44 protein-coding genes and 1 pseudogene are annotated in these 57671 nt (G+C 68.9%); 22 read left to right on the top strand and 23 right to left on the bottom strand.

The window, feature by feature from the left end; translation table 11 throughout:
• Positions 1-90: 90 nt before the first annotated feature.
• Both ENSA5_RS01735 and ENSA5_RS01730 read left to right on the top strand, forming a co-directional pair.
• Positions 91-567 (top strand): hypothetical protein, encoded by a 477-nt coding sequence (locus ENSA5_RS01735; protein ID WP_146155211.1) that lies wholly within the window; start codon positions 91-93, stop codon positions 565-567.
• A 48-nt stretch (positions 568-615) separates the two neighbouring features.
• Positions 616-5376 (top strand): Lhr family ATP-dependent helicase, encoded by a 4761-nt coding sequence (locus tag ENSA5_RS01730; RefSeq protein WP_106389806.1) that lies wholly within the window; start codon positions 616-618, stop codon positions 5374-5376.
• Positions 5377-5565: 189 nt separating this feature from the next.
• Here the strand turns inward: ENSA5_RS01730 and ENSA5_RS01725 are convergent, their stop codons facing one another.
• Together ENSA5_RS01725 and ENSA5_RS01720 are read right to left on the bottom strand one after the other, a co-directional pair.
• Entirely contained in the window at positions 5566-6228 is a 663-nt protein-coding gene (locus ENSA5_RS01725; protein ID WP_106389805.1) for a hypothetical protein, read from the bottom strand.
• Positions 6229-6286: 58 nt separating this feature from the next.
• Positions 6287-7489: a GNAT family N-acetyltransferase gene (locus tag ENSA5_RS01720; protein WP_258182694.1), complete on the bottom strand. Its 1203-nt coding sequence runs from the start codon at positions 7487-7489 to the stop codon at positions 6287-6289.
• 110 nt (positions 7490-7599) lie between these two features.
• Between ENSA5_RS01720 and ENSA5_RS01715 the strand changes: the two genes are divergently transcribed.
• Both ENSA5_RS01715 and ENSA5_RS01710 read left to right on the top strand, forming a co-directional pair.
• A complete protein-coding gene (locus ENSA5_RS01715) occupies positions 7600-7944 on the top strand; it encodes an ATP-dependent Clp protease adaptor ClpS (RefSeq protein WP_106389803.1) in 345 nt (114 codons plus the stop codon).
• A complete protein-coding gene (locus ENSA5_RS01710) occupies positions 7931-10555 on the top strand; it encodes an AAA family ATPase (protein ID WP_106389802.1) in 2625 nt (874 codons plus the stop codon). Before ENSA5_RS01715 ends, ENSA5_RS01710 begins: the two co-directional genes overlap by 14 nt.
• A gap of 310 nt (positions 10556-10865) precedes the next feature.
• Here the strand turns inward: ENSA5_RS01710 and ENSA5_RS01705 are convergent, their stop codons facing one another.
• On the bottom strand, positions 10866-11501 hold the full coding sequence (locus ENSA5_RS01705) for a hypothetical protein (protein ID WP_146155210.1): 636 nt from the start codon (positions 11499-11501) through the stop codon (positions 10866-10868).
• 443 nt (positions 11502-11944) lie between these two features.
• On the opposite strand from ENSA5_RS01705, the gene ENSA5_RS01700 reads away from it, so the two are divergent.
• Both ENSA5_RS01700 and ENSA5_RS01695 read left to right on the top strand, forming a co-directional pair.
• Positions 11945-13738 carry a hypothetical protein gene (locus ENSA5_RS01700; protein WP_146155209.1) on the top strand — a complete coding sequence of 598 codons (1794 nt, stop codon included), beginning with the start codon at positions 11945-11947 and terminating at the stop codon, positions 13736-13738.
• A gap of 91 nt (positions 13739-13829) precedes the next feature.
• On the top strand, positions 13830-14252 hold the full coding sequence (locus ENSA5_RS01695) for a hypothetical protein (protein ID WP_106389799.1): 423 nt from the start codon (positions 13830-13832) through the stop codon (positions 14250-14252).
• Positions 14253-14265: 13 nt separating this feature from the next.
• On the opposite strand, the gene ENSA5_RS01690 is transcribed toward ENSA5_RS01695, so the two are convergent.
• From ENSA5_RS01690 to ENSA5_RS01675, 4 genes are all read right to left on the bottom strand, one after another.
• Complete coding sequence (locus ENSA5_RS01690) at positions 14266-14952, bottom strand: M14 family metallopeptidase (protein ID WP_106389798.1); 687 nt, start codon at positions 14950-14952, stop codon at positions 14266-14268.
• Positions 14953-14983: 31 nt separating this feature from the next.
• Positions 14984-15457, bottom strand: a complete 474-nt coding sequence (locus ENSA5_RS01685) for a hypothetical protein (RefSeq protein ID WP_106389797.1) — start codon at positions 15455-15457, stop codon at positions 14984-14986.
• Between the two features lie 74 nt (positions 15458-15531).
• A complete protein-coding gene (locus ENSA5_RS01680; RefSeq protein WP_106389796.1) occupies positions 15532-16029 on the bottom strand; it encodes a universal stress protein in 498 nt (165 codons plus the stop codon).
• A gap of 24 nt (positions 16030-16053) precedes the next feature.
• Entirely contained in the window at positions 16054-16947 is an 894-nt protein-coding gene (locus tag ENSA5_RS01675; protein ID WP_106389795.1) for a universal stress protein, read from the bottom strand.
• A 194-nt stretch (positions 16948-17141) separates the two neighbouring features.
• On the opposite strand from ENSA5_RS01675, the gene ENSA5_RS01670 reads away from it, so the two are divergent.
• Positions 17142-18581 carry a sigma-54-dependent transcriptional regulator gene (locus ENSA5_RS01670; RefSeq protein WP_106389794.1) on the top strand — a complete coding sequence of 480 codons (1440 nt, stop codon included), beginning with the start codon at positions 17142-17144 and terminating at the stop codon, positions 18579-18581.
• Here the strand turns inward: ENSA5_RS01670 and ENSA5_RS01665 are convergent.
• Complete coding sequence (locus ENSA5_RS01665; protein ID WP_106389793.1) at positions 18562-20910, bottom strand: tetratricopeptide repeat protein; 2349 nt, start codon at positions 20908-20910, stop codon at positions 18562-18564. The genes ENSA5_RS01670 and ENSA5_RS01665 overlap by 20 nt on opposite strands.
• 275 nt (positions 20911-21185) lie before the next feature.
• On the opposite strand from ENSA5_RS01665, the gene ENSA5_RS35450 reads away from it, so the two are divergent.
• A complete protein-coding gene (locus ENSA5_RS35450) occupies positions 21186-21983 on the top strand; it encodes a TlpA family protein disulfide reductase (RefSeq protein ID WP_146155208.1) in 798 nt (265 codons plus the stop codon).
• A gap of 30 nt (positions 21984-22013) precedes the next feature.
• Positions 22014-24530, top strand: a complete 2517-nt coding sequence (locus ENSA5_RS01650) for a DUF2264 domain-containing protein (protein ID WP_146155207.1) — start codon at positions 22014-22016, stop codon at positions 24528-24530.
• Positions 24531-24727: 197 nt separating this feature from the next.
• On the opposite strand, the gene ENSA5_RS01645 is transcribed toward ENSA5_RS01650, so the two are convergent.
• From ENSA5_RS01645 to ENSA5_RS36825, 3 genes are all read right to left on the bottom strand, one after another.
• On the bottom strand, positions 24728-25243 hold the full coding sequence (locus tag ENSA5_RS01645) for a peptidylprolyl isomerase (RefSeq protein WP_106389789.1): 516 nt from the start codon (positions 25241-25243) through the stop codon (positions 24728-24730).
• Between the two features lie 377 nt (positions 25244-25620).
• On the bottom strand, positions 25621-27315 hold the full coding sequence (locus ENSA5_RS01640; RefSeq protein WP_106389788.1) for an FAD-binding oxidoreductase: 1695 nt from the start codon (positions 27313-27315) through the stop codon (positions 25621-25623).
• A 47-nt stretch (positions 27316-27362) separates the two neighbouring features.
• A complete protein-coding gene (locus ENSA5_RS36825; RefSeq protein ID WP_181197177.1) occupies positions 27363-27509 on the bottom strand; it encodes a hypothetical protein in 147 nt (48 codons plus the stop codon).
• 325 nt (positions 27510-27834) lie between these two features.
• On the opposite strand from ENSA5_RS36825, the gene ENSA5_RS01635 reads away from it, so the two are divergent.
• Positions 27835-28170, top strand: a complete 336-nt coding sequence (locus ENSA5_RS01635) for an STAS domain-containing protein (protein ID WP_106389787.1) — start codon at positions 27835-27837, stop codon at positions 28168-28170.
• Between the two features lie 597 nt (positions 28171-28767).
• Here ENSA5_RS01635 and ENSA5_RS01630 read toward each other — a convergent pair.
• Positions 28768-30909 (bottom strand): M3 family metallopeptidase, encoded by a 2142-nt coding sequence (locus ENSA5_RS01630; RefSeq protein WP_106389786.1) that lies wholly within the window; start codon positions 30907-30909, stop codon positions 28768-28770.
• A gap of 81 nt (positions 30910-30990) precedes the next feature.
• Here ENSA5_RS01630 and ENSA5_RS01625 point away from each other — a divergent pair, with 81 nt between their 5' ends.
• Positions 30991-31845, top strand: a complete 855-nt coding sequence (locus tag ENSA5_RS01625) for a formylglycine-generating enzyme family protein (protein ID WP_106389785.1) — start codon at positions 30991-30993, stop codon at positions 31843-31845.
• Between the two features lie 8 nt (positions 31846-31853).
• Here the strand turns inward: ENSA5_RS01625 and ENSA5_RS01620 are convergent, their stop codons facing one another.
• Complete coding sequence (locus tag ENSA5_RS01620; RefSeq protein ID WP_181197175.1) at positions 31854-32963, bottom strand: c-type cytochrome; 1110 nt, start codon at positions 32961-32963, stop codon at positions 31854-31856.
• An 11-nt stretch (positions 32964-32974) separates the two neighbouring features.
• Positions 32975-33808: a peroxiredoxin family protein gene (locus ENSA5_RS36820; protein ID WP_181197173.1), complete on the bottom strand. Its 834-nt coding sequence runs from the start codon at positions 33806-33808 to the stop codon at positions 32975-32977.
• Positions 33809-34000: 192 nt separating this feature from the next.
• Here ENSA5_RS36820 and ENSA5_RS01605 point away from each other — a divergent pair, with 192 nt between their 5' ends.
• From ENSA5_RS01605 to ENSA5_RS01595, 3 genes are read left to right on the top strand one after another with little or no spacing between them, the layout of a single operon-like run.
• Positions 34001-35107 (top strand): type IV pilus twitching motility protein PilT, encoded by a 1107-nt coding sequence (locus tag ENSA5_RS01605; protein ID WP_106389782.1) that lies wholly within the window; start codon positions 34001-34003, stop codon positions 35105-35107.
• A 2-nt stretch (positions 35108-35109) separates the two neighbouring features.
• Positions 35110-36315, top strand: coding sequence for a type II secretion system F family protein (locus ENSA5_RS01600; RefSeq protein ID WP_106389781.1), 1206 nt, complete (start codon positions 35110-35112; stop codon positions 36313-36315).
• A gap of 2 nt (positions 36316-36317) precedes the next feature.
• A complete protein-coding gene (locus tag ENSA5_RS01595) occupies positions 36318-38042 on the top strand; it encodes a two-component system sensor histidine kinase NtrB (RefSeq protein ID WP_106389780.1) in 1725 nt (574 codons plus the stop codon).
• A 22-nt stretch (positions 38043-38064) separates the two neighbouring features.
• On the opposite strand, the gene ENSA5_RS01590 is transcribed toward ENSA5_RS01595, so the two are convergent.
• On the bottom strand, positions 38065-39090 hold the full coding sequence (locus ENSA5_RS01590; RefSeq protein ID WP_106389841.1) for a hypothetical protein: 1026 nt from the start codon (positions 39088-39090) through the stop codon (positions 38065-38067).
• A 151-nt stretch (positions 39091-39241) separates the two neighbouring features.
• On the opposite strand from ENSA5_RS01590, the gene ENSA5_RS01585 reads away from it, so the two are divergent.
• The 3 genes from ENSA5_RS01585 to ENSA5_RS01575 are packed head-to-tail and all read left to right on the top strand — an operon-like array spanning position 39242 to position 46283.
• Positions 39242-44680: an AAA family ATPase gene (locus tag ENSA5_RS01585; RefSeq protein WP_106389779.1), complete on the top strand. Its 5439-nt coding sequence runs from the start codon at positions 39242-39244 to the stop codon at positions 44678-44680.
• Entirely contained in the window at positions 44677-45498 is an 822-nt protein-coding gene (locus ENSA5_RS01580; protein WP_181197171.1) for a mechanosensitive ion channel domain-containing protein, read from the top strand. The genes ENSA5_RS01585 and ENSA5_RS01580 overlap by 4 nt, the downstream gene beginning before the upstream one ends.
• 17 nt (positions 45499-45515) lie before the next feature.
• Positions 45516-46283: a dienelactone hydrolase family protein gene (locus tag ENSA5_RS01575; protein WP_106389777.1), complete on the top strand. Its 768-nt coding sequence runs from the start codon at positions 45516-45518 to the stop codon at positions 46281-46283.
• Here ENSA5_RS01575 and ENSA5_RS01570 read toward each other — a convergent pair.
• Positions 46253-47566 carry a glycosyltransferase gene (locus ENSA5_RS01570; protein WP_106389776.1) on the bottom strand — a complete coding sequence of 438 codons (1314 nt, stop codon included), beginning with the start codon at positions 47564-47566 and terminating at the stop codon, positions 46253-46255. The genes ENSA5_RS01575 and ENSA5_RS01570 overlap by 31 nt on opposite strands.
• A gap of 771 nt (positions 47567-48337) precedes the next feature.
• Between ENSA5_RS01570 and ENSA5_RS01565 the strand changes: the two genes are divergently transcribed.
• Both ENSA5_RS01565 and sigJ read left to right on the top strand, forming a co-directional pair.
• On the top strand, positions 48338-48916 hold the full coding sequence (locus ENSA5_RS01565) for a carboxymuconolactone decarboxylase family protein (protein WP_181197169.1): 579 nt from the start codon (positions 48338-48340) through the stop codon (positions 48914-48916).
• Entirely contained in the window at positions 48913-49770 is an 858-nt protein-coding gene (gene sigJ / locus ENSA5_RS01560) for an RNA polymerase sigma factor SigJ (RefSeq protein ID WP_106389774.1), read from the top strand. Before ENSA5_RS01565 ends, sigJ begins: the two co-directional genes overlap by 4 nt.
• Here the strand turns inward: sigJ and ENSA5_RS01555 are convergent.
• The 4 genes from ENSA5_RS01555 to ENSA5_RS01535 form a co-directional block, all read right to left on the bottom strand.
• Positions 49767-50165 carry a TopoII/MutL transducer domain-containing protein gene (locus ENSA5_RS01555; RefSeq protein WP_106389773.1) on the bottom strand — a complete coding sequence of 133 codons (399 nt, stop codon included), beginning with the start codon at positions 50163-50165 and terminating at the stop codon, positions 49767-49769. The two genes, sigJ and ENSA5_RS01555, sit on opposite strands and share 4 nt — an antisense overlap.
• A 658-nt stretch (positions 50166-50823) precedes the next feature.
• Positions 50824-51918, bottom strand: coding sequence for a hypothetical protein (locus ENSA5_RS01545; protein WP_106389771.1), 1095 nt, complete (start codon positions 51916-51918; stop codon positions 50824-50826).
• Positions 51906-53240, bottom strand: a complete 1335-nt coding sequence (locus ENSA5_RS01540; protein ID WP_146155206.1) for a hypothetical protein — start codon at positions 53238-53240, stop codon at positions 51906-51908. The genes ENSA5_RS01545 and ENSA5_RS01540 overlap by 13 nt, the downstream gene beginning before the upstream one ends.
• 250 nt (positions 53241-53490) lie before the next feature.
• Positions 53491-54006 (bottom strand): transposase zinc-binding domain-containing protein, encoded by a 516-nt coding sequence (locus ENSA5_RS01535; RefSeq protein WP_106389769.1) that lies wholly within the window; start codon positions 54004-54006, stop codon positions 53491-53493.
• Positions 54007-54224: 218 nt separating this feature from the next.
• Here ENSA5_RS01535 and ENSA5_RS01530 point away from each other — a divergent pair, with 218 nt between their 5' ends.
• Positions 54225-54638, top strand: coding sequence for a hypothetical protein (locus tag ENSA5_RS01530; protein WP_146155205.1), 414 nt, complete (start codon positions 54225-54227; stop codon positions 54636-54638).
• Positions 54639-55868 (top strand): gluzincin family metallopeptidase, encoded by a 1230-nt coding sequence (locus ENSA5_RS01525; RefSeq protein WP_106389767.1) that lies wholly within the window; start codon positions 54639-54641, stop codon positions 55866-55868.
• Between the two features lie 131 nt (positions 55869-55999).
• Here ENSA5_RS01525 and ENSA5_RS01520 read toward each other — a convergent pair whose 3' ends face one another.
• The 3 genes and pseudogenes from ENSA5_RS01520 to ENSA5_RS39645 form a co-directional block, all read right to left on the bottom strand.
• Positions 56000-56290: a hypothetical protein gene (locus ENSA5_RS01520; RefSeq protein ID WP_106389766.1), complete on the bottom strand. Its 291-nt coding sequence runs from the start codon at positions 56288-56290 to the stop codon at positions 56000-56002.
• A 145-nt stretch (positions 56291-56435) separates the two neighbouring features.
• Positions 56436-56954, bottom strand: a complete 519-nt coding sequence (locus tag ENSA5_RS35445) for a hypothetical protein (protein WP_146155204.1) — start codon at positions 56952-56954, stop codon at positions 56436-56438.
• 271 nt (positions 56955-57225) lie between these two features.
• Positions 57226-57306 (bottom strand): annotated as a pseudogene (locus ENSA5_RS39645) (AraC family transcriptional regulator); the annotation flags it as partial.
• 157 nt (positions 57307-57463) lie between these two features.
• On the opposite strand from ENSA5_RS39645, the gene ENSA5_RS01505 reads away from it, so the two are divergent.
• The coding region (locus ENSA5_RS01505; protein WP_219906710.1) for a hypothetical protein at positions 57464-57671 on the top strand (208 nt) is incomplete at its 3' end.

Here is a 57671-nt window from a genome sequence, read left to right as displayed (position 1 = left end):
TTGCGTTAGCTGTCGCAGCCCGACCCGCTTGGATCGATTCAGCACAGTCACTTCGTTGCGAGCTCCGACGCGGTGTTTTAAGGTCTCTGCGTGCGACGTCTTGGATTTGTTGTCGGTCTGACCGTGCTGGCTCCCGCGCTGCTGCTCGCGTCCCCGACGACATCCGCGGCCCAGAGCGAGGCCGAGGTCCCGGCGGCCTACGTCAAGGTCGCCCTGACCCTCGACGGCTCGACCTTCGAACATCCTGGCTTCTTGATGGCCAGCGACGAGGAGGGCGTGTTCGTGATCGAACACAGCGACAAGGCCCACGAGATCAAGGTCTCGTTTCGCGAGCTCGGCGAGTCCTCGTCGACGGTCCTCGTCGAGTACGCGATCGGGGGGCGGACGCAGTGGCTCGAGGAGCTCGAGGTCGCCGCCGCCCGCGACACGGAGCTGTCGAAGGGCAAGAGCAAGCTGACGATCAACGTCGATCCCCAGGGCTCCAAAGACTCCTCGCGCGACGATGAAGACAAGGTCGAGGGGCCCGACCACGACGAGGACGACCCGCTCGGCGGTCTGCTCAAATAGCGCCGCGGCGCGAGACGCCCCGGGCTCGGGCTGGCAAAGTGAGGTGCCGTGCCCGAGGCTCCGACCCGCCGCCGCGATCCGCTCCGGGACTTCCATCCGGCGGTGCGCGAGTGGTTTGGCGCCGCGTTCGAGCGCCCGACCGCGGCCCAGCGCAAGGGCTGGCGACCGATCCTCGACGGCGACTCGACCCTGCTGCTGGCGCCGACGGGCTCGGGCAAGACCCTGGCCGCGTTCCTCGTTGCGATCGATCGCCTGATGTTCGCGGCCGGTGAGCGCCCAAAGGCGCGGGGCGTCGACATCCTCTATATCTCTCCGCTCAAGGCCCTCGGCGTCGACGTCGAGCGCAACCTCCGGGCGCCGCTTTCGGGGATCCGGGCGATCGCCCAGCGCGACGGCGTCGAGCACTACATGCCGACGGTCGGGATTCGCTCGGGCGACACGCCCCAGCGCGAGCGGGCTCGGATGCTCCGCCATCCGCCCGACATCCTGATCACCACGCCCGAGTCGCTGTTCTTGCTCCTGACCTCGCGCGCGCGCGAGACCCTCCGCGGCGTGTCGACGGTGATCGTCGACGAGATCCACTCGATGGTCGCGGGCAAGCGGGGCGCGCACCTGTTCGTGTCGCTCGAGCGCCTCGAGCACGAGCGCGGACACGCGCGCGAACGCGAGGGGGCCGCGCCACTGCAGCGCATCGGCCTGTCCGCGACCCAGCGGCCCCTCGACGAGGTCGCGCGCCTGCTCGGCGGCTGCACGCCGAGCGCCGACGAGAGCATGACCCCGCGCCCGGTCACGATCGTCGACGCCGGCCGCAAGCGCGCGCTCGAGCTCGTCGTCGAGGTCCCGGTCGAAGACTTTGACTTTTCGTCTCCCGACTCGGGCTCCGCCCGACACCCTCGCTCCGCTCGGGCCCAGGGTCTGGCTGGAGACGGGGCCCGGGGCGGCGAGCTCGACGTGGCCGAGGTCGAGGGCATCGTCGCCGACGGGCCCAAGCCGAGCACGGTCAGCGCGACCTTCGTCGGCGAGAGGCGCTCGATCTGGCCGTCGATCCACCCGCGCCTCGTCGAGTTGATCGAGGCCCACCGCTCGACGATGATCTTCGTCAACAACCGCTCGCTGGCCGAGCGCCTCAGCCAGGCGATCAACGCCCTCGCCGGGCGCGAGCTGTCCTTGGCCCACCACGGCTCGCTGTCGAAGGAGACCCGCGCCGTCGTCGAAGATCGGCTCAAGCGCGGCGAGCTCCCGGCGATCGTCGCGACCAGCTCGCTCGAGCTCGGCATCGACATGGGCGCCGTCGACCTCGTCATTCAGATCGAGGCCCCGCCCTCGGTCGCGTCGGGGCTCCAGCGCATCGGCCGGGCCGGGCACCACGTCGACGGGGTCTCGCGCGGGGTCATCGTGCCCAAGTACCGCCACGACCTGCTCGCGTGCGCGGCGGTCATCGAGCACATGCGCGAGGGCAAGGTCGAGTCGACCTTCTACCCGCGCAACCCCCTCGACGTGCTCGCCCAGCACATCGTGGCCATGGTCGGGATCGCCGAGGAGCTCGAGGTCGAGCAGATCTGGGCGCTCGTCCGCCGGGCCGCGCCCTTCGCCGAGCTCAGCCGCCGGGCGTTCGAGAACACCCTCGACATGCTCGCCGGGCGCTACCCGTCCAACGAATTCGCCGAGCTGCGCCCGCGGATCATCTGGGATCGCGTCGAGCAGCGGGTCCGCGCGCGCAAGGGCGCCCAGCGCCTCGCTGTCCAAAACGCCGGGACGATCCCCGACCGCGGGCTCTACGGCGTGTTCATGCTCGGCGAGGGCGGGGCCCCGGGCACCCGGGTCGGCGAGCTCGACGAGGAGATGGTGTTCGAGTCCCGCGACGGCGACGTGTTCGTGCTCGGGGCCAGCTCGTGGAAGGTCGTCGAGATCACCCGCGATCGCGTGGTCGTGGTCCCGGCCCCGGGCGAGCCCGGGCGCATGCCCTTTTGGCACGGCGAGGGGCCCGGTCGCCCGCTGGAGTTCGGTCGCGCGATCGGGGCGCTCGGGCGCAAGCTCGACAAGCTCCCGCGCGAGCAGGCCGAGCAGCGGCTCACGGCCGATCACGCCCTCGCGCCTCGCGCGGCCCGCAACCTGCTCGACTACCTCGAGGATCAGCGCGAGGCGACGGGCGTGCTCCCGAGCGACAAGACGATCGTCGTCGAGCGCTGGGTCGACGAGATCGGTGACTGGCGCGTGGCCGTGCTCTCGCCCTTCGGGGCCCGCGTCCACGCGCCCTGGGCCACGGCTGTCGCCGGGCGCCTGCGCGAGCACGGCGGCGTCGAGGTCGACATGCTGTGGACCGACGACGGCCTCGCCTTTCGTCTGCCCGAGGCCGACGAGCCGCCGCCGGTCTCGATGTTCTTCCCGGCGCCCGACGAGGTCGAGCGCCTCGTCATCGAGAACCTCTCGGGCTCGGCCCTGTTCGCCGCGCGCTTCCGCGAGAACGCCGCGCGCGCGCTGCTGCTGCCGCGCAGGCGCCCGGGCAAGCGCACGCCGCTGTGGATGCAGCGCAAGCGCTCGGCCGATCTGCTCGCGGTAGCGACCCGCTACCGGAGCTTCCCGATCATCCTCGAGACCTACCGCGAGTGCCTCCGCGACGTGTTCGATCTGCCCGCGCTGACCGAGCTCCTCCAGCAGGTCCTCGATCGGCGCGTGCGCGTGCGCGAGGTCGAGAGCGCGAGCGCCTCGCCCTACGCCGCGGCGCTGGTGTTCACCTGGATCGGGAATTTTCTCTACGACGACGATCAGCCCCGGGCCGAGCGGCGGGCGCAGGCCCTGGCCCTCGACTACGCCCAGCTGCGCGAGCTGCTCGGCGACGCGCAGCTGCGCGAGCTCCTCGACCGCGACGCGCTGAGCGAGGTCGAGCTGCTGATCCAGCGCCTGGATCCGCGCCGGGCGATCCGCGAGCTCGACCATGTCCACGACGCCCTGCGCGAGCTCGGCGAGCTCTCGCGCGAGGAGCTGCGCCAGCGCTGCGATCCCGAGCTGAGGGGTGAGCTCGACGGGTGGGTCGAGGGCCTGATCACCGAGCGCCGCGCGGCCGAGGTCACGATCGCGGGCCAGCGCCGGGTCATCGCGGCCGAGGACGCCGGACGCTACCGCGACGCGCTCGGCGTGGTCCCGCCGATGGGGCTGCCGCTGGCCTACCTCGAGCTCGTCGACAACCCGCTCGAGGACCTCGTCGCTCGCTACGCCCGGACCCACGTCCCGTTCACGGCCGCCGAGGTCGCGCTTCGCTTCGGGCTCGGGCTCGGCCCGATCGCCGCCGCGCTCGAGTCCCTGCGTCGCGAGGATCGTCTGCTCGAGGGCGAGTTCATGCCGGGCGGGCGCGAGCGCGAGTGGTGCGACGTCGAGGTCTTGCGGCGGCTCAAGCGGGCTTCGCTGGCCAAGCTGAGCGCCGCGGTCGAGGCCGTCGAGCCCCGGCTCTACGCCCGCTTCTTGCCGACCTGGCACCGCATCGACTGGCCGAGCGAGGGCCTCGACGGGCTCGTCGCCGCGATCGAACAGATCCAGGGCGTGGCGATCCCCTTCGCGGATCTCGAGCGCGCGGTCTTGCCGGCCCGGGTCCGCGCCTACCATCCGGGCATGCTCGACCAGCTGTGCGCGAGCGGGGAGCTGAGCTGGCGCGGCTTCGAGGCCCTCGGCAGCGACGACGGCCGGGTCGCGCTCTACCTCAGCGGACACTTCGCCGCGCTCGCGCCCGCGCCCGAGCCTGTCGAGGGCGAGCTCGCCGCGAGGCTGCGCGAGCTGCTCGGGCGCCGCGGGGCCATGTTCTTCGCCGACATCGAGCGGGCGCTCGGTGGCTTTCGCAACGAGCTCGTCGCGATTTTGTGGGAGATGGTGTGGGCCGGCGAGCTCAGCAACGACACCCTCGCCCCGCTGCGCTCGCGGGCGCGCGGGGGCAAGGGCAAGGGCAAGGCCCGCAGCTACGCGCGCCGTCGGCCCTCACTGCACGGTCAGCTCCAGCTGCGCCGCGCCGGTCCGGCCGGGACCGAAGGGCGCTGGTCGCTGCTGCGCCCGAGCGGCCCCGTCGACGAGGGCTCGGGCGACGAGGCCGAGCCCGGCCCGAGCGAGACCGAGCGCGCGACGAGCTCGGCGGTCCAGCTGCTCGAGCGCTTCGGCGTCGTCACCCGCGAGGCGGTCCGCAGCGCGGGCGTCCCCGGGGGCTTCTCGGCTCACTACCCGATCCTCAAGGCCATGGAGCAGGCCGGGAAGATCCGCCGGGGCTACTTCATCGCGGGCATGGGCGGCGCGCAGTTCGGGCTCCCGGGCGCCGAAGATCGCCTGCGCGAGACCGGCAGTGACCCGGCCCCGATCGTGATCTTGACCGCCTGCGATCCCGCCAACGCCTACGGGGCCGGGTTGCCGTGGCCCCGGCGCGAGGGCGGGGCCAAGCCCCAGCGGACCTCCGGCGCCCACGTGTTCATGGTCGACGGTCGCCTGCTCGCGTGGCTGTCTCGCAGCGAGAAGCTCCTGCTGTGCTTCATCGGCCCCGACGAGCTCCCCGACGAAGCCGAGCGTGAGCGCTGCGCTGGCCACCTCGCCGAGGCCCTCGTCGCGCTCCTGCACCAGGCGCAGGGGCGGCGCAAGGTCATGCTCCTGGCCAAGATCGACGATCAATTTGCGAACGAGCACTGGCTCGCCGAGCAGCTGTGCGCGCTGGGCTTTCGCAAGACCCACGACGGGCTGCTGCGCCCGCGCGATCGGGGCTGGGAGCGCAGCGAGCTCCAGCCGGGGGCGCGCGCGATCATTGGAGTCGTCGACCGCCGCCCCGGCGCCGACGCCTAGCACCCCGGGCTGCTAGCAGCCCGGGGTGCTAGGCATCGTGTCGCCTCGCGCCGGAATTTTCGCCGAGGGCGCGAAGCCAAAACGCCGCTGTACCGGGCGTACTGCAAGTTTTGGCGACAAAGCCCTCGGCGAAAAGGCCAAGCGAGGCGGCGCGAGGCATAGCACCCCGGGCTGCTAGCTCGGTGTCGCTCAGCTCTCGGGCAGGGGGTAGCCCTGCCACGGCAGCCGCCCGAGCAGCCCGGTCGCGACCGGGATCCACCAGTCGAGCCCGTCGTGGCCGCCGAGCTCCTCGAGCACGAGCTTGCGCGTGAGCGAGGGGTTGCCGAGGCGCAGGGCCTCGATCGCGATGACCATCAGCGGGCCGATCTGGCGGTCGCGGGGGTAGTCGGCGCGACCGAGGATCGAGAGCGCGCCCTCGAAGTCGCCGAGCAGGGCGCGGATCGCCGCGACCTCCTCGCGCTGGGCGTCGTCTTCGCAGCGCGCCCAGGCCTCGTCGAAGTGACGATCGAGGGCCAGCGAGAGGTGCGGCGGCGCGGCCTTGCGCGCGTGGCTCAGGACCGCGACCGAGGAGTAGGGCGGGAACATCTCGGCGAGCTCGTCGCCGTGGGGCAAGACCGGGTCGAGGGCCGAGTGATCGTCGTCGTCGGCGTGGACGTGGTCGGCCTCGGACAGGAGCCGCTCGGACCGGGCGGCGAGGCCCCCGAAGCCGCCCAAGATCGCGATCGCGCCGATCTCTCGCGCCCGCCAGCCGTGACGGCGCCCGCTCTCGGCTTCGAGCTCGAGCCACGTGACCGCGCTCCGCAACAGCCCGCGGGCCAGGTGGTGATCGAGCGCGGCGGTGGCCGGTTCCATCGCGGCAACATGCCACGAGTCGCCGGCCGCGACCAGAGGGGGCAGTCCGTCTCCCGACTCAGTCCGTCTCCCGACTCGGGCTTCGTCCGAGACCCTCGCTGCGGTAGGGGCCGTAGCCCTCGAGCTGGTCGATGTGGTGGGCCACCGCCACGGCCTCCTCGCGCAAGAATTCTCGCACCCCACGGTCGAGGCCCGGGTGGCGCAGCCAGTGCGCCGAGTGACAGGCCGCGGGCAAGAAGCCACGCAACAATTTGTGCTCGCCCTGGGCCCCGGCCTCGAACAGCGGCAGCCCGCGTTCGATGCAGCGCTCGACCCCCGCGTAGTAGGCCGCCTCGAAGTGGAGGAACTCGATCTCCTCGTCGCAGCCCCAGTAGCGGCCGTAGAGCCCGTGCTCGGTCTCGAAGAAGAGCGCGCCCGCGATCAGGTCGCTCGCGCGGGTGGCCTCGAGGAAGCGAACGCGCTCGGGCGCGAGCTCGAGCAGGGCCTCGAAGAAGCCGGGCCGGAGGTACTGGCGGCCGCCGTAGAGGTTCGTCGTGCGCCGATAGAAGCGATCGAGGGCCGCGCGCTGGGTCGCGTCGAGCTCGGGGCCGGGCACGAAGCGGACGCCGTCGATGGCCGCTCGCGCGCGGCGTCGCTCCTTGCGGATCTGCTTGCGCTTGCGCGAGGTCAGCTCGGCGAGGAAGCCGTCGAAGTCCTCGTAGCCGCGGTTGTGCCAGTGGAATTGGTAGCTGCTGCGGGCGGCGAAGTCGGCGGCCACGAGGCGCTCGCGCTCGTCGGGGGTCACGAACAACCAGTGGATCGAGCCGCAGTCGCGCTCGTCGGCGAGCTCGCGCACGCCCGCGATCAGCCGCTGGGCGACGGCGTCGCGGCCGGCCTCGTCGAGATCGGGGTGGAGCAGGATCCGGCGCCCGGTCGCCGGCGTCGCCGGGGCGGCGATGACGAGCTTCGGGTAGTAGGGGATCCCCGCGCGCGTCGACGCGCGGGCCCAGTGGAAGTCGAAGATGTACTCGCCGTAGCTGTGGTCCTTGACGTAGGCGGCCACCGCCCCGAGCAGGCCCCGCTGATCGGGGGAGCCTCCCTGCGCACCGTGGACCAGGAGGTAGTGTGGATCCCAACCCGCGGCAACCCCGACGGAGCCGGACAGCTCGAGCGCGCGAAGGAAGCCCCACTCCAAAAAGGGGGAGGGCGCGTGATCCAGCGCGTTCCAGCTCGCGCTATTGACGCCTTCGATACTCCTGCGCTCGGTCAGAGTCAGATCCACGAAGGCGAGCATTACCCTTGTGGCGCCCGGCGCAAACTCCGACTTCCGCTACAATGCCACGGGGCCACGCAGCCCACTCCCTCCGAGACCATCGTCAGATTTTCTGCGTCATGCCCGACAAGCGCAAAGAAGAACCCCAACGCGGCGTCGCGCTCAAATCCCGCGACGAACGCAAATCCAAACGCCCGCGCATGTACCGCGTGCTCCTCCACAACGACGACTACACGCCGATGGACTTCGTCGTCCGTCTGCTTCAGACCGTGTTTCATCACGGGGAGTCGAAGTCGACGGAGATCATGCTGCATGTACACAACTCGGGCGTCGGCGTCGCCGGTGTCTTCACCCACGAGATCGCCGAGACCAAGGTCGCGCAGACCCACATGCTCGCCCGACAAAACGAGTGCCCGCTGATGGCCTCGATGGAACCCGAGGACGACCCAGATGCTGAGTCATGAGCTACGAGAGACCCTCGACTCCGCCATCCAAGACACCCGGAGGCGGCGTCACGAATACATCACGCTCGAGCACCTGCTGCTCGCGCTGCTCGACGATCCCAGCGCGCGGGCGGTCCTGACCGGCTGCAACGCCGAGGTCGACGAGCTCCGCGCCGAGCTCGAGGCCTTCCTCGACGAGCACGTGCCCAAGCTGTCCGAAGAGGGCGAGGTCCAGCAGACCGTCGGCGTCGGCCGGGTCCTGCAGCGGGCCGTGCTCCATGTCCAGGGCGCGGGCAAGGCCGAGGTCACCGGCGCCAACCTGCTCGTCGCGCTGTTCGCCGAGCCCGAGTCGATGGCCGTGTACCTGCTCGAGCAGCAATCCGTGCGCCGCCGCGACGTGACCCTCTACATCTCGCACGGGATCGGCAAGGGCAGCCAGCGTCAGGCTCCGCGCGCGCGCCCGACGGGCCTGCCCCGGGGCGAGGACGACGAGGACGCGGTCGCCGACGATCCGCTCTCGGCCTACGCGATCGATCTCGCCGCCCGCGCCGAGCGGGGCGACATCGACACGCTGATCGGCCGCGATCAAGAGCTCACCCGGCTGATCCAGGTGTTGTGCCGTCGGCGCAAGAACAACCCGGTCCTCGTCGGCGAGCCCGGCGTCGGCAAGACCGCGGTCGTCGAGGGCCTGGCCCTGCGCGTCCACGAGCAGCGCGTACCCGAGGCGATCGCCGACGTCCACGTCTACGCCCTCGACATGGGCGCGCTGCTGGCCGGGACCAAATTCCGCGGTCAGTTCGAGGAGCGGCTCAAGGCCGTGATCTCGGCGATCGAGGACGAGCCCGGCGCGATCCTGTTCATCGACGAGATCCACACGGTGATCGGCGCGGGCGCGACCTCGGGCGGCTCGATGGACGCGAGCAACATGCTCAAGCCGGCGCTCAACGCCGGGCGCGTGCGCTGCATCGGCGCGACGACCTACAAGGAGTACAAGAACTTCGACCGTGATCCGGCCCTCGCCCGGCGCTTCCAGAAGATCGAGATCGTCGAGCCGACCCAAGACGAGACGATCTTGATCCTCCAGGGGCTCAAGCCGGCCTACGAGGCCCACCACCACGTGCAGTACACCCCCGAGGCGATCGAGCAGTCGGTCCGCCTGGCCCACAAGCACCTGCGTGACCGACGGCTGCCGGACTCGGCGATCGACGTGATGGACGAGACCGGCGCGGCCGCGCGGCTCGGCAAGATCGACCACACCAAGATCCGCGAGCGGGCCGACGACGAGCCCGAGCGCGACGAGGGCGAGGTGATCGACGAGGACGCCGACACGGTCGTCACCCGTCCGCCCGCGGCGCTCGAGGCTGGCGGCGCGGTCGCCTTGCCCGAGCCCGAAGCGCCCGGCGAGGGCGAGGGCGAAGGCGAGGGGGACGAGGACCAGGGCGAGCTGCGCCTGGCCGTCGGCGAGACCACGGCGCTCGAGCGCCGCACGCCCGGCCCGATCATCCAAACCGGCGAGCGGGTCGAGCGGGCCCCGGACGAGACCCCCCTCGACCCCGACGCGCCGATCGTCATCGACGTCCCGCAGGTCGAGGCCGTGATCGCCCGCATGGCACGGATCCCGCCCAAGTCGGTCTCGACCGACGACCGCGAGGTGCTCAAGAACCTCGACGAGGGCCTCTCGCAGGTCATCTTTGGCCAGGACGAGGCCGTCGCCGCGGCGACCAAGGCGATCAAGCGGGCCCGGGCCGGGCTCGCGCGACCCGACAAGCCGATCGGCTGCTTCTTGTTCGCGGGCCCGACCGGCGTCGGCAAGACCGAGCTCGCGCGTCAGCTCGCGCGTCTGCTCGGGATGCCCTTCTTGCGCTTCGACATGTCCGAGTACATGGAGAAGCACAGCGTCAGCCGCCTGATCGGGGCCCCGCCCGGCTACGTCGGCTTCGACCAGGGCGGCCAGCTGACCGACACGGTGACCAAGAGCCCGCACTCGGTCGTGCTCCTCGACGAGATCGAGAAGGCCCACCCCGACATCTTCTCGGTCCTCTTGCAGGTCATGGACAGCGCCACCTTGACCGACACGACCGGCAAGAAGACCGACTTCCGCAACGTCATCTTGATCATGACCAGCAACGCGGGCGCGTTCGAGATGACCCAGCGCAAGGTGGGCTTCGGCGGCGACGACACCCACGTCGACACGGCCGCCAACAAGGCGCTCGAGCGCACCTTCAGCCCCGAGTTCCGCAACCGCCTCGACAAGATCGTGACCTTCGGGCAGCTGCCCAAGCCGGTCGTCGACAAGGTCGCCGACAAGATGCTGCGCGAGCTCGAGATCCAGCTGGCCGAGCGCGACGTTCGCCTGACCTGGACCCCGGCGGCCCGGGACTGGATCGCCCGCAAGGGCTACGACAAGAAGTTCGGCGCGCGGCCGATGGGGCGCGTGATCGACGACAACATCAAGGGCGCGCTCGTCGACGAGCTGCTGTTCGGGCGGCTCGAGGAGGGCGGCGAGGTTCGGGTCGACTGCGACGTCGACAAGGACGAGCTGCGCTTCGAGTTCACGGCCGAGGACGAGCCCGCGCCGCCGAGCGGCGATGCGGTCGGGGGCGTCGACATCCACGAGCTGGTCGAGGCCTGAGCGGGTCTTGGTGAGGGCTCGGCGGGCTCAGCTGCAGCCGCCGAGCCCGTCGCCCTCGCTGCGCTCTGGCGGCGGGGCGGCGCGCGATGCCGTCTCGACCGCGGGCCGCGAGCTCGTGCGCTCGTGCTTGCGGTCGATGTCGTCGAGGGCGGGCTCGCCCTCGCTGCTCGTGAGTCGGGCCCCCTAGCCGGGCCCCGGGCTTCGCAGGTTGGCGGCTGCGCTTCGCTGCGCTCGGGCTCGGGCTCGGGCTCGGGCTCGCTCGACCGCCTTGCTGGCGCCTTGGCGACCGTGACCTCAGGACCTCAGGACCTCAGGACTTCGTGATCTCGAGCTGGCCGCCGCAGTAGTAGCAACGCCCCGCCCGTGGCGGCCCCGGCCGCCCGCAGCCCGAGCAGCTCCAGGCCCGCCCGGCGTCGTCGCTGAGCTGCTCGAGCTCGTTGCCAAAGCCGACCCCGAGCAGCTCGCGGAGGCGCTCGACGTAGCGACGTGAGAGCTGCTCTTGCTGGCCCTCGAGGTCCGGCCGCAGGATCAACCCGCCGCCTTGGCCCTCGCCGTGAAAGCTGAACAGCGGGACCTGCTCCTCGTACAGGTGCGCGTGGCTGTCGGGCACGTCCTCGCGCGTGGCCACGACCAGGGCGACGTCGAAGCGCTCGATCTCGTCGCCGCTGTCGACCCCGTGGAGGTGGGCGCGCAGCGAGGTCACGGTCCGATCGTAGTCATAGACGATGCGCCGGACGATGCGAAAGGGGATCACGCGTTGGCGTCGAAGGCCCCAGAGCAGCCGCCGCTCGATGATGACATAGCGCGACCGTCGGTCGACGATGACCTCGCGGTAGACCGCCCCGAGGGTCAACAGCCGCATGAGCAGCGGGGTCCGAGCCCGGAGCACGCCCGGGTGCTGTTCGTCCACCCTCGGCGCGAGGGTCAGGAGCCGGAGGCCGCGCATCTCCCCGAGCATAACCGACCGCGGGGCGTGTGTGGGGCCGACCCTGCGCGGGGTCGAGGGCCTTCGCTCGGCGGCTTCAAAGCGAGTGAGGCCGACCCCCAAGCCAACCTCGGCATCGGCGCCTCCCGGCGGCGCGCGAGGGCGCACCCCGGCCCGTCGATGAGGGGGACATTGTTGTAATTGGCGAACACCCAATCGATGGTTCGGTATGCCGAATGTCTACACTATGTTGATTTGCGCGACCCGAGGTTGGCATAGCAAAAAAGTCGTGAGGTTTCACGACCCTAGCGCTCGCTGATGCGTGCAATCGGATAGGTCCGGGGGTAGTCTCAATCGTATCGAAGGTGGTCGGCGCTGAACTCGGCGGTTCGTAATTGACGAATCCCCGAGCTCAGCCCGACCGCGGTCGGTGGCAACACGACAGCACGAATCGGAGGTCGCAGGTGAGTGGCAAGACAATTGGCGAAGCGTGGCGTGAAATTGCCGGTGAGCGTGCCTGGCAGCTGCGGCCGACGTGGCCGCCCGACCTGTTCGCGTTTACCTCGGTCGTGCTCGCCGACAGCGGCGCCTATCGGCTGGTGATCTCCCCCCACAGCGAGGCCAGCGAGCACCAGTGGCCGCCGATCCTCGCCCGCGAGCAGGTCGACGGCGACTATGACGACGTCCCGAGGTCGCGGCGCCGGGGCCGGAGCGTCGAGGATCGCGCGGCCCTCCGCCGCCTGCGCTGGCAAGCCCACCTCGAGCACGCCGCACGGGTCTGGCGAGATTGGGCCGAATACCAGGAGCGACGCCGGGACCCGACCTCCGAAGGGCAGGCCCAAGGGGTTGCAGCCGACGGCGAGGTCGGGCCGCCCACCGGGCCAGGGGTCGATGTCGTCACCTTGTGCAGCTCGATCGCGCGCAGCTTCGACGCGGCGGTCGCGTCGCTGATTACCCCGGAGGGCTGGTCGCTGTGCCAGGCGCTGCTCGAGCTCCACGCCCTCGCGGACCTCGCGAGCGCGGGCTTCGGCGTGCCGGGGTCGTGCGCCGAGCCTGGGATCGGGATGCACGCGCGTCAGAGCTTGTTGTACCGGGGGACAATCAGCGAATTCGGTACGGATCGTATTCGAGTGTTGCCAAAGCTGCGGACGCCGCAGACCGGTCTCACGATTCGCTCGCTCTCGCACAACCTCGCAATCGACCGATCCGAGGTCAAGGTCAATTGGCAAACCAGCACGATGTTGCTCCCCGGCGAGCGGGCTCACGAGCTCAATTTGTTGGTCATCCCGTGGCCCTACAAGGTCAGGCCCGAGGACTTTCGCGCGTCGGGGATCTCCGACCTCGTGCTCGACCCGAGCGCGTTTGGGTTCTTCGAGTACGAGCCCGAGCACGCCTTCGACCCCGAGCTCAACCTCATGCGCCTGCTCGGGGCCGCCGAAGAGCGGGTCGGGCAGGTCAGCGCCGTGATCCTGCCTGAGAGCGCGCTCAGTGAGGAGGAGGCCGATCAAGCCGAGGCCGCGCTCGGTGAGCGGGTCGGCTTCTTGCTCGCCGGGGTTCGCGGGGTCCGGCGCAATTATGCATACCTCGGCGTCCGGCATCCCTCCTACCTCGCTCGCTACTGTCAAGATAAGCACCATCGCTGGCGCCTCGACGCGTCGCAGATCGCACAATATGGCCTGGCCGCGAGCCTCGACGCGGGGCGGCTGTGGTGGGAGCCCATGCGCGTGCGCCCGCGAGAGATCAACTTTGTCTGCGCGAACCCGTGGCTGTGCATGGCGCCGCTCATTTGTGAAGACCTCGCGCGGCCCGATCCGGTCGCCGACGTGATCCGTGCGGTCGGTCCAAACCTGGTCATTGCGCTGCTGATGGACGGGCCGCAGCTGGCCGCGCGCTGGCCCGGACGCTACGCGAGCGTGCTCGCTGACGATCCGGGCAGCTCGATCCTGACGGTCACCTCGCTGGGCATGGCGTTGCGCTCGGTCCCGCCGGGCATGACCCCCAAGCGCACGATCGCGCTGTGGAAAGACCCGGCTGACGGCGCGCGCGAGATCGACCTGGAGCCGGGCGCGGCCGCGGTCGTGCTCACGATCGCGGCCGAGTTCGTCGAGGAGTTCACGGCCGATGGGCGCTCGGACCACGGCGCGGCCGTGCGCCTGGTGTTAACGGGGGTCCAGCAAATCCGCGCGCCGAAGGTGAGCGATGCCGAGACGACCAATCCTGGCGATAGGCCATTGAGCAATTCGCCGGCCGGGATATGACCCGTTTTATCTTTACATGTGTCCAATCCTACGCGCGCAGAAGTAGCAATTGTCCTGGTGTGCTCACCTTGGAGCTGCCATAGTGGCGGCTATGGAATTCGACGAGACGGGATTGAGCGCCCTCGCGAACTTCGCCGATGCAGTCGTGAGCTCTCCGCGCGAGTTCGAGACCCTCGCGGCGGCGGCGATCGATGATGCCCGGCGCTTCGATTCTGCGGGCAATTCGAACGCGCTCGCGGCCGCGCTCGACCTCATGGGCTCGGCGCTGCGCTCGATCGAGCCCAGCCGCGACGCGCGCTCGGTCGACACCATGATGCAGGTCGCGCGGCGCGTGGGGGATCGCGGGGACCGCCTGGGGCGCGAGGCCAGCCGGGCGCTGGTGTGGGCGCTCGAGAATCAGCTGTTGTTGGCTGCGCGGCGTGAAGCCGAGCCGCTGCCCTCGGGCGCCCACGCGCTCGACACCGACGAGCGCGAGCGGAGCCGACCGGTCTCGATCCGCAGCCTGTACAAATAGTGCGATTGTTAGGTCAAGCGTTGAGCTTGCGTACACCGATATCATCGAGCAGATACTCGACGACCGTCTTTTGCATCTCGATCCGATGGGGCTCCTCGAAGCCCATCCAGGTCTCGACGCAGATGCCGACGCAGCCGACGGCGTCGACGATCACCTCGGTCGACGAGGTCGCGACCGGAAAGTACTGCGGATCCCAGCGCTCCTGGTCTGAAGCGAAGCGCTCGTTGAGGCGCGCGACGGTCCGCGAAATGATCTCGGGCATCGGCTCGACGCCGTAGACGAGGGTCTGGCCGAAGGTCGGGCGCTCGGCGCTCGGGTCGTAGCGTTTTTGCGACTCGTGCAAGGTCGCCATCAACGCCGGGCGCTCGTCCTCGACCAGATCCATGAATTTGCGGGCGAGGCGGAGCTCCCAGGCGTCGGCGCTGGCGTCACCCGGGAAGCAGCGGTTGAGGTCGAGGCCGTCGGCCGGGGCGCGGCGCCGCGCTCGGTAGGCGCGAGGGTTCATGACCGGGCAGATCAGCAAGCGCCCGTGGGTCGGGCGGATCGTGGCCTCGAGCAGCTCTTGCAGCGCGTGGACGCCAGCGATCTCGTCGCCGTGGATGCCGGCCTGGATCAGCGCGGTCGGGCCGGGCGTCGACGCCTCGAACACGTGTACGGGGATCGTCGGCTCGAGAAAGTGGACGCCGGGGCTGAGGGGCATGGGCGCAGGATAGCGGCTGGCGGTTGCGCGATCACGCGTCGGGGAACAGCGAGGGAGCGAGCAGGAACAAGCCGAAGGCCAGCCCGACCACGGCCGCGAAGCAGGCCACGCCGACGCCGACGATGACCCAGTTGGAACCCTTCGTGGTCCCGCTCGACAGCCGCTCCATGAGCTCCTCGCCCTGCCAGTGCCGCGCGAGCTGCTGCATGCCGAACAGATAGGCGAGGGTGAGCACGAAGTTCGGGACCTCGGGCGGTATCACGAGCGCGAGGGCGAAGACGGCGACGCTGGCGAGCACACCGACGACCACGGTCTTGCCGAAGCGCTGGGTCCGGCCCATGCGGCGCTCGTTGATCGCGAGCACGATGAAGCCGGCGATCGGGCTGCCGAGGAAGGTCGCGCCCGCGACCTGGGCGTCGGTGAACAGCGGCTCGCCGGTCCCGGGAAGGTCCGACGGGCCGTCGCTCTCGGCCGAGGGCGGGGCGTAGGGGTTGAAGCCGGTCATGACCCTGGCATGGTATCCGGGTCTCGCGCGCTCTCGCGCCCTGTCGCTCTCGCGCCCTGTCGCGCCCTGTCGCGCTACTGGGGCTTGGGCCCGCGCAGGACCAGGACCGGGCAGGGCGCGAGCCGGACCACGCGCTCGGCCGTGGACCCGAGCAGCCAGCGGTCGAAGCCCCTGCGCGCGTGCGAAGAGATCACGATGAGCTCGCTGCGGTCGCGCTCGGCGAAGGCCACGAGCTCCTCGGCGGGGTTGGACGCCACGCGCACGTGCGCCTCGAACTCGGGCACGCCCGCGTCGGCGAGGGCCTCGCGCAGGACCGTGAAGCCCTGGGCGATCGCGCGCTCCTCGTCGAAGGGGCCGCGCAGGAGTCGGCCGGGCGCGGTCATCGGCGGGGGCACGATGATGTGGATGACCGAGATCGTGCCGCCGTCGGGCATGCCCGCGTCGGGCACGAAGGTTCGCGCGACCTCGAGGGCCTTGCGCGAGGCCTCGGAGAAGTCGAAGGGGACCACGACCTTGCGCTTGGGCAGGGTCCACGCGGCCACGGGATCGTCGATCGGGTTGGTATCGCTCACGACCTTGGTGCTCGGGAGAGGGGGTCAGGCGCCGTAGTCGGGCGGGACGACGGCGACGGGACACGACGCGCTGGCGCACAGCTCGCTGCCGACGGAGGTCACGAACAGCCGCTCGATCGCGTTGAGTTTGCGCGAGCCGGTGATCAGCATGAGCGCGTCTTCGCGCTCGGCGAGGTGGGCGAGCTCGTCGGCGACCATGCCCTCGGTCACGATCCCGCGCAGGCCCGTGATCCCGTGCTTGGTCGCCCAGCGCTCGAGGGTCCGCTCGCCGCCCGTGCGCAGGTCGGCCCGAACTTGCTTGACGGACTCGGCCGGGAGGTAGCCGATGCTCCAGCCATAGGGCATCGGGACGACGTGGGCCAGGACCAGCTCGCGGCCGAGGAGCTCGGCCATGCGCAGGGCGAAGCGGGTCGCGCCGACCGAGTCTTCGTGGGCGTCGCAGGCCAGGATCAGCGGGCCCTTGCCGATGTTCTCGGTCTTGGTGTCGGGCGGGACCACGACCGTCGGGGCCGGCAGCCGCCGAAGCAGGCGGCGGGCGACCGCGCCCAGGCGCCGGAGCCGATCCTTGCCGCGGGGCGCGAGGCGGCCGATGATCAGCCCCTCAGCGCTCTGCGCGGCGTCGGCCAGCACGTCCTCGGGGGTGCCGACCTCGACGAAGCGCAGGCCCTCGAGCGGGGTCGGGTCACCGGTGCGCTCGAGCGAGCGCGCGACGGCGTCCTCGGCCAGGCCGAGGGCCTCCTCGCGCCGGTCCGCGCTGGCCAGGAGCCCGAGCTGGTCCTGCTCGATCACGTGGATGGGCTCGAGCGTCGGCCCCCCGTCGGCAGACAGCTTGGCGTGGAGCCAGCGAGCGAAGACGAGCGGGCCCTCCGCGCCCTCGCGGAGATCGAGACCCAGGGTCCATTTTGTGGTCGAAGACATGCGTTGCGTTTCCGTCAGCCGGCCGGTCGTGGCGGCGTCAGCGAGGGTACCAAAGCGCGCTAGCGCCACCTCCGAAAGTGCTTCGAGCGCGCAATAAATTCGCAAAACATCGAAAATCGTGCGGCATTCTCCAGAACGCGCACGACTTGCGCGCCGCCCAGGTTCTCTTTTGGTTCTTTTCCGGGCACCAATAAATGATGTCAGACAAGAGCAAGGCGCCGGCGCGGATCCTGGTCGTGGATGATGAGACCGCCGCCCGCTCGGCGTTGACGGAGCTGTTGCGAGAAGAAGGCTACGAAGTCCAGTCCGCCGGCGACGGCTTCAAGGCGCTCGGTCGCCTCGACGCGTGGAACCCGGAGATCATGGTGACGGATCTCAAGATGCCGGGCATGGACGGGATCCAGCTGATGGAGAAGGCGCGCGAGCGCAGCTCCGACATCTCGGTCGTGGTCATGACCGCCTTCGGCACCGTCGAGAGCGCCGTTGAGGCGATCCAGCAGGGCGCCGACGACTACCTGACCAAGCCCCTGCACCTCGGCCAGCTGCTCGTGGTCGTCGAGCGCGTGCTCGAGCACCGCGCGCTGCGCCAGGAGACCGAGCGCCTGCGCAACGAGCTCGCCCGCCGCGACAGCTTCGAGCAGCAGACCGAGTACGACAACCTCCTCGGCCGCTCGCGCGCCTTCCGCGAGATGATGAGCCTCGTCGAGCAGGTCGCCAGCTCCGACGCCTCGGTCCTCCTCGTCGGCGAGAACGGAACCGGCAAAGAGAGCGTGGCGGTGACCTTGCACGAGCTCAGCAAGCGGCGCGAGGGGCCCTTCGTCCCGGTCCACTGCGCGGCGATGACCGAGGACATGCTCGACCGCGAGCTGTTCGGCTACGAGGCTGGCTACGGCGGGGCCACCGATCGGCGCGAGGGTCGCTTCGTCCAGGCCGCGGGCGGCACGCTGTTCCTCGACGAGGTCGCGGACCTCCCGATGCCGACCCAGGCCAAGATCCTCCGGGCCCTGCAGGAGGGGACGATCGAGCGGATGGGCGGCAGCGAGCAGGTCCCGATCGACGTCCGCCTGCTCGCGGCCAGCGATCGAGAGCTCCACGACGAGGTCCAGGCCGGGGCGTTCCGCGAAGATCTGTTCTATCGCCTCAACGTGATCTGCGTGCGCGTCCCGACCCTGCGCGAGCGTCGTGACGACATCCCGCTGCTGGCCATGCACTTCCTCGAGCGCCACACCCGAGCGAGCGGCAAGCCGGTCAACGGGTTCACCGAGCGGGCCCTGGGCGTGCTGCTCAACTTCGACTGGCCCGGCAACATCACCCAGCTCGAGAGCTGCATCGAGCGCGCGGTCGTGCTCGCGCGCGGCGACGAGGTCGAGCCGCGCGAGCTCCCGCGCGAGCTGATGAGCTCGGGCCGCTCGGGCGACGAGATGCCCTCGGTGCCCGGCGCGAGCCTCCGCGAGCTCGAGCGCTTCGCAATCCTCAAGACCCTCGAGCACGTCAGCGGCTCGACCTCGAAGGCCGCCCGGATCCTCGGGATCTCGCCGCGCAAGATCCAGTATCGGCTCAACGAGTACCGCGAAGAGGACGCCGCCGCGGGTCCCATGCGCAGCCCCGACCGGGTCACCGCGGTCGCAAAGTAGGCCTGGAGTCGCGCGGGCCCATCCCCCGCTGCACGGCCAGCTCGAACAGCAGCTCGTCCTCGAACAGCGCCAGGCCCCGACGGCCGAAGTCGCGCCAGGTCTGGGCCAGACCGACCGGGAGCACGCGCAGGCTGAGCTCCCGATCGACGATCGAGTACATGACCGACGATCGGTTGCCACGCATGCGCTCGAGCAGCGTGGACATGTAGCGCCCGAGCAGGTCGGGCTCCGCGCGCAGCTGCTGGCCGGCCTCGAGCCCGGCCTCGCGTCGGGCCTCCCAGGCGAAGGCCGGACACAGCGCCTCGACCTGGGCGACGGCCTCGCGCAGCGGCCCCTCGCGCCCGGCGGCGTGATGCAGCAGGGCGAGGTTGACCCACGCGCCGAGCCGCCTCGGTCGAGCCTGGACCGCGAGCTCGAGATCCGGCAGCGCCTCGTCGAGCTGAGCGCCGCGCCGCCGGAGCTCACCGCGGTAGCAGTAGGTGGCCTCGGCGTCGAGGTAGCTGTAGTAGCCCTTGCCCTCGTCCCACAGCTCGAGCGCTCGCTGCTCGCGTCCGAGGAACATCGCCGCAGCGCCCGCGCCGACGTAGCCCCAGCGGGTCCGCGTCGCGTACCAGACCTGCTCGAACATGGTGAACGCGCGCTCGTAGTCCCCCCGCCACATCAGCAGCTCGGCCGCGTAGGTCGTGAAGAAGGGCACCGTGGGGTTGCGGGCGGCGAGCGCCTCGAACTCGGCGAGGACCTCGTCGACGGGTCGGTGGCAGGCGTGGAGCTGGAGCTGCTCGGCCCGGCGCCGCGGCGACTCGATGTCGTCGAGCCAGCGCAGCGAGCCGTCGGCCGTCGGCGTGGTCAGGCGCGCGGATCGATTGCCGCCGAGCTGCGCGAGCGCCCGGGTGATCGCGTCGACCGCGACCTCGTGGCTGGCCTTCGAGTCGGCGGGGGCCTCGTCGCCGAGCAGCTGGCGGATGTTGGTGTCGACGATGAACCAGGTGTCGTGGGTGATCCGCCGCGTGGGTGTGGCGTGCTCTTCGATCAGCGCGCGGAGCAGCTGCCAGACCGCACGATCACCGAGGGTGACCGCGCGGACGTCTGCGCGCGCGGCCTCGTAGCGACCGAGCTGATCGAGCAGCTCGGCGCGCCACAGCAGGGCCTCGTCGTCGCCGGGGTTGTGGTGAAGCGCGCGGTTGAGCAGGTCGAGGGCGAGCTCGGAGCGGCTGGCGAGGTAGGCGGCGGCGCCGAGCGTGCGCAGGGCCTCGGCGTCGTCTGGAGCGCGCTCGAGCAGGGCCGCGGCGAGGGCCGCGGCGCCTTCGTGATCGCAGCGCCACAGCCTCGAGCTCGCCAGCAGCAGGGCGCCCTCGCGCTCCTCGGGGCGGTCTCGCAGCAATTGTTCGAGGGTCGCCTCGGCGGCCAGAAACTCGCCGCCCTCGCGCTGCATCAAGGCGGTGGCCAGGAGCTGCTCGGGGCGTCGAGCGTGCTCGCGCATGGCCGCGGCCGCGGTCCGGACGAGGTCGAGCTCGCGGGCGGCCGCGGCGACCGAGGCCAGGCGGCGGTGGGCATCGAAGGCGCTCGCGTCGTCGCCCGGGTCGGTCGCCGCGAGCCGCAGCTGCTCGACCGCGAGCGCCGGCAGCCCGAGGAGCTCGAGCAGCTCGCCAGCGTGGCGGGCATCGCTGGCGTCGCGCCCGAGCCCGGCCAGCGCGCGCGCGCTGACCTGGGCCTCGGGGATCTGGCCGAGGTAGCCGCGCATGATCCCCGCGCAGGCGAGCGCGCCGCGATCGTCTCGGGCCGCGAGCGCCTCGGCGTGGCGACCCCAGCGGGTCAGCGCGAGCTCGAACGCGCCGCCAGCGAGGGCCAGCGCGATGCCGAGCTCCGCGCCCAGGGGCGTCGCGGACTCGACCTCCGCGAGGGTCCGCTCGAGCGCCGCGATCGCCTCGGGACCGTCGAGCTCGCGTCGACGCAGCTGCGCGGCGAGGGTGAGCAATTGGTCGATCGCGTGCTCGGGTGACGCGTGCTCGGGTGACGCCGCGCGGGCGCTGCCCGGACCCCCGAACGCGCGCATGTCTGCGAGCGCCTCGACGAACTCACGCGCACGAGTGAGCCACGCGCGGGCCGAGGGCGAGCGAAGCAGGCGCTGTTCGACGGCCTTGGTGACCCGCTCGAGCGCGGCGGGGTCGGGGCCCGGGATCCCGCGTACATTGAGCGCGGACGGCCGCCGCGGATCGAGCGAGGCCTCGACCCGAAACCACCGTTCACCCGGCGCCCGATACAAGAGCTCGACGCCGCGGCTGTTCGCCCGCAAGGTCGCCGGGATCAGGCCGCGGGGCCACGCGTGCATCCACGTTGGGATCGGCAGGCGGGGACGCAATGTCGCCGGAGCCGGGCTGTTTACATTGTTCTCGCGCATTGGTGCTTTGCCGTCGACGACCGGGGAGTCGGTGCAACGCTATGCGGCGCGTAGGGGGCCATCAAGTGCGATTTCGCGCCTGCCGCAGTAACAGCGCCCAATCCTGATCACGTAAATTTCATGGGTGAAGCCCAGCCCGACTTCTCCATTGATATTGATGCGCGTGTCTGCCAAAACTGTCGGTGATGTCGCACAAAACTATAGTCGTGTTGTCACTGGGTTTGGGTGCGGCGCTCCTCGCTTCTGGCTGTGTCCTGGAGGAGGACGGCTCGAACCCGTTCGGGCTCGACGGCTACGGCGAGCTCGGGACGGATGATGGCGGCGACGGTGACCCGGGCGACGGCGACCCGAGCACGGGCGATGGCGACGACGAATCGACTACGGGAGAGGGAGACGGAGAGGGAGAGGGAGATGGCGACGGCGACCCGAGCACGGGCGAGGGCGACGGCGATCCGAGCACGGGTGACGGCGACTGCACGGGCGAGAGCCCCTACATGGGCGGCTGGGACATCGGCTGCTGTCAGGACGAGGTCGTGCCCGGCGCGTGGCAGCCCGGCCAGATCACCCCGGGCACGGTCATCCCCGACTGGACCTTCACCGATCAATTTGGTGAAGCGGTCCGCATCTACGACTTTTGCCACGAGGCGATCTACTTCGAATATGTCGCCCTTTGGTGTGGCTCTTGCCAGGCCATGGCGCCCACGGTCGCGGGGCTCTTCAACCAGTACGACGCGCAGGGTCTCATGACCCTCAGCTACATGAGCGAGAACGCTCAGGGCGGTGCAGCCTCCGTCGCGGATGTGCAAGTGTGGGCCGACAACTACGGCCAAGATGGCCTGGTCGTGTTCAGCAACCTGCAAGACGTCTGGTACCCCTTCGGCGTCGACCAGGGCGGCGGCAGCTTCTCGATCAGCCTGCCCGGGACCATGCTCCTCGAACCGGGGGCGCGGATCACCAAGCTCGGCGTGCCGAGCCCGACCGAGATCCAAGCTGCGCTGCCCTGACGCGGCCTTCGATTGGACGCGAGCGAGCCCTTGGTCAGGCGCCACGCCACCACGGTCGGGTGCGTGCTCGCGCTGTGCGTGCAGCTGGGCTGCGGCCGCTCGTCGGACCCGCCCCGCTCGGACAGCGAAGCGCAACTCGAGACGAGCCCGGCGCGGGTCATCGCGCTCGACCCGGCCGAAGATCGCGAGCGCGCGCCCTACACGGGCTGGACCCGGGCGCACTACGAGGCCGTGTTCGCGCGCATGGTCCTGGGCTTCGTGGATCATCGCTCCGAGCACGGGGCCCGCACGCGCTACGTTGGCGGTGAGCACCTGCCCGCGTCGATGGAGGGGGCGATCCGGATGCTGCCCGCGCTCGGGGCCTGGCTCGCGTGCCCCTGCAACCCCGAGCGCATCTCGGTCGAGGGTCGAGAGCTCGACATCGCGGCGATCGCCCGCGAGATCGTCGTCAACGGCACGAACCCGCGCAGCGTCGACTACTGGTACGAGATCGGCGCGGGCTGGGATCAGCGCAAGGTCGAGGGGGCGACGGTCGCCGAGTTCCTCGTCGACACGCGCGCGCGGGTCTGGGATCGCTGCGATCCCTACGAGCAGGCGAAGATCATGGCCTGGCTGCGATCCGCCGACGAGCCCCTCGCGTCGAACTGGCTCGCGTTTCAGATCGCCCGCAACACCGCGCGCCTGAGCTTTGATCGCCCGGTGTCCGCGGCCGCGCTGAGCGAGCAGCTCGACCTGCTCGAGCGCGACTACGAAGGTGACGGCTTCTATCGTGACGGCGCCGCCCACCGCTTCGACTGGTACAACGCCTTCGTCATCCACCCGGAGCTGAGCTTCTGGCGCCGGGCGATCGACCACGAGGGCGAGCGAGCCCGGGTCGAGCGTATCGCCGCGCGCACGCGCGCCTACCTCGGTCACCTGCCCTACCTCATGGACCGCGAGGGCCGGGTCCCCCCGATCGGCCGCTCGCTCGCCTACCGCAGCGCCGTGCTCGCGGCGCTCGAGAGCTCGGTCCTCGCGGGCGACGAGTTCGTCGCGCCCGGGCTCGCGCGGCGGATGAGCTCGGGCAACCTCCGCCACCACGTCGAGGCCGGGATGTTCGCGCCCGATCAGACCCTGACCCTCGGCCACCACGGTGAGCAGCCGCGGGTGCTCGAGAACTATGTGCGCCCGGGCTCGCAGTACTTCGCAACCCGCGGGCTCGCCGTCTTGGCCCTGCCGCCCGAGCATCCGTTTTGGACCGCGACCGAGCAGCCGCTGCCCGCCGACTTGGGCGACTTCGTGCACGCGCTGCCGGCGATCGGGTGGACCGTCGAGTACGAGCGCGAGGGCGCGGGCCTGACCCTGCACAACGTCCGCGCGAGCACGCGCAAGGCCGCGTATCACGATCGCTACAAGAAGCTCAGCTACGCGCCGCTGACCTGGTTCGCGCAGGAGACCGAGGGCCATCGACCCTACGACGCGTCGGTCATCAGCGCCGCGAACCAACGCTTTGATCGGCGCCGCTCGGGCGCGCAGTCCTGGGCCGTCGCGCCGGGCTTCGCGTGGACGCGCTACGCGATGGTCCCGGAGCAGGCGCGGACCGCCGACGAGCTGCGCCCGCACTGGATCTCGACCGCCGCCCTCGGCGGACCTTCGCGGCGCCCGCTCGAGCTCGACGACGGACCGGCGCTCGCGAGCGTGCGCCTGAGCTGCGTCGCGCCGAGCTTCGGGGCGCCCGCGCGGCCCCACGAAGGCAGCCCGGCGATCGTGGACGCGGCCGCGAGGGGGGCGTCGCTCGGTCACGGGGATCCGAGCGCGCCGTGGTGGTACGTCGACGCCGGCCCCGGTCAGTCGAAGCGAGCGGGCGCGGCGGCTGTGTTGCTCGCGGGCCTTCACGGCTGGGAGCGCGCCGGTCCGCTGCTCGGCTGGTCGGGCCCGGTCGAGCACGTGCTCGGGGGCGACGCCGCGTTCGTTGGGCTCGGCGTCGAGCAGCCCTTCGAAGGGCCGCGCTGCTTTGCGAGCATGCAGCGGGTCGCGGCGGCGCCCTTCGACCCCGCGCCGGTCGTGGCCGCGGCCCCCGAGGTCGAGTTCGAGGGCAGCCGCGCGACGGTCCGCTGGCGAGACGGCACCCTGGCCTGGGTCGAGCTCGCCCGCGACCCCGGCGAGCGGGTGCTCGAGCTCGGACCTCTGCGCCTGACCGGGCCGCTGCGCATGGCCCAGACCGCCGAGCTCGACGGCCTCCGGACCCTGGTCGCCGTTGGCTTGCGCAGCGTCTCGGACTCGCAAGGGCCGCTGCTCAAGGCCTTCGACGCGCGCACGCTGGTCGCGTGTGAGCTCGAAGACCGGCGGGTGCGCTGCGAGATCGACGGCCCGGTCTTCGTTCGCCGGTCCGGGCCCGAGCCGCTGACGCTGCGCTGGCGCGAGCCGCTGTGGACCGGCGATCCGGGCCAGGCCCGGTGGGGCGCTCCGAGCCGGGTCAGCGACGATGGGACCGACTGGGTTGCGATCGATCCGGCGGATCGTGGCCCGCGCGAGACCACGACCCTGGTCTTTGACCTGAGCTCATGAGCGATCGGCTTGCTGCCGACTAGCACCCCGGGGTGCTAGCAGCCCGGGGTGCAATGCATCGTGTCGCCTCGCGCCGGAATGTTCGCCGAGGGCGCGAAGCCAAAACGCCGCTGTACCGGGCGTACTGCAAGTTTTGGCGACAAAGCCCTCGGCGAAGAGGCCAAGCGAGGCGGCGCGAGGCATTGCAGCCCGGGCTGCTAGTCGTGCACGGTGACGCGGATCATCTGCACGGGGGTGCGGGGCCGGTCGTTGGCGTCGGTCGGGGTCTTCTCGATCTGGTGGACCACGTCCATGCCCGAGGTCACGCGCCCGAACACCGGGTGCTTCGACGCGCCGGGCGAGAACCAGTCGAGGTAGGCGTTGTGGACGGTGTTGAGAAAGAACTGGCAGCTGCCGCTGTTGGGCCGACCGGTGTTGGCCATCGACAGGGTCCCGGGCTCGTTCGAGAGCTTCGCGTTTTCGGGGTGCTCGTCCTGGATCGTCCCGTCGGGCCCGTCGCCGGTCCCGGCGCGGCGGCTGTTGGGATCGCGGCTGTGGGGGCAGCCGAATTGGAGCATGAATTTGTTGATCACGCGGTGGAAGTGGAGGCCGTCGTAGAAGCCGCTGCGGGCCAGCTTCACGAAGTTGCCAGCGGTGATCGGCATCAGGTCGGTGAAGAGCTCGACCTCGATGTTGCCGAGCGAGGTCTCGAGGGTGGCGGTGGGGTTGGCCATGGGCGCACGCTAGATCGCGCGCGCTCCTGCGTCTAGCAGCGATCAGCTTGGATTTACGCCAAAAGGCGCATCTGGGGCGCCTCTACCGTTGTCGGCTCGGTGCTCACCGCGGGTCAATCACAGCTTTGGCCTCGCTCCTGGCGCCGTGTGCCCGTCGTCCGTTTGGGGCTCGTGGCGGGCACCTCGAACTCGTGCTTCGGTGGCTGGTTTGGCCGTCGGGCTCCGCGCCCGGCCGCAGGAGGTCCGAGCTCGGGCCGTCGCCTCGCCATCTGGGGTGCAAGAGGCTCTTGGTGCGAGGTCACCGTTGCTCGGAGCAGGGTGCTCGATCCAACTCCGGACCACCGCACTCACCGAAGTGATTACGGGCTCCGGACGGCTCAACCCGCGTCGTGCTGGTGACGCAGCTTGGCCAGGCGGCTCCACGGGCCCTCGATGACCTCGGCCTGCTCCGCTTGCTCGCTCGGCTCGGCGCGCTCGCCGTCGAGCTCCCAGGCGTCCTCTTCGTCGAGCACCGCGAGCACCTCGAGCTCGGGCTTGATCTTGTCGTAGAGGTCGGGAAAGGCCCCCTGCGCGCCGTACTTGGCCCGGACCTCGCGGTAGAGCGAGAGGTCGAACATCTCCTCGAACTCGGCGCGGGTCATGAAGGTGTCGGCGTAGAGGAAGGGGAAGCCGCGGACGCTCTGGGTGAAGGCCTCCATCTCGCGCATCGCGTGCACGGTCTTGAACTTCTCACCGCGCTGGATCGGCCCGGGCACGCCGTAGACGCCGAGGTCGAAGTACATCGCGTGGTCCGTGCCCTCGACGCGGTCTTCGGGCGCCGGGTGGCGCAGCTGACCCGAGCCCGGGCCGCGGTCGTAGATCCGGCAGGGGTAGAGCAGGATCGGGTAGATGTCGAACAGCTCGTCGGACCGGTTGACCGCCTGGGCCATCGCGCTCATCGGCAGCGTGATGTCCTGAAACACCTGCTTGGTGAAGGTCATCTTGCGCACGGCCGGGGTCGTCGAGAACTTCAAGAACGCGATCTTGGGCGGCATCATCCACCCGAGCAGCGCGCGAAACACCGGGTGGTTGCCGCCCGGGATCATGTGCTCGACGACCCAGAAGATGCTGCGGTTGTGGCGGAGCAAGTAGTGGCGCAGGGGGATGTACTCGTCGCCCTCGCCGCGGAGGTACTGGCGGACGTGGGTGTAAAACCACGGCTTGTACCAGCGGCCGATCGGGTTGATCTTGGCCTTCTGCTCGGGCGTGATCGGCTCGGCGAACTCGCCCTTGATGATCACCGCCTGCTCGCGCGAGTAGACCGTGGCCTCGAGGAAGTCCGGCGCGTCGTCCATCGTCGCGAGCTCGTTGATCCGCGCGCAGTACTGCGCTTGCGAGGCGCTTGGCTCGTAGCGCAGGTGGACGTGGGACTTGACCGGGATGATCTTCAGCTCGAGGCCGACGAGCAGCCCGAGGGTCCCGTGGGACCACGGCAGCGCGCGGTAGAGGTCGGGGTGCGAGTCGGCGGTCACGCGCAAGAGCTCACCTTGCGCGGTCACGAGCTCGTAGGCGACCACGGTCTCCGACAGCAGCCCGACCTTGTGCGAGTGGGTGGTCATGCCCACGGCCATCGCGAGGCCGCCGAGCGTGGCCTCGGCGATCTCGAGGTTGACCGCGAGCATGTAGCCCTTGTCGATCAGGTAGCTGGTCGCCTGCCCGACGGTCACGAAGGGCTCGACGTGCACGGTCCGGGCCTCGAGGTCGACGCTGAGGATGTCGCGGAGCTTGCCCATGCGGACCTGGTGCCACCGGTGCTTGGGCTCGAAGCGGGTCGAGAGGTTCATCCAGGTCTTGCGATCCGTGCACATCGGCTTGCGCTCGGCCTCGGGCTGCGCGGCCCAGCGGCTGACCTGATCCTGGATGTCGCGGACCTTCTCGTCGTGGCGCTCGGGCGCGGCGCCGAGCAGGTCGTAGAGCTTGGTCCGCACGCGCAAGGCAGCCTCAAACGCCAGGCCGACCGGGAGCCCAACGCCGACGAGGACCACCGAGCGGTAGCGAGTCAACAGGTCGAGGGCGAGCTTCTTGGCATCCATGACGACAGCGCATTGACTCACGCGCCTGTAGGTGCGTCAACCGCGAGCTACCACGCTGCATCGCCGCTCTGGAGCTGGAGCTTCACGCCGACCGCCGCCGCGCCGACCGCCGCGCCCAGGTCTGCGCGGACTCGCAACTCGACGCGCTCCATGTCGAGGGTGAAGCAGGCGTCGTCACCCTCGATCCCGATCATGCTTGGACCGCCGGCGCCGAACAGCCGCCGCGGGAGCAGTGTTGGCCGAGTCTACGGCGTGACCAGTCTGGCCAAATGCATGCGCGATTTTGCCAGCTTGGGTGTTTTCGCCCCAGCTTGGCTCGAAATCACTCCAAATTGCCCGAGCGAAAATGAAAAATATGTGTTCCTAAGAACATAAAATCTCAATAAGTTAGAGCGATATCGCTCAATTCCAGTCACAGTGGACAAGATTTCCAGTCAAATTGCGATTTTTTCCCCAAAATTCAGTATTTGTACAAAAACGGCTGCTGATCTCTGTAAAAATTCCAGTTAGGGTGTAGCCATGAGCAGCCAAGCCGACCTCGACGTTCAGATTGACCTCACCGGCGCCGTGATCGTGAAGCTGAGCGGGCGGGCCAACGACCGTCGGCCGGCGGCTGCTCTGAACCCCGTTTTCGAGGGTCTGGTCGAGATGGGACGCTATCTGCGCTTCGATTTTAGCGAACTCGAGCACATCTCCTCGTCGACGATGGTCGTCGTCCTCAAATTCTTCAAGCAGCTCATCGCAATGGGTGTCGGCTTCGACCTCCGCTACGACAAGTCGGTGGCCTGGCAGCGCATGACCTTCGCCCCGGCGACCGCGATGATGGCGCCCTCGAGCTTGCAGCTGGCCGCGTAGGCGAGGGGGGGAGGGGTTCCTCCTTTAGACCCCCGCAGGCGTTTGGAGACTTTGCCACGCACGGCCGCTGCGCGGCCGGTCGCTACGTCGCTTCGCTCCTCCGCTCGGTGGGCTGGGGTTCCTTTAGACCCCCGCAGGCGTTTGGAGACTTTGCCACGCACGGCCGCTGCGCGGCCGGTCGCTACGTCGCTTCGCTCCTTCGCTCGGTGGGCAGGGGTTTCTTTAGACCCCCGCAGGCGTTTGGAGACTTTGCCACGCACGGCCGCTGCGCGGCCGGTCGCTACGTCGCTTCGCTCCTCCGCTCGGTGGGCTGGTATGAGCTTCGCGGTCGCTTGCGTGGCCCCCTAAAAGGGGGCTCCTTTTGACCCCCGCAGGCATTGGGGAGTCACTGAAAAGCCCGCAGGCATAGGGGGCTCATTTAGATCCCCCGCAGGCATTGGGGGGGGAACTGAAAAGCCCGCAGGCATTTGGGGGGCACTGAAAAGCCTGCAGGCATTGGGGCCCATTCAAAACCCCTGCAGGCATTGGGGGCTCATTCAAAACCCCCGCAAGCATTGGCGACTTTGCGTCGCCTTGCTCGCGGGGGGCGGTGAGCGCTCAGTCGACGAGTCCGCGCCGCTGCAGCAGCGCGTCGACGGTCGGCTCCTGGCCGCGGTAGCTGACGTACTGCGTCATCGGGTCGATCGTGTTGCCCTTCGACAAGATCAGCTCGCGGAATTTGTCGCCGTTGGCCCGCGTGAGCCCGCCGTTGTCGCCCATGAACGCGAACGCGTCGGCGGCCAGGACCTCGGTCCACAGATACGCGTAGTACCCGGCGGAGTAGCCCCCAGCGAAGGTATGCGCGAAGTAGGGGGACTTGTAGCGCGGCGGGACCGGGCCGTAGTTGACGCCGTGCTTGGCCAGCGCCTGATCCTCGAAGGTCTGCACGTCGTCGATCGCGGCGCCCTTGGGGATCAGGTGCCACTCCATGTCGAGCAGGGCCGAGCCGAGGTACTCGAGGCTGTCGAAGCCCTGGTTGAACTTGCGCGAGGCCAGGAGCTTGGTCAGGAGCTCTTCGGGGATCGGCGCGCCGGTCTCGTAGTGCTTGGCGACGTTGGCGATCACGAGCGGATCGATGAGCCAGTCCTCCTCGAACTGCGAGGGAAACTCGACGTAGTCCCGGGGCACGGCGGTCCCGGCCAGGCTCGGGTAGTTCGCGTCGGAGAACAGCCCGTGGACCCCGTGGCCCATCTCGTGGAACATCGTGGTCGCCTCGGAGAAGGTCAGCAGCGCGGGCTCACCCTCGGCGGGCTTGGGGACGTTGAGCACGTTGACGATCACGGGCTTGTGCCCGAGCAGCTTGGTCTGGCCGACGATCGCGTTCATCCACGCGCCGCCGCGCTTGCCCTCGCGCGCGAAGTAGTCGGCGTAGAACAGGCCGAGGCTGGTCCCGTCGGCCTCGAAGACCTCGAAGGTCCGGACGTCCTCGTGGTAGACGGGCAGGTCCGTGCGCTCCTCGAAGGTGATCCCGTAGAGCTGCTCCATCGTGAAGAACAAGCCGTTTTGGAGCACGTTGTCGAGCTCGAAGTAGGCCCGGATCTCGGCCTCGTCGAGGTCGAATTTCTCGGCCCGGACCTTCTCGGCGTAGTAGGCCCAGTCCCAGGGCTGGAGCTCGAACTTGCCGCCGCTCTTCTTGATCGCCTTTTGGATCGCCTCGGCCTCGCGCTTGGCCTTGGCCGCCGCGCGCGGGGCCAGATCGTCGAGGATCTTCAGGACCGCGTCGGGGGTCTTGGCCATCTGCTCTTCGAGCACGTAGGCGGCCCAGGTCGGGTGCCCGAGGAGCGCGGCCTTGTTGGCGCGCAGCTCGACGATCCGGCGCAGGACCGGGCCGTTGTCCTCGACCCCGCGACTCGCAGAAGCCTCCCAGACCCGCTGGCGCAGGGCGCGGTTGTCGAGGCTGGCGAGGATCGGCTGGCGCGTGGTGTTGAGCAGGTTGATGAGGTACTTGCCCTCGTGCCCGGCCGCGCTGGCGGCGGCCGCGAGGCCCTTGATCTCCGACTCGGACAGCCCGGCGAGCTCGGCCACGTCGTCGACGACGACGGCGTTGTTGGTGGTCGCGGCGAGCAGGTTCTGGGAGAAGTCGGTGGTCAGCTTCGAGAGCTCGCTGTTGATCGCGCGGATCTCAGCTTTTTGGTCCTCGTCGAGCTTGGCGCCCGCGCGGACGAAGCGTTCGTAGGTCTTCTCGGCCAGCCGCTTGTCTTCGCCTTCGAGGGCGTCGCGGGCCTCGTAGACGGCCTCGACCCGGGCGAAGAGCTCGGCGTTGAGGGTGATCGAGTCACTGTGGGCCGAGAGCAGCGGGGCCATCTGGGCCTCGAGCGCGCGGAGCTCGTCGTTTGAGATGGTCCCGGTCAGGCTGAAGAACACGCTGGCCGTGCGCTGGAAGATCTCACCGCTGCGCTCCATCGCGACCAGGGTGTTCTCGAAGGTCGGCGCCGCCTCGGCGCTGGCGATCGCCGCGATCTCGGCGGCGTGCTCTTGCATGCCGCGCTCGAAGGCCGGGCGGAAGTGGGCGAGCTCGATCGCGTCGTAGTCGGGCGCGTGATAGAGGAGGGTGCTCTCGTGGACGAGGGGGTTGTCGTCTTGCATCGGCGCGTCGCCGGATTGGGTGGTCGTCGTCTGGGGGTCGGCGACGGGGTCGTGGGCGCAGGCGGAGGTGGCCAGCGCGTAGGCGAGGACGGGGACGAGCGAGAGTGTACGCATGTGCTTCCTGGGCGCTGAGCGCTGGGCGCTGGGGACTGTATCACCGTTGACCGCGGACGCGGTCGATGGAACGATTGCTCGATGATCTGCCCTGCGCGCCTCTCGGCCCCGCTGACCTCGTCGATCGTGTCGATCGTGCTGTGTGGGGCGTGCACGCCGGGTGAAGACGAGGCCGGCGACGCGGCCGAGGCCGAGACCGGCGCCGAGGACAGCGAGCCGCTGTTCATCCCGCCAGGCACGCGCCAAATCCCGGGCGGCGAGGTCTGGCGCGGCTGCCTCGCGGACGACGGCGACTGCGACGGCAACGAAGAGCCCGGCGGCTGGGTGACCGTCTCGCCCTTCTTCATCGACATCCACGAGGCCACGGTCGAGAGCTACGAGGACTGCGTCGACGACGGGGCCTGCGGCGAGACCCCCGACGAGCCCGACTGCAACGCGACCCGCAACGATCGCGACGACCACCCGATCAACTGTGTGAGCTGGGACAACGCCGCGGCCTACTGTGCGTGGCGTGGGCTCCGGCTCCCGACCGAGGCCGAGTGGGAGCGAGCGGCACGCGGCGACGAGCTCCGGCTCTACCCCTGGGGCGACGACCCGCCGAGCTGCGAGCTCGCGGTCGTCGACGGCGAGGGCTGCGGCGGCAGCTCGACCCAGCCGGTCGGCAGCCTGCGCGAGGGCGACTCACCCTTTCGGGTCGCGGACATGGCCGGCAACGTGTCCGAGTGGGTGTCCGACTACTACGACGCCGACTACTACGCCGCGAGCGCGGGCGCCGAGGACCCCCAGGGGCCCGCCAGCGGCAGCGAGCACGGCGTCAAGGGCAGCGCGTTCACGGTCCCGGCCAACTTCCCGGCCCAGCGGATCAGCAAGCGCAACTTTGCCTCGCCAGACTCGGACCTGCGGATCTACGGGGTCCGCTGCGCGCGAGACTTCTAGCAACCCGCCTACCCACCGATGGCGACGGGGTAGCCGCGCTCGACCCACTCGTAGTAGCCCTCGTCGAGGACCGCGATGGTCTCGAACCCGGCGGCCTGCAGGGCGTCGAAGGACTGGCCCGAGACCGCGTGGGGGCAGCCGCAGTAGTTGACGATCCAGACGTCCTGGGGGAGCTCGTCGATGACCGTGTCGAGGTCGAAAAAGGGGATCGAGACGGCGCCCTCGATGTGGCCGTCGAGGAAGTCGGCGTGGGGCCGGGCGTCGAGGATGATCAGCTTGGCGCCCTGGTCGAGCGCGGCCTTGACCGCGTCGACGCCGATGAAGCGGTCGTCGATCAGCTCGAAGCCGGGGTCGGGCCCGTCGGGGTTGAGGACGGCGTCGGACACCTCGGGCACGAAGGGGCCGATCGGATCGGTGTTCGGCTCGCGCTCCCAGCTGCGGATCAACATGATGATGTCGTCGAGCTGCGCGCTCGTGAGGTCGTTCATCCCGCCGTCGGCGTAGCTGGCCATCGGCGTGCCGGGCCGGCCGTTGACGATGCTCTCGCGCAGGTAGCCGTCGCTGGCCAGGGTCAGAAACCAGGGGTTCTCGAGGGTCACGTAGGGGCCCCCGCGGCCGAGCTCGCCGTGGCAGTCCTCGCAGCCGAACACGCCGTAGTAGGTCTCGCCGCGCAGCGTCGACGAGTCCGGAGCGATCGCGTAGTCGTCGACCTCCGCGTCCTCGACGGTCTGCCACGACTTGATGAAGGCCACGAGGTCGGCGATGTCGTCGTCGGACAGCGGCCCGGCCTTGACCTCGCCCCACGCGGACATCGTCGTGCCCGGGCGACCGTAGCGAATCGCCGCCGCGAGGAAGTCCTCGTCGGCGAGGCGGAGGAACTCCTGGTTGTTCAGCGCGGTGGCGTTGTCGGCCGCGTAACCCTGGCCCTCGTCGCCGTGGCAAAACCCGCAGTAGCTCGAGTAGAGCGCGGCGCCGCGCTCCTCGGGGGTCTGTCCGCCGGTCTCGGTGTCGGCCTCGGCGCCGGTCTCGGACTCGGTCTCGGACTCGGTCTCGGAGGCCGCCGGGCAGGCGCTCAGCCAGACCCCGCACGCGAGCGCGAGCGCGACGCGTCCGTCCATCAGCATCAGCATCAGCCCTCGAGCGCTGCGATCAGCGCGCTGTAGACCGTGTCCCACCCGTCTTGGGTGTTGAGGTCGATGTTGGGGTTGGCGTCGGCGTAGTTGAAGTAGCTGCGGAGGGTGCCGCTCGCGTCGTAGATGTAGATGTCGTCGGTGCCGAGCCCGACCTCGTTGAGCAGCCCCCACGCGTTGGCCTGCGCGGTGTCCTGGATGAGCGGAAAGGACGCGCGGTCGATGAATTCTTGCTGCCAGTCGGCGTAGCCGTCTTGGTTGAGCGCGACGAACCACAGCTCGTAGCCCTCGAGGCTCAGCTGGGTGTGCATCTCCTCGAGCTTCTCGAGCGTGCCCTGACAGATCTCGCAGCTGGCCCGCATCAGCGTGAGCAGCGTGACCTGGCCCTTGAAGGTCTCGAGGCTGTAGGTCTCGCCGAAGTTGCAGCTTTGGGGCTGGAAGTCCTCGAGCTCGAAGTAGGCCCAGGTCGAGCCCGGGACGGTCGGCGAGTCGGGCTGGACGTAGTCCGGCGGCAAGGGCTGGGTGCCGTTGGGACCCGTGCAGTCGGTGTCGGTGTCGGTGTCGGTGTCACCGTCGCCCTCGCCCTCGCCCGGGTCGGGGTCGGTGTCGCCCTCGCCCTCGCCCGGGTTGGGATCGCCGTCGCCGTCTCCGTCGCCCGGGTCGGGATCGCTGTCTCCGTCACCGCCCCCGAGTGTCTCGCCCTCGCCGTCCGCGGTGTTACCGTCGCGGTCTCCGAGTGTCTCGCCGTCGGTGTCGCCCCTGAGCTCGGAGCTCGGGCACCCGCTCAACAAGCAGGGCACGCAGGCCAGGGCGGCGTAGAAGAGCTTGCTCATTCCGGGCCGCAGCCTACCACCTGTTCACTCGTGCACCCACGATCGCCGGGATCACCGCGGACGTGGTGCCAAAATCGCGCTGGATCTGGGCGCCGACCTCTCGGTGGCGCATTAGTTGGCCAAAAGCTCGGACCCTCTGTACCCTGGATCACGAATTCGACCGTCGTTGAATCGCAGAGCAAGCCCACCTCGATGTCGACCGTCAACCTCCACCAGCTCCTCAAGGCCATGCTCGATCAGGGGGCGACGGACCTCCACGTGACAACGCACTCGCCGCCGATGTTGCGCATCGACGGCCGCCTTGTCCCGCTGCGCACGCCACCGTTCAAGCCCGACGACACCAAGGCGATGTGCTACTCGATCCTCTCGGACAAGCAGAAGCACCGCTTCGAAGAGGATCTCGAGCTCGATCTCTCATTCGGCATCAAGGGGTTGGCCCGCTTCCGCGCCAACCTCTACATGCAAAAGGGCGCCGTCGCGGGCGCCTTTCGCCTGATCCCCTACGAGATCCGCAGCTTCGACGAGCTCAAGCTCCCGCCGATCGTCAAGGAGCTCGCGGCCAAGCCCCGGGGCCTGGTCCTGGTCACGGGCCCGACCGGCTCGGGCAAGAGCACCACGCTCGCGGCGATGATCGACATGGTCAACCGGAGCCGGCGCGAGCACATCATCACCCTCGAAGATCCGATCGAGTACATCCACGAGCACCGCAAGTGCCTGGTCAACCAGCGCGAGATCGGTGCCGACTCCAACAGCTTCTCGCGCGCGCTCAAGTCGATCCTGCGCCAGGACCCCGACGTCGTGCTGATCGGCGAGATGCGTGACACCGAGACCATCGCCGCGGCCCTGACCGTGGCCGAGACCGGCCACCTGACCTTCGGCACGCTCCACACCAACAGCGCGCTGCAGACGATCAACCGCATCATCGACGTGTTCCCGCCTCACCAGCAAAACCAGGTCCGCGCGCAGCTGAGCTTCGTGCTCGAGGGCGTGCTGTGCCAGGCGCTGCTGCCTCGCAAGGGCGGCGGTCGGGTGCTGTCGCTCGAGGTCATGGTCCCAACCCCGGCGATCCGCAACCTCATGCGCGAGGACAAGGTCCACCAGATCTACTCACAGATGCAGGTCGGTCAGGGCGAGCACGGGATGCAGACCTTCAACCAATCACTGGCCGAGCTCGTGCTCACCGATCAGCTCGACCGCGACCTGGCCCTGGCCCGCTCGAGTCAGCCAACCGAGCTCGCGTCGATGCTCAACGCCGGCAAGGGCCTGTCGCAAGTTCAGCGCAAGAACAGGGGATACTAATCATGGCGGCTTGGATCTGGGAAGCGTCGACGCGCGGGGGTGAGCACCGCTCCGGCACCATGGAGGCCAACGACGAGGGCATGGTCCGCGACCGGCTCTCGGCCCAGGGCCTGATCGTCAACAGCGTCAAAAAGAAGGGCATCGAGATCAAGCTGCCGACGATCGGATCGGGCGTCTCGCTCAAGGATCTGGTCGTGTTCACCCGGACCTTCTCGACCATGGTCGACGCCGGGCTGCCGCTGGTCCAGTGCTTGGACATGCTGGCGAGCCAGGCCGAGAACCCACACTTCGGCGGGATCCTGGCCAAGGTCAAGGCCGACGTGGAGTCGGGCAAGTCGCTCAGCGAGTCGATGGCCAAGCACCCCAAGGTCTTCGACCAGCTGTTTTGCAACCTCGTCGCCGCGGGTGAGGCCGGCGGTATCCTGGATCTGATCTTCCGGCGGATGGCGACCTACCTGGAGAAGTCGGCCAAGCTCGCCCGCCAGGTCCGCGGGGCGTTGGTCTACCCGACCGCGATCGTCGTCGTCGGTGTCGGCGTCATGATCATCATGATGACCTTCGTGCTGCCGACCTTCGAGACCATGTTCAAGGATCTCGGGGCCGGCTCGCTGCCCGCGCCGACCCGCGTGGTCCTCGCGATCAGCCACTTCATCACGGGCAACGCGCTGATCCTGATCCCGCTGGTCGTGGCCGCCGGGTTCGGGATCTCGGCGTTCAAGAAGACCGAGAAGGGCCGGTTCATGTGGGACAGCATGATGCTCAAGCTGCCCGTGTTCGGGAACGTGGTCCGCAAGGGCGCCGTCGCCCGGTTCACGCGGACGCTGGGCACGCTGCTGGCCTCGGGCGTGCCGATCCTCGACGCGATGGACATCGTCGCGCGCACGGCCGGCAACGCCGTGATCCAAAAGGGCATCCTCTACGCCCGCGAGAAGGTGTCCGAGGGCAAGGACATCGCCTCGCCGCTGCTCGAGACCGCGATCTTCCCCCCGATGGTCGTCCAGATGATCGGCGTCGGCGAGCAGACCGGCGCGATGGATGACATGCTCCAGAAGATCGCCGACTTCTACGAAGAAGAGGTCGACGCCGCGGTCGCTGCGATGTCGGCGATGCTCGAGCCGCTGATCCTCGTGTTCCTCGGCGTGGGTGTTGGCGGCATGCTGATCGCGATGTACCTGCCGATCTTCGACGTCGCTGGCGGTATCAAGTAGTCGTGCCCGGCGACGGCGAGACGTCCGATGTCGTCGCGCTCAGCGCCGAGCTCAGAGCCGGGCTCGACGCGAGTCCGGGCGTCGAGCGCCTGTCGGCGCGGGTCGAGGCCCTGCGCCGGCGGATCAGCTACTTCATGCTGTTTCGCCTCGGGCTGCTGGCGATCTTCACGCTCCTGACGAGCTACTCGACCTGGCTGGTCGAAGAGCGGACCGTCGGGCCGCGCGATTGGTTGGCGTGGACGACCCTCGCGGCCGGCTACGTCCTGACCCTGGTGTTCGCCTGGCAGCTGCGACCGCAGCGTGAGGCGCCGCGGACCTTCGAGCGGCTGCGCGCGCTCGGCTGGGCGCAGTCGACCTTTGACGTCGTGTTCGCGCTGATCGCCGTGGGCCTGACCGGGGGCGTCGACTCGGGCTTCGTGTTCTTGTTTCTGATCGCGGTGCTCGGCGCCGCGACGATGGGCGATCGGCGCCAGATCCTGACGGCCGCGGCGGCGTCGGGCCTGCTCTACGTCGGGCTGAGCATGGCGCAGTTCCTGGATCTGGTCCCGGGCCTCGCCGGTCCGGGGGTGGTCGCGGCCAGCATCCCGCCCGCGAAGCTGTGGCTGGCGTTGCTGCGGACCACGAGCGCGATCGGGCTGGTCGCGATCTTGTCGGGGTACCTCAACACCCAGCTGCTGTCGTCGGTCTCGCAGCTCGGCAGCCTGCGCACGCTCAACGAGAACATCGTGCGATCCCTGAGCTCGGGCCTGCTCACGGTCGATCTCGACGGCAAGGTGCTGTTCGCCAACCCGACGGCCGCGGCCCTGCTCGGGCGCAGCGGGAGCCTTCACGGGCTCGACTGTGAAGAGCTGATCCCCGGCGTCCGCGGCCACCTCGACGGCTCGGGCGGGGTCCGCAGTCGCTTCGAGCTCAGCGTCAAGCGGGCCGACGACAACCGCCGGGTCAACCTCGGGCTCTCGTGCAGCGCGCTGCTCGACGAGGGCGGGCGCTTCCTCGGGCACATCGTCAATTTTCAAGACGTGACCGAGCTGCGCGAGATGGAGCGGGTGCTGCGACGCAACGAGCGTCTGGCCGCGCTCGGGACCTTGGCCGCCTCGGTCGCGCACGAGGTCCGCAACCCCCTGGCCGCGATCTCGGGCTGCGCCGAGCTGCTCGAGGCCGACGTCGGCGAGGAGGATCAGCGCCTGATCCGGGTGATCCGCAGCGAGTCGTCCCGGCTGGCCGACATCGTGTCCGAGCTGCTCGACTACACCCGGCCGCGACGGCTCGAGCGGGCGAAGATCGAGCTCGGCCGGGCGCTCGCGGAGCTCGCCGACAGCTTCCGGGCAGATCCGAGCAACGCCGACATCGAGCTCGTGGTCAGCGTGCCGAAGGAGCCGGTGCCGGTCGAGCTCGACATTGGCCAGCTGACGCAGGTGCTGTGGAACCTGGTCCGCAATGGCGCGCAGGCGATGGCCGGCAAGGGCCGCCTCGAGCTCGAGCTCGAGGCGCTCGACGAGCAGGTGCGGCTGCACCTGCGGGACTACGGGACGGGGATCGAGGCGGCGAGCCTCGGCCGTATCTTCGAGCCCTTTTACTCGACCAAGACCGGCGGAACGGGGATTGGCCTGGCCTTGGTCCACCGGATCGTCGAGGAGCACGGCGGGGAGATCCGGGTCGAGTCGACGGTCGGGGAGGGCACGCAGTTCGTGATCGAGCTGCCCCGCCGGGCGCCGACCCAGGCCTGAGCAGGCGAGGCTTCGCCGCGGCTCAGGTCTCCCAGTCGAGGGTGCTCAGCGAGGCGTCGACCAGCGCGCCCATGGTCTGACAGCGCTCGAAGCGGGCGTCCGCGTAGAACTCGAGCAGATCCTCGCGCAGCGAGGCGACGTGCTCATCGGGCGCGAGCTCGTCGAGGCGCATGGTGTCGAGCAGCGCGCGCAGGGCCTCGCGCTCGCTCGTGGCCCGGTGGCGGATCAAGCTGCGCTCCTCTTGCTGGTACTGCCGCGTGGTCGCCGGTTCCATGCACTTCATGCCGAGGAACACGATCGGGTTGTTCTCAATGTAAAAATTGGGCTGATACACCCGAATGTTGTCCTCGTAGCTCTGCTGATCAAAGTCGATCGCGCGGAGCCGGTAGCTGGTCTCGTCGAAGTCCGGGGTGATGTCGACGACGAAGTTGCCCGCGTGCATGTCACCGAGGAGGCGGATGAAGCAGCGCTCGCAGAATTTGACGAATTCCTTGGCCAGGCGGACCTCGTCGAGGTGCTTGTCCTCGAGGTAGTCGCGCATGAACACGTCGCCCGGGATCCCGGCGATGTGGGACTCGACGAGGGTGTCGCCCTCGGTCATGAACTCGAGCCGGTTGGGCGAGAGCATGTGCTCGAGCTCGAGCCCGTAGACCCGCGAGGCGTCGGCCCGCTTGACGTAGAAGTAGTCGAAGTTCTCGTTGAGGGTGTTGAGGATCCGGACGCGGAAGGGCTGGGTGTTGCCGTAGGAGCACACGTCGACGCGATCGGTCACGAGGTGCTGCATCAGCGAGCGCTCGCCGGTCACGCGCAGGGTCGCGTAGGTGTCGACGAGGCCCCGCTGGATCCGGCGCCGCTCGTGCGCCGGGTAGAGGACCGACTCCCACAAGGTGTCGCGGCCGTGCTTGTCGTAGACCGGGACGGTGTCGCCGTAGTAGGTCAGATCTTCGTAGCGGATCGGCAGCGGGACCTCGCGACGGTGTTCTTCGAGGTAGGCGCGCAGCCCGTCGGAGATCGGGTAGGGCTGCTTCTTGCGCGAGATCATCGGCACGGTGACCAAGGATCCCCGGGCCCTGTGCCTGGGGTCAACGAAGCCGAGGTGCTGAACGCCTGCGCAAGCGCGCAGGTGTCCACCCTCCGAGCGCGAGTCGACGCCGCTTCAAACCTGTCGCCGCACTAGGTAGATTGTTCGTCCGCTCTTCATGGCCAAGCGCTCCACGAAATTCGGCACCTTCGGCGGTGTCTTCACGCCCTCGATTCTGACGATCCTCGGCGTGATCATGTACCTGCGGCTGCCGTGGGTCGTGGGCAACGGCGGGCTGTGGCTCGCGCTCGGCGTCATCGTCGCGGCCCACCTGATCTCGGTCACGACCGGGCTGTCGATCTCGTCGATCGCAACCGACAAGAAGGTCGGCGCGGGCGGGCCCTACTACATCGTCTCGCGCAGCCTCGGCCTGCCGATCGGCGGGACCTTGGGCCTCGCGCTCTTCGTCGGCCTGTCGTTTTCGATCTCGCTCTACGTGATCGGCTTCTCCGAGAGCTTCCTCGGCCAGATGGGCATCGATCCGGACATCCGCAACATCCGGATCTGCGGCACGATCACGATCGTCGGCCTGACCCTGGTCACGCTGATCAGCACCAGCTTCGCGATCAAGACCCAGTACGTGATCCTCGGCGCGATCGCGTTCTCGCTGGTCTCGATCGCGCTGTCGCCGGGGACGCCCCCCTCCGAAGGCCTGCACCTCGCCGCGCCCGAGGACGGGGCGCCGCTCGCCGAGATCTTCGGGATCTTCTTCCCCGCGGTCACGGGCTTCACCGCCGGGGTCAACATGTCCGGCGACCTCAAGGATCCGAAGCGCTCGATCCCGATCGGGACCCTGGCCTCGATCACGACCGGGCTGGTCGTCTACGTGACGCTGGCGGTGTTCCTGGCCTGGAAGCTCCCGGCTGGCGACCTGATGTCCAACACCAACATCCTGGCCGAGTCCTCGCGCTGGGGCTTCTTGGTCATCGCCGGGATCTGGGGCGCGACGCTGAGCTCGGGCCTCGGCAGCATCATGGGCGCGCCGCGGATCCTGCAGGCGCTGTCGGGCGACCGCGTGACGCCGACGTGGTTCGCCAAGGGCCACGGCAAGGACAACGAGCCGCGCCGGGCCCTGCTGATCGCCTTTGCGATCGGCGAGGCCGGGATCCTGATCGGCGAGCTCGACGTCATCGCCCGCGTGGTCTCGATCTTTTTCATTGCGACCTACGGCTTCTTGAACCTCAGCTGCGCGATCGAGAGCTGGGCGAGCACCGACTTCCGCCCGGAGTTCCGGATCCCGCGGGTCGTCAGCGTGGTCGGGGCCCTGGTCTGCGTGCTGATGATGATCCAGCTCGACATCGCCGCGACCGCGGGCGCGGTGGTGCTGTTCATCGGGCTGTTCGCCTACCTCAAGCGCCGCGAGCTCGCGCTCGAGTCCGGGGACACCTGGGAGGGCGTGTGGTCCTCGCTGGTCCGCTGGGGCCTCGAGAAGCTCGACGCGGGCGGCAGCGCGCAGCGCAATTGGCGGCCCAACGTGCTCAGCTTCAGCTGGCGCGAGGTCCAGGATCACGCCCCGCTGCTGGCCTTCGGGACCGAGCTGATCCGCGACCGCGGCGTGCTCACGGACTTCCGCCTGCGCACGTCCAAGGACGCCGCCCGCGAGCAGCGAGCGGTCGCGCGTGAGCAGCGGGACGCCGAGCGCGGGGGCCGAGACGGCGCGGACGAGGGCGAGCGCGCGAGCGACGGGACCCTGATCGCGGGCCGCTTCGAGCGCGAGCTCGAGACCGAAGATCCCTGGGCCACGGCCCGCTCGATCGCTCGCTTCCACGGCTTCGCGGGCCTCGAGCCCAACACCGTGCTGATCAACTGGGCCGAGCACCGCCACGATCGCGGCGGCTTCGCCACGACCCTCGACGAGCTCGTCGAGCTCGACTTCAGCCTCTTGCTCCTGGCCCGCGACCCCAAGCGCGGGTTTGGGACCCACGCTCGCGTGGATCTGTGGTGGACGCCGACCCAGGGCAGCTTCGAGCTCGAGATGGCCCTGATCCGGTTCTTGAGCCTGGCCGACGACTGGCGCCGCTCGGAGCTGCGCTTTTTGCTGCTCAACGACGACCCCAGCCGCGGCGACGCGCTGTTCAAGTCGGCCCAGCGCGCGCTGGCCGACGCGCGGATCCAGGCCAGCGTCAAGGTGTTCAACAACGCGATCGGCAACCGCCCGCTCTACGACTGGGTCCGGCAGGAGTCCGGCGACGCCGACCTCGTCGTACTCGGGCTCCCGGCCGGGCCGCTGGTCGAGCAGCCCGAGAGCATCGTCGAGCTCGACGAGCTGTGCGATGACGTCGGCAGCGTGCTCGTGACCCACGGGTCGAGCCGGTTCAGCTCGGTCCTCCAGCGCGTCGGACAAGATCGACCCTCCCGCGCCCGTGACGGTCGCGCCGAGCGCTCGCTGACGGCCGACGACCTCGACGGGATCGAGCTCATGCCCCTGCGCGCGCCCGCGCCGAGCGAGCTCAGGGCGGCCGCGCGCGAGCTCTCGCTGGCCCACGACGAGATCGCCCAGGAGTTTGCGAGCGAGTGCCTCGAGCTCATCTATACCCACGACGCGGCGCTGATCGAGCAGCTCCGGGGCGTGGTCGAGCGGGCCTTCGACCAGCTCCACAAGGCGCTCAGTGAGCGCGTGGTCCTGCGCCAGCGCAAGCAGCTCAACAAGATCCAAAGCGGCTTCTTGTTCCAGGCTCGCCGCGCGCTGACTGAATTCGAGAGCGATCGCCTCAGCGCCCAGGTCGACGCGCTCGAGCGCCGCATCGAGGGCTGGATCGAGCGCCTCGCCGAGCTCGAGCGCGACGCGCCCAAGACCCTCACGGTCAATCGCGACGCTGGCGTGCTCGCGCCCGCGGTCGAGGACTCGCCGAGCCTGCGCCGGGCCAAGCGTCGGCTGCGGCGGCGCCACCTGTTTCAGGGCTCGCAGCTGACCTACAGCTTCAGCGCGACGCCGCTGTACACCCACTACCTGCGCTACCGCAGCCTCCGGGCGCTCGAGCTCGCGCTCCACGACATGGCCCAGGACGGCTACCAGGCCCTGCTCGTGCTGGGTCGCTCGATCTCCGAGGCCCGCCACGCGCTCGACGAATTCGCCCAGCGCCTCGTCGAGCTGCCGGCCTCGAAGCCGGCGGCCAAGCCCGCGGCGGCGAAGCCGAAGCCCGCGGCGAAGCCGAAGCCCACGCCCGCATCGTTCGCGCCCCCGGGGGCTGGGGACGAGGCGCCGGCCGAGTCGAGCGAGGCCGAGCAGGCGCCCGCGCCCGAGGACATCGACCCCCGCGAGCGCGCCAAGCTCGAGCTCGCCGCGCGGATCGCCGAGCGGCGCGAGCTCGTCGTCGAGCGCCTCGACAAGCTCCTGGCCCGGACGACCAAGCGCAGCGAGCAGAGCCGCGATCTGCTCGCCCACGCCTCGCGCACGCTGGCCCAGAACTTCGCCAACGACCTCGACAGCCTCGAGGTCCACCGCCTCGTCCGCCGCGTGCGGCGGCTGCCGAGCGAGGCCGAGGGCCTCGACGCGCGCCTGCTCGAGGTCTCGGCGGTCTGGCGCCACAATCGCCAGCTGGTCCTCAACCGCGCGGCCCTCGAGCTCCACAACGCCGGCTTCCAGCAGCGCCTGCGGGCGATCGTCGAGCGGACCAAAGACTCGACGGCGATGACGCTGCAGTCGGGCATCTTGCGCGGCGCCGAGCAGCTGCGCGAGTCCCTCGTCGAGTATCGGGCGGCGATCGAGGCGCGGCCCGAAGCCGGCCCCGAGGCCAGCGACGAGGCCCACGTCGACGAGCCCAAGCTGCGCTTCACCGAGGAGCTGCGCGGCGAGTTCGACGACAAGCGCATGGTCGAGGACCTCGCCCGCGAGGCCCAGGCCGCGAGCGCCGAGCTGCCCGACGCGATCGAGGTCATCAGCGACGACGCGCTCATGGGCCTCGAAGCCCAGCCCTTCGAGGACACCGAGGTCCTGACCGTCTCGCTCCGTCGGCTCGTCGACTTCCTGGTCCAGGCCGAGTTCCTCGGCGGCCTCCGCGAGCACACCGCCCGGGTCGCGCTCGCCGAGCAGCGCGCCGTTGGGGTCGCCCAGGACGTCCTGCACCTCGTGTCCTTCAACCTCAGCGAGTACGAGTCCGGCCACGAGGACTTCGAGCTCAGCCTCGCCGAGCGGGTCGGGCCGGTCATCGACAACGGCCGCGGTCGCCTCGACGCCGAGCTCGACCAGCTCCGCGGCCTCGCGCCCAAGCTCGGTGAGCGCATCGACGCCCAGCTCGGCAAGATCCTCGATCGGACCGAGGCCTACGCGATCACCGGGTCCGAGGACAGCTTCAAGCTCTACGTCCGCCTCGAGCAGTCCGGCGGCGCGCTGTCCAAGGTCGAGGCCCTGAGCCGCGTGGCCCAGCGGGTGTCCAAGCGGGTGCTCGTGCGGCTCTTGTATCGCTGGAGCGCGGGCGTGCTCATGGCCCGCCGGATCCAGACCGCCGAGCGCGGCAACGTCGTCGAGCGGGTGCTCGAGTTCGTCAACGACAACAGCCCCAAGCCCGAGGTCCTCGACGGGCTCCCCTTCTACTACTCGCAGCCCTTCTTGGGTCAGGCCCGGGTCAGCATCGAGTTTTGGGTCGGGCGCGAGCGCGAGCTCGACGAGATCGCCGGGGCCGTGCGCAACTGGAGGCAGGGCCGCGGCGGCGTGCTGATGATCGTCGGCGAGCGCCACAGCGGCAAGACCTCGCTGGCCCGCTACACCGCGCGCAGGCACTTCGAGAAGCGCAACAAGTACAACATCCTCCCGCCGCGGGGCGGCTCGGCCGACGTCGCGCTGTTCAAGTCGCGGATCGAAAAGGAGCTCAAGATCGCCGGCGAGGGGACCCGCGACTGGGACGAGATCCTGTCCGCGATCCCGACCGGCAGCGTGATCATGATCCACGATCTCGAGCTGTGGTGGGAGCGCTCGGCCGACGGGAGCGCGGTCCTCGACCAGCTCGCCGAGCTCGTCGATCGCTGGGGCGAGCGCGTCCTGTTCATCCTCGAGCTCAACATCCACGCCTACCGCTTCATCTCGCGCGTGGTCCCGCTCGCGGATCAAGCCCTGGCCGTGGTCGAGTGTCAGCCCTTCGCCGCCGAGCAGATCAAGGATCTGATCGAGAGCCGCCACCGCGCGACGGGTCTGCGCTTCCTCGTCGACGGGCGCGACGAGGACGATCTCCCGGCCTGGAACCGCGCGCGGCTGTTCACCCGCTACTTCGACTACACGGGCGGCTACGTCGGCGTCGCGCTGCAGAGCTGGATCACCCACGTCGACCGCCTCGACGGCGAAGATCTGCTGATGCGCGCGCCCGTGAGCCCGGGCCGCGAGCTGTTCGAGGAGCTGCGCCTCGAATGGGTCGCCCTGCTGCTGCAGTTCGTGCTCCACAAGCGTCTGACCCGCGCGCGCCTGATCCGGATCACCTGCCTCGAGTCGGCCGCGCTCGATCGGGCCCTCGATGCCCTCCAGCGCATGGGCCTGATCAGCGAAGACAAGCAGGGCGCGCTCGAGATCAACCGCTACATCTCGCACCTGCTGGTCGAGAGCCTGCGCGATCGGGGGTACTTGTGATCGGGATCGGAATCGGAATCGGGATCGGGATCGGGGTCGGGCCGGAGCCGGAGCCAGCGTCGGGCGACGAGCTCGGCTTCGACACCCTGTCGATGTTCGACGGGCTGCCCGTGTTCGACGATCTCACGGTCACGGGCCTCGGCCTGGTCCTGTTCGTGGTCTTCGGGTTCGTGGTCTTCGCCCTGCTCGGCGGGCTGCGCTGGCTGCTGAGCCTGGTCCCGATGAGCAAGTCGCGGCGCGCCGCGCTGTCGCGCTCGCGCCCGGTGCTCGAGGCCCTCGTGGTCCTCATGTACCTGCTGCTCGCGATCCCGCTCGTGTTCAAGCTGCAGAGCCCGCAGGTCCTCACCGTGCTGTTCTTCGGCATGTTCGCGGTGCTCTGGTACCCGATCCGCGACCTCGTCAACGGGATGTTCATCAAGGCGAGCTCGCTGTGCGAGGTCGGGGACCGGGTCACGCTCGACGGCCAGAGCGGGATCGTGCGCAGCCTCGGTTACCGGGTGCTGACGCTCGAGAGCGACGACGGGACCGAGGTCCACGTGCCCTACGGTCGGCTCTCGCGCGGGGCGATCGTTCGAACCCCGCGGGTCGAGGGCGCCTACCGCCACGGCTTCGAGCTCACGCTCCCGGCCGCGCTCGATCCCTCGCAGGGGGTCGCGCGGGTCAAGCAGCTGGCGATGAGCTCGCACTGGTCCTCGGTCGTGCGCGAGCCCGAGATCGAGCCGCTCTCGGCCGGCGTGGTCCAGGTTCATGTGTTCGCGCTCGGCCACGAGCACGGCCCGGCGATCGAGGCGCTCGTTCGCCGTGGCTTGGGTGTCTGAGCGGCAAGCAAGGCGAGATGTCGACGACGATGGAAGGCTACGAGGTCCGAAGGTTCACGGCGGCGCTGCGCGGCGGTGAGCGGGTCACCCACGACGTCTACGCCCGCGGCGAGGGCCCGCCCGTGGTCATCATGCAGGAGCTGCCGGGCATCGGTCCGCAGACCCTTCGGCTCGCCGACCGCCTGGTCGAGGCCGGCCATCGCGTCGTCATCCCGCACATCTTCGGGCCGCTCGGGCGGGTCTCGATGGTCGGCAACATGGTCCGGGTGGTCTGCATGCGCCGCTACTTCAAGCTGTTCGCGCGCAACGAGAGCAGCCCGGCCGTCGATTGGTTTCGGGCCCTGTGTCGGGACGTCCGCGATCGTGCGGGCGTGGCCGGCGTCGGCGTGATCGGGATGTGCCTGACGGGGAACTTTGCGATCACGCTGATCGGCGACGAGAGCGTGCTCGCGGCCGTCGCCTCGCAGCCGGCGATGCCGATCGTGCTCGGCGAGGAGCTGCACATGAGCGCCGCCGAGGTCGAGGCCGCGCGCGACCACCTCGACGCGTGCGGGCCGATGCTCGCATTCCGCTTCGCGGGTGATCCGGGCTGCACCGCGGGTCGCTTCGCGGCGATCGACGCGGCGCTCAACGACCCCGAGCACGCGCGGATCCGCCTGACCGTGCTGCCCGGGAGGGGCCACTCGGTCTTGACCCTCGACTTCGTCGACGAGGCCGGTCACCCGACCCATGAGGCGCTGGAGTCCGTGCTCGGCTACTTCCGCGACAAGCTGTCGGCGCCGTGAAACCCGGTCGCGGGCGGCTGCCCGCCGCGCTTGCGCGCGACGATCTCGCGATAAAAGCGCAGCTCCCGGTCAAAGGTCGCGTCCCAGGTCAGCTGCTGCGCGTAGGCCCGGCCCCGACGCCCGCGCTCGTCTAGCTGACCATCCTCGACCAGGGTCACGATCGCGTCGGCCAGCGCCGCGCTGTCGTTGTAGGGCACGGTCAGGCCGCCGCCGCAGTCCTCGACCAGCTCGCCCGCGCTGCCCTCGTCGGCGGCGACGACCGCGAGCCCCGCGGCCAGGGCCTCGGCCGTCGACAGCCCGAAGGTCTCGAACTTCGACAGGCACGGGCAGATGTCGCAGGACGCGAAGTGCCGGGCGAGGAGCTCGCGCGAGTCGAGGTAGCCGACGAAGTGGACGTGCTCGTTGGCCGCGACCGCGTCTTCGACCCGGGCCTGCTCGGGCCCGGTGCCCGCGAACACCAGCGCGGGCTCGGGCGTGACGCGCTCGCGCAGCGTCGCGTAGGCGCTCAGGAGGTTGCGCAGGCCCTTCTCTTCCGAGAAGCGGTGGGGAAAGAACAGGATCTTGCGATCCGGATGCCCGCCGCGGAAGCGCTCGACGAGCTCCGGATCGCGCCGCGCGGGCGTGAAGGTCTCGCTGTCGACCCCGAGCGGCGTGTAGTAGAGCCGATCGAGGCCGTTGCGCATCAGGTTGCGGCCGACCCAGCGGCTCGCAACGAAGATCCCGTCGAATTTGCGAAACGCTCGCCGCATCCACCTCCAGCCGAGGCGCTCGCCCGCGGGCTCGAGCGCCGGGTGGATCAGGCGCATGCCGAGGCCGGTGTAGGTCCGCGGGAAGTCGGCGTGCCAAAACCCGACCAGCGCCGGGCGGGGCTCGAGCTTGGCCGACGCGCGCTGTACGAGCGGCGGCAAGAAGATCGGCGAGCCGCACTCGATCACGTCGGGCCGATGGCGCTCGACGACCCGGCGCAGGCCCCGGCTGATCACGATGTTCCGGTACTGCCCGCGCGAGGGCAGGCTGTCGCCGATGTGCTCGAAGACCACGTTGTCGCTGATGCGCTCGCTCGTGCTCGTCTTGCCCGGCAGCGCGAACACGAAGCGGACGCCCTCGCGCTCGCCGAGGACCCTGGCCTTCTCGAGCTCATAGCGGCGCACGCCGCCGCCGGTCGGGCTCCAGAAGTTGTTGACGTCCAGGACCGTCAGCACGGGGACGCGTGTAGCTTGGTTGGCTTGGGCGGGCAAGATCGGCAGCGGCGCTGCGCTGCGCTGCGCTGCCCTGGCGTTCACGCTTGCGTGACCGGAGCTGCCGACGCGGACCCGCGTCCATGGCCGGGGCGTTCCCCGAAGCCAACGCCTGCTTGGCGTGCCTCCGGCCTCGACTGCGCCGCGACTCGAGCGCTCGGTCGCGAACTCGCCGCGCTCGGGGCTACGACCAGCCGATGCGCTGGCTCGAGGAGGCGTTGGCGTCGCCGCTCGAGTGGTCGAGCTCGCAGGGGGTTGCGACCTGCAAGAGACGCGGTCTCCGTACGTATGAGCTCAGATAATTGCGTGGCCGTTGTCAATGCCCACGTATCCGCCAACCGATTCCACAACTATTTCTCCAGTTCGTCGTCGCAGGGGCATCGTTGACCCAGGCTCTAGTCCGAACATGCTATGAAGTACCACTGTAACCTCGCCATTCTTGACATGTAGAGTGGCGGCGCAGGGGTACAACCCGTCTTCAAGCGTGGAAGTTAGGCTCAATCCGCGAGAGTCTTCGCGGCCCGGGCGAGTGACCCGTGCTGACCAACTCGAAGGGCCCGAGCTCGCTCAGCCGTCCGCGCCTAGCAGGCCGGACGAGCTTAGTGATCAGCGCCGAGGTGAAGGCGCGCCATGGATCACGCTGTCACGCGCGGGCGAAGACTCGCCTGGTGCGCCTGGATCCTGAGACGCGGACGAGCTGTCCGTGGTCGGACCGTTTCCGCGCCGCGTTTGAGCCGCTGGTTCTCAAAACGGGCACGGACTAGGGCGACGAGACTTGGGTGGTCACACTTCGCGGGGCTGCGGCGTCGTGCAGGCATGACCACCATCGCAGTTCGTCCTCGCCAAGGCGCGGGGCTCTTGGTTCGATTCTTTTACTGGGTTTGCAAGCGGCGCCTTGGGCGCGTCCCTGGGCCCGTCGGCGTCAAGGCGCACCAGCGCAGTGTGCTCATGGCGTACGGGCTCTTCGAGCTGGCATTGGAGCGCAGGAGCCTCTTGTCACCACGCATCAAAGCGCTGGCGAACCTGAAGACAGCCATGGAGGTCGGTTGCCGATTCTGCGTGGATATCGGAAGCTCGATGGCGATGGAGGCGGGGCTGAGCCGGAAAGAACTTGAAGGGCTTGTGTCACCGAGTTCGGCGAACTTCTCTCCGCTGGAGCTCGACGTCCTCGACTATTGCGTCGCCATGAGCGCGACGCCTCCGCCTCCATGTGATGAGCAGGTCAAGCGGCTGGAAGCAGAGCTGGGGACTTCGGCCCTCGTGGAGCTGACGAGCGTCATCGCGTGGGAGAACTACCGCGCGCGTTTCAATCACGCGGTCGGCGCGGTGGAAGAAGGCTTCACGGAGCAGCTGTGTCTGTTGCCAGGGGCAGAGTTTGTGAGGGAGAGCGCGTGAGCGACGCCCTCACGGAACCGTTCGCTGAACACCGCGGGCCGCTCTTCTCGCTGGCGTATCGAATGCTCGGCAGCGGCAGCGAGGCGGAAGACGTGCTCCAGGACGCGTGGCTGCGATGGCGGAACGTCGTTGAAAAGGGAGAGGAGATACGCAACCGTGGAGCGTGGCTGAGCACCTGCGTGACGCGGCTGTGCTTGGACCGCCTGCGCGCGAGCAAGCGCCGGCGCGAAGAGTACTTTGGGCCGTGGTTGCCGGAGCCCGAGGTCTTCGAAGAGCCCGCGGACCCTCAAGCGATCTCCCTGGCGTTCGTGCTCTTACTCGAGGCGCTCTCGCCTCAAGAGCGCGCCGTGTATTTGCTGCGCGAAGCCTTCGACTACCAGCATGAGGAGATCGCCTCGGCGCTGGGCGTGAGCGCGCAGGTTTCGCGCAAAGCGTTGTCGCGTGCGCGAGAGCACGTTCGAAAAGGGCGCCCTCGTTTTGCGCCTTCGCCGGGGCGTCACGCGGAGCTGCTGATGCGCTTTACCCACGCGTGCCAGACCGGCGACGTGGCGAGCGTGGAGGCGATGCTCAGCGAAGACGCCCGGGCGATGACGGACGGCGGCGGCAAGGTGAGCGCAGCGACGCGCGTGATCCGTGGACGCTCGGCGGTGGCGCGTTTCTTTGTGGGGCTCGCGGCCAAGGCTGCGCGCGGGAGCGGCTTTTCCGTGCGCCCGATCCAAGCGAACGGCTGGCCCGCGCTTGTCGTGGTGGGCCCGAATGGTCCCAGCGTCGTGACCATCGAAACCGACGGCGAGGTTGTGAACAGCGTCTTCGTTGCGTCGAATCCGGACAAGCTCTCCCGCGTCGAGCGCTAATCAGGACTCTCGTCCGCGTTGTCTGCGAGACGCTTTGTGAGCGCTTCAAACAGAGCAGGCTGCGCCGCGAGCGCTTCGCTGAGGCCGTCGATGACAGCGCGCCGGACGAGGGTGTGCGCTTCTGGGTTCTTCAACAGGTCCTTGGTCGGCGCGCCGTACGCCGGATCGATCAAGTTGACGCTGACGACGGCGCAGAGGCCTCGTGTGAGCTCGTCCAGTTCGTCCTGGTCGGCGACCTCGAAGGTTCTGCGCAGGACGTCTCTTGTGCCGCGCATGAAGCCCTTTACGTGGGAGCCGCCATCGTGGGTTCTCATGAGGTTGCAGAACGACGTGACTTCAGGAGCGGCGCGGTGGTGCGCGTAATCGCACCACTGCATCACTACGCTTGTCGACATCGGTCCGTCTTCGGCGGTGCAAAGGATCTCTTCGCCGACGACACTGGCTGGTCGAGCGCGAGCACGTCAGTGGTGTCGTCGAGGTCGTTGAGCGAACGACCATGCCGCTCGCACACGCGGACGAGTCGCTCGTGTGTCCAGCGGGCGACTCCGGCGACTTGCTCGGGGCTGGGACTGGAGAGGGCGTGAAAGCGCAGCACGCCTGCGTCATCGCGGACGTACACGCCCTCGAGCGCGAGCGTATGGAAGTGGACGTTCAGGCGGAGCGAGGAGTCAGCGCGCTGCTCCGGGTGAGAAGATCCTGCGCGATCCGGCCCAACGGACACATCTTCTGGGCCGTGACCCTTGGGACCGCGTGGTTTGATGTCGACGCTGATCGCCGAAGCGGCCGAAGACGACAACTGGTGCTCCACCTCGTCGTGCCAGCCCCGGCAACTGTCTTTTGATCGACCACAAGGCGGGATGACATCACTCGATGATTCGACCGCAAGGAATGCTGTGGCCCCAGATGCGGCCAAGAAAGTCGTTCAACGAGAACTCCGGGCGGTTCGCACATTCCCGATCCCTCGGCAGCAGTCACACCAGGTTGCTCAGGGCTTCCTCTTCCGCATAGTCACCGTATGAAACACCGCCACCCCCATTGGCTGTTCGTGGCCCGTCATGGTTCGAGCGTCACCCGCACGCTCCCGCGGAAGTCCGCGGGGGCGTGGAGCTCGAGCGAGTACCGGCCCGCGTCGAGAATTTCAGGGCCGACGATTTCGCCGGGCAAGATCAAGGCGTTCCCGCATGGCTCGCAGTGCGTGAGCCTCAGCTCGACCTCGGAAATGTCGAGGCCATCTCCGTCCACCGACAACATATAGATTCCGTCGGCGCCCACATCGAAGCGCCCCGCGGTCCAGACCATGTCGCCGAGCGGGCCGATCGTCGTGTCGTTGGCGCAGTCGAGCGCGAAGGTGGTCTCGATGCTGCGCTCGCTGTCGAGGCTCACGCGGCCGAGGTCGGGCGCAGCCTCGGCGACGCCGCACCCGAACACGCGCCAGCGGTAGTCCCGGGCGCGGTTGCACGAGCCGAGCTCGGGCTCGAAGTCGGTGAGCAGCTCGTCGGTGCTCACGCCGAGCACCGACTCCATGGCCGCGGACAGCTGCGGGCCGCTGGGGGAGCTGCCGGTGGTCCGGCAGACGTCGAGCACGGCCTCGAGGCCGAAGCGCGCCACGAGGTACGCGGCGAAGCGGCCGAGAATGCCGTACTCGCGATCGCTAGGAGGTATCGACGGTTCCTGCATGCGCGCGACCAAGAGCTCGAAGTCGTGGGTCTTTGCGTCGAAGGCGTTCGCGCTGTAGACCTCGGCCAGGCCCTCACCAAGGGCGTCGGGACAGATACCCGCGATGAAATTGGCCAGGTGGGCGACCTCGTGCTCGATCGGGAGCGCCCACGAGTGAGCGACCCCATCGGTGGAGGCACACGAGTAGTTGATGTCGTCGCACGGAAGCTCGACTGCGTACTGCTCGGGTGAGTACCAGCGATACGCGCCGAGGTGTTCGCTCACGCCGAACTCCGCCGCGACCGCGCCCGCGTAGGCGTCGACGTACGCGAAGGTCCCACCGCAGGTCTCCTCGGGGCTTCGGTCGCGACCGTCGATGTCGATCCACTCGCCGAAGAACAGCACGTTGGGCTCGTAGAGCTCCTCGGTGCACCCGCCGACGAGCGCGAGCGAGACGAAGGCCAGCGCGGCCAGTCGGCTCAGCCGTCCCATTGGCTGTCCTCGATCGTGACCGTCCACAGCTCGCCGCTGCCGTCCTCGAACGTGATCTCGAAGCTGCCGATCGTCCACGTCCCGCGCGTCTCGCTGATCCAGATATCGGTCGAGTTGGCAGCGATGAAGCGGTTGGAGCCCCCGTCGGTGTTGAGACCGGAGATCATGAACAGCGCGGCTCCAGCCGGAATCTCGTAGCCCAAGGGTGCTCCGCCGAGCGGCGCGCCGACCTCGTAGCCCTCTGCCTGTCCCCACAGCCGCACCTGGACTCGGTCGGCGACGAGTGACGCGATGCCATTGGTGATGATGACGGGGTCGTCCTCGAACAGGTCGAGCTCCTCGATCGTGAACTGCGAGCCGGTGTTGTCGTAGGAGAACTCGGCTGCCGCACAGCCGCGAGGCGTGCAGCCGGCGTCGAAGATCGCCGACGCGGTGACGGTGCCGCCGAGGATCGATGGACCGATGAGCTCCACGCCGAGACTCGCGGCGAGCTCGACACCGGCGACGACGCCGCCCTTGGGGGTGTGGCCGTCCTCGAAGATCTGATCGTTGTTGCCCTGCGCGTCCGTGCACGAGAGCCACTCGGACTCGTCCTGGGGCAGGCTCAGCCCGTCGATCTTGGTCGGGGCCTCGATCCGGAGCACGAGGTCGTGGAGCTCGCCGAAGTCGCCGATCTCCCAGTGCGAGACGACCTCCGGCAACGCGGCCGAGTTGTTGTTCTGCAAGCTGGTGAAGCACTCGGCGTAGTGCTGGGCGATCCACACCTGGACCGCCGCAACCTCGTCAGCGAAGACACCGAACGAACCGTCGAGGACCCCGGCCTGCAGGCGCTCGGACAGGGTGATGCAAAGCTGCTGGTACATGTCGTAGGTACAGAACCTCCTGTACTCGTCCGCGTACTGGGCGTCGTACTCGCCGCAGCAGGCGATAACCTCGGCCGCTGCGTAGGGTTGGAAGCCCACACCGAAGCCATCGTACTGCTCACACCACCCGGCCCCGAGCAGGTCGACGCAGGAGTCCCCGTTGAAGGTGAAGTCGAGGCTGGAGTACAAGTCGCCCAGACATTGGTACTGGATGCCGACGGCGTCGTCAGCGCTGGGGTTGTGACGGCAGTAGTCCGACGCCATCTCCCCGGGATCTTCGTTGCCGCCGGTCTCACCGCCGCTGGTCTCGCCCTCCTCGCTCTCGGTTGGGCAATCTTCGCCCTCGAGGGGGGTACAAATGGGCTTCGTGTCTGCGGTCAGCGGGTCCTGGCACCCCGCTGCGAGCAGCCCAATTGTAGGGAGGATGAACACGACCAGTGTGGAGCGGGAAAGGGTCATCGTATCAACGGTCTAGGGTTCAACACTACACCGCGCAGCGTTGATTCTCCCGCAGTGTTTGCGATGCCCGACGAGTACGCGCAGCAGCAGCCCGCGCTCGCCTGCGTCGATATCGAGTGACCGGCTCCCTACCTCTCGGGTCACCTCTTTCAGACCGTCGAGCAGCACCGGCCGATCTTTGCTCTTGCACCCTCGATCGGTCACCGCAAATGTTCTGGGTGCGGCGTGATGATCTTCCAGGTTACCGGGACTACATCCGCTCGGTCGCGACCAAAGCGCTCGAGCGAGTGTCGCTACGTCGCGCGCCGCCGGTTGCTCCGGGTCGCCGCGAGGTGGTCGACCGAGGTGGCGGTCGCGGGTCGCTCGTGCGCTGAGTTTGTTTGTGAACTCGAACTCGTGACTGCCAGGACTGCCTGACCGGGACCTCGGGCAACACCTCGTCGACGAGATGAGCCGCGATGTCGGACATGCGTCGGCCGAGGCATGACGGACAAAATCCGCGGCGCTTGCAGGAAAAGCCCACGACCATCGAGGAGCCGCAGCGACGGCAAGCCAAGTGCGCGAGGCCGTGCTCGAGGATGCCGCAGCGCAGGTACGCCTCGAACTCGTCGACGACGAACTCGGGCAAGCCACCAGCTTGCTCGGCGCGCGCGCGAAAGCTCGGCCAGTGCTGCGCGACGACCTGGTAGAGCAGGGTCTGCTCCGGCTGACGGCGCTCGTAGCCGTCTCGGCGTCGCGCCGAGCATGCCGCGGGTACGGATCCCACGACGAGCTACTCGGCCGTCGCGGGCTCGCGTTGCAGCGCTCATGCGTGAGTCAACAAGGTGGCCGCGAACCGGGCCACTTCCGGCGTGCACACCGAGCGATGCGTGCTCGGCGCCTTCGTCGCAGGGCACCCGGGAGCGGTGGGTGTGCTGCGACAACGATCTGGAGGAGACCTGCTCGACCAGCACGAACGAGCCGCTGACCGCGTCTCCAATGATCTTGGAGTGCGACCTCGACGGTGACGTCGAGGTCGACGGCCCCGAGGGTAACGCATTCACCACCTTCGAGGGCACGGTGACGGTGAGTCGGGAGAGCTCGTGCACGAGCGGCTCGTGCTGGTTCAGCATCGACAGCCTCGAGATCGATGTGGACGCTTTCTCCGACAGCGGCTACATTGGCCGTGACATGCAGGCTTCGCTCGCGTACCACGGCTTTGGCCAAGTCGACAGCAGCACCGACGAGGGGACGATCGCCATCGGAATGTTCGGTCTCGACGTCACCATGGATGGGGCAACACCTTCGCTGTCGCTGCAAAGTTACGCATTCAGCCTTGGCAACAGCGACAGTGCCGTGTTCGAGGTCTCGACCTCGGAGTTTCAGATCGTCGACGCCTACTTCGCGTGGGAGGATTAAATGGCCGAGTTCCACCAGCGCCCCAACTGCACACGCGTCGACGGGACATCACCGTCGATGCGGGTGCTCCAGTTGCTCCTGATCTTGGCGACCGCGTGCGCCGACGATGGGGACGGCGCCGAGCATGACGACGAAGCCCCGGCCAAGGGGCCCTTCGAAGTTCAGTATCACACCGAGTACGTCGACATCGCTCCGGGCTTCTCGCAGCCGGTGTGCCGGGGGAGCCTCGACGAGATCGATCGTCACGTCGAGGCGACGGCCGAGCTGCTGGACATCGACGTGCAAGAGCGGATCACGTTGTTTTGGTACAACCAAAACGCCGCAGGGTCGCTGGCGGATATCTCCGAGATCTGCGAGTGGTGCTCGGGCTGCGGGGGGTGCTACAATGGAGTCGCCCACATAAGGCTCGCAGTCCTCTATCACGAGCTAGTCCACGCGGTCGTCGCCCCTGTGTGGGGATGGAGCGACACACTCTTCGCAGAAGGGGTGGCGATGGGACTCGACCGCAACATCGATGGGTATGGCTCTGGAATATCGACGATCTACAATCTCGACCTCCTGAGCAGTACGATGCCCAGCGATGTCGCCGGGTCGGGCATGCACGGCGGCGCCCACTTTTCCCGGTGGCTCATCGATCGCTTCGGTCCGGGCAAGTTTAGCGAGATGTTCGATCGCCTGAGCATGTCGGCCTCCAAGGAAGAGGTGTTCGCGGCCGTCGAGGAGGTCTACGGCTTACCATTCGAGGAACTCGAGGCCGAGTACTACGCGACGGCGCCGCTGGCCTACCCGCTCCCGGGCCTGTGCGAAGGGCACGTGAACGTCCCGTGGAACGGCGATCGCTGGGAGCTCAGCGCCTCCTCAGACTGCGACGAGCCACATATGTTCGGGCCGGCCGACGACGGCGGTATGTATGCCGTGGTCACGATGGACATCCCACCTGAATACGTCGAGGAGGAACTGGCCGTATGGGTCCCCTCCGACGTGGGCGCGAACGTGTGGCCTTGTCTCGATGAGCCGATGTACGATGTCGATCCCACGTTCTTTGGGGCACAGGTCATCCACAATTCCTTGAGTCCGCCCATCTTCCGTGCGGCGGGACGCTACCGCATCGAGATGCCCGTGTACGATTCGGGCGACATCTATCTGCGCCTGTGCGTGAGCAACGGCAAGCACCCAAGTCATTATCCGGTCGACAGGACCGTGGACCCCGAGAACTGCCTCGGGGATTGAGGGTGATCGTTGCGAACTCTTCGGTAGTTGACCTTCGGCGGCCTGATCTTGGCGACCGCGTGCGCCGACGATGGGGACGGCGCCGAGCATGACGACGAAGCCCCGGCCAAGGGGCCCTTCGAAGTTCAGTATCACACCACGAACCACAGCGCTTGACCGCCGGAGCCAACGACATCGGCGTCGCTGCAGTCCGCCTCACCGGGCGTGAGCACAAGGGGGTCGTCCGCCCAGGTCGAGCGGGGGAGCCCCGGCATGTCGCAGGGCAGGGCGTCGAACATTGGCATCGGGACACCTACGGAGTCGGCCACGGCCTGCTCGAGCGAGACCCCGAAGGTTGAGGCGAACGAAGCCTCGAGCCGCTCGAGCGAGCTGGTTGGCCGGAGTTCCGCGGCGAACGAAGCCATCGCGTCCGGCCCGTGCACGGTCTCCAGCCACGTTCACAAGAATCCGGCGTCGGGGTATTCGTGCTGGGCGACATCGCGCGTGGCGAACAGCTCGCGGACCGCGGCGTAGTCGAGCGCGCCGACGTACTCGGCCCTTGGCATGCATCCGCGCAAGACATCGACGCTACCGACAGAGACAGCGGTACGGGCTCACGAAGATTGACTTTCCACCCCACCCCACAATACACGCGTTCGCCCAAGCCGGGCGCAGATTGAACCCTGCCCTGTACCCTTCTCCGTACGCATTCCCGGAACATACGTAAAAGTCGAACCCATTGACGTACTTGCCCGAAGCTACCGGAGAGAGTGAAACAGCCTGGCACGTGTTGTCACAGGATGGTTGGGTTGCGGGAACCCAGTGCACTTGCGCGCTGGCATCGGCGGAGGTCGCCCACTGCACGTCCTCGGGGTCGAGCGCCCCCTCTTCCTGGTCGGCGAGCCCGCCGTCCTCGGGGTCGAGCGCCGCCCCTTCCGGGTCATCGGGGCGCTCAGCGTCGAGCGCGGCTCGCTCGTCAACGTCGTCGAAGTTGTCGATGCCGGGATCACAGGCAGGGGCCGACAGCGCCAAGACGGTGAGGCAGCCAAGGGAGATGAGCGTGCCTTTGTGGCCATGACGCTTGGTTTGCTCGGTTTGGGTGTCCATGCCTTCGGCGTGAGCAAGATGTGTGCCTGATCCCGGGGTGCGGCGCTACACTGTTCCTCCCTCTGTGTTGTGGTCTTGCCCGCCCGTCGCGTCACTCGCGGACGCGCACCTCCTCCACAGCGGACGCCCACGAGGACGGCGGACGTGACCTGGTGCCCGAGCCCAACTCGGCTGGCGAGGCCCTCGCCGATGTCCGACCTCCGACCTCTCGGAGTTCTGTGTTGGTGGAGCGAGGCCTTCACGGGACCGCCCCGGCTGTCATCTGCCCGGATCAGCCCGCGGCGGCGCCCTGATGACGGTACTCGATCGGAGACATCCCCGTCCATCGCTTGAACGCGCGGCTGAATGCGTATGCCGACCATCGTGATCACCCGTACCGCTCATCATGATCACCCACGCGGGCTGAGATAGGGGCGAAGAGGCGGTTAGGCCAGATGAAGCAAGGTTCGGGGAGGCGCGACGAGCGCTCAGCGCTTCGAACACCTTGAAGAGCTCGACCAACAGAGGAGTTGCGCGGCGTCGAGCGGGGCACACCAGCGTCGCTGCTCGACGGCGTGTACGTGAGGGACGACGAGGGCGAGCTGCGCTTCCACTCGCTCGGCGCCCCCACCCACGAAGAGGTCACCGAGGTTGCGAGGTGGACCCACGCGCGACTCAGCGGTGTGCTCGAACGTCACGGCCGCTCATTCGACGAGCTCGCTTGCGACGACGCGCCCG

Origin of the sequence: Enhygromyxa salina, from assembly GCF_002994615.1 — a bacterium.
Classification (GTDB): domain Bacteria; phylum Myxococcota_A; class Polyangia; order Nannocystales; family Nannocystaceae; genus Plesiocystis; species Plesiocystis salina_A.
Note: the sequence above shows the minus strand (reverse complement) of the source record. Positions and strands in the feature narration are given on the sequence as shown.

Excerpts from the sequence above, each read along its gene's own strand:
- ENSA5_RS01725 (WP_106389805.1), bottom strand. The coding sequence starts at position 6,228 with ATGGAACCGGCCACCGCCGCGCTCGATCACCACCTGGCCCGCGGGCTG.
- ENSA5_RS01715 (WP_106389803.1), top strand. The coding sequence starts at position 7,600 with ATGCCCGACAAGCGCAAAGAAGAACCCCAACGCGGCGTCGCGCTCAAA.
- ENSA5_RS01710 (WP_106389802.1), top strand. The coding sequence starts at position 7,931 with ATGCTGAGTCATGAGCTACGAGAGACCCTCGACTCCGCCATCCAAGAC.
- ENSA5_RS01705 (WP_146155210.1), bottom strand. The coding sequence starts at position 11,501 with ATGCGCGGCCTCCGGCTCCTGACCCTCGCGCCGAGGGTGGACGAACAG.
- ENSA5_RS01695 (WP_106389799.1), top strand. The coding sequence starts at position 13,830 with ATGGAATTCGACGAGACGGGATTGAGCGCCCTCGCGAACTTCGCCGAT.
- ENSA5_RS01690 (WP_106389798.1), bottom strand. The coding sequence starts at position 14,952 with ATGCCCCTCAGCCCCGGCGTCCACTTTCTCGAGCCGACGATCCCCGTA.
- ENSA5_RS01685 (WP_106389797.1), bottom strand. The coding sequence starts at position 15,457 with ATGACCGGCTTCAACCCCTACGCCCCGCCCTCGGCCGAGAGCGACGGC.
- ENSA5_RS01675 (WP_106389795.1), bottom strand. The coding sequence starts at position 16,947 with ATGTCTTCGACCACAAAATGGACCCTGGGTCTCGATCTCCGCGAGGGC.
- ENSA5_RS01670 (WP_106389794.1), top strand. The coding sequence starts at position 17,142 with ATGATGTCAGACAAGAGCAAGGCGCCGGCGCGGATCCTGGTCGTGGAT.
- ENSA5_RS01665 (WP_106389793.1), bottom strand. The coding sequence starts at position 20,910 with ATGCACGCGTGGCCCCGCGGCCTGATCCCGGCGACCTTGCGGGCGAAC.
- ENSA5_RS01645 (WP_106389789.1), bottom strand. The coding sequence starts at position 25,243 with ATGGCCAACCCCACCGCCACCCTCGAGACCTCGCTCGGCAACATCGAG.
- ENSA5_RS01640 (WP_106389788.1), bottom strand. The coding sequence starts at position 27,315 with ATGGATGCCAAGAAGCTCGCCCTCGACCTGTTGACTCGCTACCGCTCG.
- ENSA5_RS36825 (WP_181197177.1), bottom strand. The coding sequence starts at position 27,509 with ATGATCGGGATCGAGGGTGACGACGCCTGCTTCACCCTCGACATGGAG.
- ENSA5_RS01635 (WP_106389787.1), top strand. The coding sequence starts at position 27,835 with ATGAGCAGCCAAGCCGACCTCGACGTTCAGATTGACCTCACCGGCGCC.
- ENSA5_RS01630 (WP_106389786.1), bottom strand. The coding sequence starts at position 30,909 with ATGCGTACACTCTCGCTCGTCCCCGTCCTCGCCTACGCGCTGGCCACC.
- ENSA5_RS01625 (WP_106389785.1), top strand. The coding sequence starts at position 30,991 with ATGATCTGCCCTGCGCGCCTCTCGGCCCCGCTGACCTCGTCGATCGTG.
- ENSA5_RS01620 (WP_181197175.1), bottom strand. The coding sequence starts at position 32,963 with ATGGACGGACGCGTCGCGCTCGCGCTCGCGTGCGGGGTCTGGCTGAGC.
- ENSA5_RS36820 (WP_181197173.1), bottom strand. The coding sequence starts at position 33,808 with ATGAGCAAGCTCTTCTACGCCGCCCTGGCCTGCGTGCCCTGCTTGTTG.
- ENSA5_RS01605 (WP_106389782.1), top strand. The coding sequence starts at position 34,001 with ATGTCGACCGTCAACCTCCACCAGCTCCTCAAGGCCATGCTCGATCAG.
- ENSA5_RS01600 (WP_106389781.1), top strand. The coding sequence starts at position 35,110 with ATGGCGGCTTGGATCTGGGAAGCGTCGACGCGCGGGGGTGAGCACCGC.
- ENSA5_RS01585 (WP_106389779.1), top strand. The coding sequence starts at position 39,242 with ATGGCCAAGCGCTCCACGAAATTCGGCACCTTCGGCGGTGTCTTCACG.
- ENSA5_RS01575 (WP_106389777.1), top strand. The coding sequence starts at position 45,516 with ATGTCGACGACGATGGAAGGCTACGAGGTCCGAAGGTTCACGGCGGCG.
- ENSA5_RS01565 (WP_181197169.1), top strand. The coding sequence starts at position 48,338 with ATGACCACCATCGCAGTTCGTCCTCGCCAAGGCGCGGGGCTCTTGGTT.
- ENSA5_RS01555 (WP_106389773.1), bottom strand. The coding sequence starts at position 50,165 with ATGTCGACAAGCGTAGTGATGCAGTGGTGCGATTACGCGCACCACCGC.
- ENSA5_RS01545 (WP_106389771.1), bottom strand. The coding sequence starts at position 51,918 with ATGGGACGGCTGAGCCGACTGGCCGCGCTGGCCTTCGTCTCGCTCGCG.
- ENSA5_RS01540 (WP_146155206.1), bottom strand. The coding sequence starts at position 53,240 with ATGACCCTTTCCCGCTCCACACTGGTCGTGTTCATCCTCCCTACAATT.
- ENSA5_RS01525 (WP_106389767.1), top strand. The coding sequence starts at position 54,639 with ATGGCCGAGTTCCACCAGCGCCCCAACTGCACACGCGTCGACGGGACA.
- ENSA5_RS35445 (WP_146155204.1), bottom strand. The coding sequence starts at position 56,954 with ATGGACACCCAAACCGAGCAAACCAAGCGTCATGGCCACAAAGGCACG.